General features: G+C 72.1%; 45 protein-coding genes (1 of these 45 running past the window's edge). 25 read left to right on the top strand and 20 right to left on the bottom strand.

Annotated features, from left to right (window positions below):
- Window positions 1-98: 98 nt before the first annotated feature.
- The gene (locus tag ABD256_RS15315) at window positions 99-824 is read right to left on the bottom strand and encodes a TetR/AcrR family transcriptional regulator (RefSeq protein WP_344418156.1); all 726 of its coding nucleotides are present in this window, start codon (window positions 822-824) and stop codon (window positions 99-101) included.
- Between the two features lie 89 nt (window positions 825-913).
- Between ABD256_RS15315 and ABD256_RS15310 the strand changes: the two genes are divergently transcribed.
- The 3 genes from ABD256_RS15310 (at window position 914) to helR (ending at window position 5,607) form a co-directional block, all read left to right on the top strand.
- Complete coding sequence (locus ABD256_RS15310; protein WP_344418154.1) at window positions 914-1,315, top strand: DUF1707 domain-containing protein; 402 nt, start codon at window positions 914-916, stop codon at window positions 1,313-1,315.
- A 108-nt stretch (window positions 1,316-1,423) separates the two neighbouring features.
- A complete protein-coding gene (locus ABD256_RS15305; protein ID WP_344418152.1) occupies window positions 1,424-3,193 on the top strand; it encodes an AMP-dependent synthetase/ligase in 1,770 nt (589 codons plus the stop codon).
- A gap of 212 nt (window positions 3,194-3,405) precedes the next feature.
- Window positions 3,406-5,607 carry an RNA polymerase recycling motor ATPase HelR gene (gene helR / locus ABD256_RS15300; protein WP_344418150.1) on the top strand — a complete coding sequence of 734 codons (2,202 nt, stop codon included), beginning with the start codon at window positions 3,406-3,408 and terminating at the stop codon, window positions 5,605-5,607.
- Window positions 5,608-5,651: 44 nt separating this feature from the next.
- Here helR and ABD256_RS15295 read toward each other — a convergent pair whose 3' ends face one another.
- Both ABD256_RS15295 and ABD256_RS15290 read right to left on the bottom strand, forming a co-directional pair.
- Window positions 5,652-7,109 carry an MFS transporter gene (locus tag ABD256_RS15295; RefSeq protein WP_344418149.1) on the bottom strand — a complete coding sequence of 486 codons (1,458 nt, stop codon included), beginning with the start codon at window positions 7,107-7,109 and terminating at the stop codon, window positions 5,652-5,654.
- On the bottom strand, window positions 7,106-7,516 hold the full coding sequence (locus ABD256_RS15290) for a MarR family winged helix-turn-helix transcriptional regulator (protein ID WP_344418147.1): 411 nt from the start codon (window positions 7,514-7,516) through the stop codon (window positions 7,106-7,108). The genes ABD256_RS15295 and ABD256_RS15290 overlap by 4 nt, the downstream gene beginning before the upstream one ends.
- Window positions 7,517-7,648: 132 nt before the next feature.
- On the opposite strand from ABD256_RS15290, the gene ABD256_RS15285 reads away from it, so the two are divergent.
- On the top strand, window positions 7,649-8,140 hold the full coding sequence (locus ABD256_RS15285) for a beta-class carbonic anhydrase (RefSeq protein WP_344418145.1): 492 nt from the start codon (window positions 7,649-7,651) through the stop codon (window positions 8,138-8,140).
- Window positions 8,141-8,163: 23 nt separating this feature from the next.
- Here ABD256_RS15285 and ABD256_RS15280 read toward each other — a convergent pair whose 3' ends face one another.
- On the bottom strand, window positions 8,164-9,051 hold the full coding sequence (locus tag ABD256_RS15280) for a hypothetical protein (RefSeq protein WP_344418143.1): 888 nt from the start codon (window positions 9,049-9,051) through the stop codon (window positions 8,164-8,166).
- 126 nt (window positions 9,052-9,177) lie between these two features.
- Between ABD256_RS15280 and ABD256_RS15275 the strand changes: the two genes are divergently transcribed.
- From ABD256_RS15275 to ABD256_RS15265, 3 genes are all read left to right on the top strand, one after another.
- Window positions 9,178-10,326: an alpha-hydroxy acid oxidase gene (locus ABD256_RS15275; RefSeq protein ID WP_344418141.1), complete on the top strand. Its 1,149-nt coding sequence runs from the start codon at window positions 9,178-9,180 to the stop codon at window positions 10,324-10,326.
- A gap of 79 nt (window positions 10,327-10,405) precedes the next feature.
- On the top strand, window positions 10,406-11,551 hold the full coding sequence (locus tag ABD256_RS15270) for a sensor histidine kinase (RefSeq protein WP_344418139.1): 1,146 nt from the start codon (window positions 10,406-10,408) through the stop codon (window positions 11,549-11,551).
- Window positions 11,548-12,198, top strand: coding sequence for a response regulator (locus tag ABD256_RS15265; RefSeq protein ID WP_344418137.1), 651 nt, complete (start codon window positions 11,548-11,550; stop codon window positions 12,196-12,198). The genes ABD256_RS15270 and ABD256_RS15265 overlap by 4 nt, the downstream gene beginning before the upstream one ends.
- 184 nt (window positions 12,199-12,382) lie before the next feature.
- On the opposite strand, the gene ABD256_RS15260 is transcribed toward ABD256_RS15265, so the two are convergent.
- The 3 genes from ABD256_RS15260 to ABD256_RS15250 all read right to left on the bottom strand — a co-directional run bounded on the left by ABD256_RS15260 (window position 12,383) and on the right by ABD256_RS15250 (window position 14,736).
- Window positions 12,383-12,610 (bottom strand): glutaredoxin family protein, encoded by a 228-nt coding sequence (locus tag ABD256_RS15260; RefSeq protein WP_344418174.1) that lies wholly within the window; start codon window positions 12,608-12,610, stop codon window positions 12,383-12,385.
- A gap of 157 nt (window positions 12,611-12,767) precedes the next feature.
- Window positions 12,768-13,661, bottom strand: coding sequence for a galactan export ABC transporter permease subunit Wzm/RfbD (wzm, locus tag ABD256_RS15255; protein ID WP_344418135.1), 894 nt, complete (start codon window positions 13,659-13,661; stop codon window positions 12,768-12,770).
- Between the two features lie 106 nt (window positions 13,662-13,767).
- Complete coding sequence (locus tag ABD256_RS15250) at window positions 13,768-14,736, bottom strand: Lrp/AsnC family transcriptional regulator (protein ID WP_344418133.1); 969 nt, start codon at window positions 14,734-14,736, stop codon at window positions 13,768-13,770.
- A 109-nt stretch (window positions 14,737-14,845) separates the two neighbouring features.
- Here ABD256_RS15250 and ABD256_RS15245 point away from each other — a divergent pair, with 109 nt between their 5' ends.
- A complete protein-coding gene (locus tag ABD256_RS15245) occupies window positions 14,846-16,213 on the top strand; it encodes an MFS transporter (RefSeq protein WP_344418131.1) in 1,368 nt (455 codons plus the stop codon).
- Here the strand turns inward: ABD256_RS15245 and ABD256_RS15240 are convergent.
- Window positions 16,143-16,715, bottom strand: coding sequence for an Lrp/AsnC family transcriptional regulator (locus ABD256_RS15240; RefSeq protein ID WP_344418129.1), 573 nt, complete (start codon window positions 16,713-16,715; stop codon window positions 16,143-16,145). The two genes, ABD256_RS15245 and ABD256_RS15240, sit on opposite strands and share 71 nt — an antisense overlap.
- Window positions 16,716-16,770: 55 nt before the next feature.
- Here ABD256_RS15240 and ABD256_RS15235 point away from each other — a divergent pair, with 55 nt between their 5' ends.
- On the top strand, window positions 16,771-19,071 hold the full coding sequence (locus ABD256_RS15235) for a transketolase-like TK C-terminal-containing protein (RefSeq protein WP_344418127.1): 2,301 nt from the start codon (window positions 16,771-16,773) through the stop codon (window positions 19,069-19,071).
- On the opposite strand, the gene ABD256_RS15230 is transcribed toward ABD256_RS15235, so the two are convergent.
- The 3 genes from ABD256_RS15230 to ABD256_RS15220 form a co-directional block, all read right to left on the bottom strand.
- Complete coding sequence (locus ABD256_RS15230; RefSeq protein ID WP_344418125.1) at window positions 19,046-19,642, bottom strand: hypothetical protein; 597 nt, start codon at window positions 19,640-19,642, stop codon at window positions 19,046-19,048. The two genes, ABD256_RS15235 and ABD256_RS15230, sit on opposite strands and share 26 nt — an antisense overlap.
- A gap of 298 nt (window positions 19,643-19,940) precedes the next feature.
- Window positions 19,941-20,231 carry a TetR/AcrR family transcriptional regulator gene (locus ABD256_RS15225; protein WP_425546454.1) on the bottom strand — a complete coding sequence of 97 codons (291 nt, stop codon included), beginning with the start codon at window positions 20,229-20,231 and terminating at the stop codon, window positions 19,941-19,943.
- Window positions 20,232-20,303: 72 nt separating this feature from the next.
- Window positions 20,304-21,464 (bottom strand): pyridoxal phosphate-dependent aminotransferase, encoded by a 1,161-nt coding sequence (locus tag ABD256_RS15220; RefSeq protein WP_344418123.1) that lies wholly within the window; start codon window positions 21,462-21,464, stop codon window positions 20,304-20,306.
- Window positions 21,465-21,517: 53 nt separating this feature from the next.
- Here ABD256_RS15220 and ABD256_RS15215 point away from each other — a divergent pair, with 53 nt between their 5' ends.
- Entirely contained in the window at window positions 21,518-22,063 is a 546-nt protein-coding gene (locus ABD256_RS15215) for a helix-turn-helix domain-containing protein (protein ID WP_344418121.1), read from the top strand.
- A 97-nt stretch (window positions 22,064-22,160) separates the two neighbouring features.
- Here the strand turns inward: ABD256_RS15215 and ABD256_RS15210 are convergent, their stop codons facing one another.
- On the bottom strand, window positions 22,161-22,523 hold the full coding sequence (locus ABD256_RS15210; RefSeq protein WP_344418119.1) for a nitroreductase/quinone reductase family protein: 363 nt from the start codon (window positions 22,521-22,523) through the stop codon (window positions 22,161-22,163).
- Between the two features lie 205 nt (window positions 22,524-22,728).
- On the opposite strand from ABD256_RS15210, the gene ABD256_RS15205 reads away from it, so the two are divergent.
- Window positions 22,729-23,382 carry an SRPBCC family protein gene (locus tag ABD256_RS15205; RefSeq protein ID WP_344418117.1) on the top strand — a complete coding sequence of 218 codons (654 nt, stop codon included), beginning with the start codon at window positions 22,729-22,731 and terminating at the stop codon, window positions 23,380-23,382.
- A gap of 16 nt (window positions 23,383-23,398) precedes the next feature.
- Here ABD256_RS15205 and ABD256_RS15200 read toward each other — a convergent pair whose 3' ends face one another.
- Window positions 23,399-24,295, bottom strand: coding sequence for an ADP-ribosylglycohydrolase family protein (locus tag ABD256_RS15200; RefSeq protein ID WP_344418115.1), 897 nt, complete (start codon window positions 24,293-24,295; stop codon window positions 23,399-23,401).
- A gap of 105 nt (window positions 24,296-24,400) precedes the next feature.
- On the opposite strand from ABD256_RS15200, the gene ABD256_RS15195 reads away from it, so the two are divergent.
- The gene (locus ABD256_RS15195; protein WP_344418113.1) at window positions 24,401-24,640 is read left to right on the top strand and encodes a hypothetical protein; all 240 of its coding nucleotides are present in this window, start codon (window positions 24,401-24,403) and stop codon (window positions 24,638-24,640) included.
- Between the two features lie 93 nt (window positions 24,641-24,733).
- Here the strand turns inward: ABD256_RS15195 and ABD256_RS15190 are convergent, their stop codons facing one another.
- Window positions 24,734-25,141, bottom strand: coding sequence for a hypothetical protein (locus ABD256_RS15190; protein WP_344418111.1), 408 nt, complete (start codon window positions 25,139-25,141; stop codon window positions 24,734-24,736).
- A gap of 150 nt (window positions 25,142-25,291) precedes the next feature.
- Here ABD256_RS15190 and ABD256_RS15185 point away from each other — a divergent pair, with 150 nt between their 5' ends.
- Window positions 25,292-25,492: a hypothetical protein gene (locus ABD256_RS15185; protein WP_344418109.1), complete on the top strand. Its 201-nt coding sequence runs from the start codon at window positions 25,292-25,294 to the stop codon at window positions 25,490-25,492.
- A 4-nt stretch (window positions 25,493-25,496) separates the two neighbouring features.
- Here ABD256_RS15185 and ABD256_RS15180 read toward each other — a convergent pair whose 3' ends face one another.
- From ABD256_RS15180 to ABD256_RS15170, 3 genes are all read right to left on the bottom strand, one after another.
- Window positions 25,497-26,486, bottom strand: a complete 990-nt coding sequence (locus ABD256_RS15180; RefSeq protein ID WP_344418107.1) for a DUF695 domain-containing protein — start codon at window positions 26,484-26,486, stop codon at window positions 25,497-25,499.
- 222 nt (window positions 26,487-26,708) lie between these two features.
- Entirely contained in the window at window positions 26,709-28,460 is a 1,752-nt protein-coding gene (locus tag ABD256_RS15175) for an alpha-L-fucosidase (protein ID WP_344418105.1), read from the bottom strand.
- Between the two features lie 258 nt (window positions 28,461-28,718).
- A complete protein-coding gene (locus ABD256_RS15170; RefSeq protein ID WP_344418103.1) occupies window positions 28,719-29,768 on the bottom strand; it encodes an iron-siderophore ABC transporter substrate-binding protein in 1,050 nt (349 codons plus the stop codon).
- 292 nt (window positions 29,769-30,060) lie between these two features.
- Between ABD256_RS15170 and ABD256_RS15165 the strand changes: the two genes are divergently transcribed.
- The 7 genes from ABD256_RS15165 to ABD256_RS15135 all read left to right on the top strand — a co-directional run bounded on the left by ABD256_RS15165 (window position 30,061) and on the right by ABD256_RS15135 (window position 39,639).
- A complete protein-coding gene (locus tag ABD256_RS15165) occupies window positions 30,061-32,073 on the top strand; it encodes a molybdopterin oxidoreductase family protein (RefSeq protein ID WP_344418170.1) in 2,013 nt (670 codons plus the stop codon).
- A complete protein-coding gene (locus ABD256_RS15160) occupies window positions 32,070-33,515 on the top strand; it encodes an FAD-dependent oxidoreductase (RefSeq protein WP_344418101.1) in 1,446 nt (481 codons plus the stop codon). Before ABD256_RS15165 ends, ABD256_RS15160 begins: the two co-directional genes overlap by 4 nt.
- A gap of 27 nt (window positions 33,516-33,542) precedes the next feature.
- A complete protein-coding gene (locus tag ABD256_RS15155) occupies window positions 33,543-34,883 on the top strand; it encodes an MFS transporter (RefSeq protein ID WP_344418168.1) in 1,341 nt (446 codons plus the stop codon).
- A 124-nt stretch (window positions 34,884-35,007) separates the two neighbouring features.
- Entirely contained in the window at window positions 35,008-37,518 is a 2,511-nt protein-coding gene (gene nirB, locus ABD256_RS15150; RefSeq protein WP_344418099.1) for a nitrite reductase large subunit NirB, read from the top strand.
- Window positions 37,519-37,523: 5 nt separating this feature from the next.
- Window positions 37,524-37,868 (top strand): nitrite reductase small subunit NirD, encoded by a 345-nt coding sequence (nirD, locus tag ABD256_RS15145; RefSeq protein WP_425546456.1) that lies wholly within the window; start codon window positions 37,524-37,526, stop codon window positions 37,866-37,868.
- Window positions 37,868-38,980: a uroporphyrinogen-III synthase gene (locus ABD256_RS15140; protein ID WP_344418095.1), complete on the top strand. Its 1,113-nt coding sequence runs from the start codon at window positions 37,868-37,870 to the stop codon at window positions 38,978-38,980. Before nirD ends, ABD256_RS15140 begins: the two co-directional genes overlap by 1 nt.
- The gene (locus tag ABD256_RS15135) at window positions 38,977-39,639 is read left to right on the top strand and encodes a sirohydrochlorin chelatase (RefSeq protein WP_344418093.1); all 663 of its coding nucleotides are present in this window, start codon (window positions 38,977-38,979) and stop codon (window positions 39,637-39,639) included. The genes ABD256_RS15140 and ABD256_RS15135 overlap by 4 nt, the downstream gene beginning before the upstream one ends.
- Before the next feature lie 27 nt (window positions 39,640-39,666).
- Here the strand turns inward: ABD256_RS15135 and ABD256_RS15130 are convergent, their stop codons facing one another.
- A complete protein-coding gene (locus tag ABD256_RS15130; RefSeq protein WP_344418091.1) occupies window positions 39,667-40,536 on the bottom strand; it encodes an alpha/beta fold hydrolase in 870 nt (289 codons plus the stop codon).
- Window positions 40,537-40,659: 123 nt separating this feature from the next.
- Between ABD256_RS15130 and ABD256_RS15125 the strand changes: the two genes are divergently transcribed.
- Entirely contained in the window at window positions 40,660-41,769 is a 1,110-nt protein-coding gene (locus tag ABD256_RS15125; RefSeq protein WP_344418090.1) for an alpha/beta hydrolase family protein, read from the top strand.
- 4 nt (window positions 41,770-41,773) lie between these two features.
- Here ABD256_RS15125 and ABD256_RS15120 read toward each other — a convergent pair whose 3' ends face one another.
- A complete protein-coding gene (locus ABD256_RS15120; protein ID WP_344418088.1) occupies window positions 41,774-42,517 on the bottom strand; it encodes a zf-HC2 domain-containing protein in 744 nt (247 codons plus the stop codon).
- Between the two features lie 64 nt (window positions 42,518-42,581).
- Between ABD256_RS15120 and ABD256_RS15115 the strand changes: the two genes are divergently transcribed.
- Entirely contained in the window at window positions 42,582-43,151 is a 570-nt protein-coding gene (locus tag ABD256_RS15115; protein WP_344418086.1) for a sigma-70 family RNA polymerase sigma factor, read from the top strand.
- A 3-nt stretch (window positions 43,152-43,154) separates the two neighbouring features.
- Here the strand turns inward: ABD256_RS15115 and pdxR are convergent, their stop codons facing one another.
- Window positions 43,155-44,636: a MocR-like pyridoxine biosynthesis transcription factor PdxR gene (gene pdxR / locus ABD256_RS15110; RefSeq protein ID WP_344418084.1), complete on the bottom strand. Its 1,482-nt coding sequence runs from the start codon at window positions 44,634-44,636 to the stop codon at window positions 43,155-43,157.
- A gap of 28 nt (window positions 44,637-44,664) precedes the next feature.
- Here pdxR and ABD256_RS15105 point away from each other — a divergent pair, with 28 nt between their 5' ends.
- From ABD256_RS15105 to ABD256_RS15095, 3 genes are all read left to right on the top strand, one after another.
- Window positions 44,665-45,384, top strand: a complete 720-nt coding sequence (locus ABD256_RS15105; protein WP_344418082.1) for a B3/B4 domain-containing protein — start codon at window positions 44,665-44,667, stop codon at window positions 45,382-45,384.
- Entirely contained in the window at window positions 45,381-45,995 is a 615-nt protein-coding gene (locus ABD256_RS15100) for a LysE family translocator (protein ID WP_344418080.1), read from the top strand. The genes ABD256_RS15105 and ABD256_RS15100 overlap by 4 nt, the downstream gene beginning before the upstream one ends.
- Window positions 45,996-46,277: 282 nt before the next feature.
- Window positions 46,278-46,329, top strand: partial view of an AfsR/SARP family transcriptional regulator gene (locus ABD256_RS15095; protein ID WP_344418078.1) — the 5' portion only. The gene runs 2,906 nt beyond the window's last position; only the first 52 of its 2,958 coding nucleotides appear in the window; it begins with the start codon at window positions 46,278-46,280; its stop codon lies beyond the right edge, outside the window.

Genomic DNA, 46,329 nt, shown 5'->3' with positions numbered 1-46,329 from the left:
TGCAGATGTCGCAATCCACACCGAACCCGGAGGCCCTCCTCACACCAAGATCATCCGATCACGTGTCGCCCCGTACCCAACCTCCATGGTCAATACATCTAGGTGCGGTCGACGAGGGCCTGGATGCCGTCCAGGATCCGGTTGAGGCCGAACTCGACGTCGGCGTCGGGGAGTTCGGCGTCGTCGTAACCGCCACCGCCGTAGACCGAGGCCATGACCGGGAGCCCGCGTTCGGCCATCCGCGGCAGGAGGAACTCGAGCACCTCCGGCTGGGCGAGCGGCGGGGCCTGCTGGCGCAGGTCCCGATCGAGCGCCGCGGTGCCGCGCGCGTAGTTGTCCAGCAGCATGGCCGCCCCGAGCGCGTCGGCGGCGCTGAGCCCCGAATCGGCCACCCCGTCGAGGAACACCTCCGCCCAGCCGAGCAGGTTCGGCGTGCTCGGGGCGCCGCGCACGGGCACGTCCAGCAGCCACGGGTGGACGCCGAGGCGGTCGAGGAAGGCGTGCGTCCACACGGTCATGGCTTCACGCCAGTTCCCGGTCTTGGCGACCGAATCCGGGGGCGGGCCCCACGCGGTGTCCGCGAGCAGGACGAGCAGCTCGTCGCGCGACCGGACGTACCGGTAGAGCGCGTTGGGGGTGAGCCCGAGGTGACGGGCGATCCTCGGCATCGACACCGCGCCGAACCCGTCGGCGTCGGCTACTTCGATCCCGGCCCGCACCACGTCGTCTACGGTGTGCGCGGGCTTCGGGCCGCGCCGGGGCCCTGGCGTGACACCCCAGGCGAGCGCGAGCCCCGGCGGGAGCTTCGGGTCGTTCTCCGTCATCACCGCCATCCTTCCGCATCGCGCCACCGCCGATGAACTGTGTGTGCAATACACTATTAATCTCGGCTGCCGACGGAAAGGGGACCGGCGTGCGTTCACCGGACTGGCTCACCGAACTGCCGCTGTCGGCCGCGGACCGGGCCGTGGTGAGCGGGCGGATCGGGGAGGCGCGCACCGCGGGTCACCTCACCGACGGCGAGGCGGCGGACCGGTACGCGCGCCTGGCCACCGCGAGGACGCGGGGCGATCTGCGCGGCACGGTTCCGGCGGCACCCGGCGCGATCGTGCCCGTCGACCTGCTCGCGGCGGCGAGGCTGGTGGCCGTGGCGACCTTCGCGCTGACCGCCGTCCAGGTCGTGGTGTGGGCGCTGGTCATGGTGTTCAGCGGGAGCGCGGAGGAGCCGTGGTGGCTGTGGACCGCCCTGCCCGGCGCCGCCGCCGCGGCCGGGCTCTGGCAGGCGCGGTGGTGGCTCAGCCGCGACACGCGCTGAGCGACGGGTATGCCGTCGAGCTGATCATGACGCGGGGTGGTACCGGGCAGTAGATTGTGCGTTCTCCCGCACTGCGGGCACCTTCACCGACCGGCCCAGGAGACGCGCGTGCCGAACCCCGCCCCGAAGACGCTGTGTGAGTCGTTCCAGTCCCTCGTCGCGGCCCACCCGGACCGGGTCGCGATCAGGACACCGGGCGACACGACCGTGCTCACCTGGCGCGACTACGGCGAACGGGTGGAGCGGATCGCGGCGGGGCTCGCCGGGCTCGGGGTCGGCCGCGGGCACACGGTCGGCATCATGCTCACCAACTGCCCGGAGTTCCACCTGGTGGACACCGCGGCGCTGCACGCGGGCGCGACGCCGTTTTCCATCTACAACACCAACCCGCCCGAGAAGATCCAGTACCTGTTCGGCAACGCGGGGAACCGGGTGGTGGTGTGCGAGACGCAGTTCCTGGACGCGGTCAAAACGGCCGCCCGCGCCGGGGACATCGAGCACATCGTCTGCGTCGACGGCGAGCACGAGAGCGTGCTTTCGCTGGCGGAGCTGGAGAACTCGCCCGCGCCGGGGTACGACTTCGCCGCTTCGTGGCGCGCGGTGGACGCGGGCGACGTGCTCACGATCGTCTACACCTCGGGCACCACCGGGCCGCCGAAGGGCGTCGAAATCACCCACGCCAACCTGATCGCGAACGTGGACGCGGCGCAGGAGGTGATGGATGTCGACATCGAGGACCGGGTGGTGTCCTACCTGCCCGACGCGCACGCCGCGAACCGGTGGGTGTGCCACTGGGGGAACCTGCTCGCCGGCGTCCAGATCACCACGGTGGCGAACCCCAAGGAGGTGCTCGCCGCGCTGACCGACGTGCGGCCGACGCTGTTCATGGGCGTGCCGGTGATCTGGTACAAGGTCAAAGCCGGTGTCGAGGCGAAGCTCGCCGCCGAGAAGAGCCCGCTGAAGAAGCGGCTCGGCGCGTGGGCGATCGGTGTCGGGCAGCGCGTGGCCCGGCTCGGCGGAAAACCGGTCCCGCTCCCGTTGCGGATCCGGCACCGGATCGCCGAGCGGCTGGTGCTTTCCCGGATCCGCGCCGCGCTCGGGCTGGACGCGGTGAACGTGGCGGCGTCCAGCGCCGCGCCGATCGAGCCGGAGGCGCACGAGTTCATGCTGGCGCTCGGGATCGGCGTGTGCGAGGCGTGGGGCATGACCGAGCTGACCGCGGTCGCCACCGTGAACCGGCCGGGCAAGATCCGCGTGGGCACCGTCGGGACCCCGCTCGACGGCGTCGAAGTGCGCGTGGCCGAGGACGGGGAACTGCTCGTGCGCGGCCCGATCGTGATGAAGGGCTACCGCGGCGACCCGGAGAAGACCGCGGAGACCGTCGACGCCGAGGGCTGGGTGCACACCGGGGACATCGGTGCGATCGACGAGGACGGCTACGTCCGCATCCTCGACCGCAAGAAGGAACTGATCATCAACGCCGCGGGCAAGAACATGTCCCCGAGCAACATCGAGAACGCCGTGAAGGTCGGCTGCCCGCTGATCGGATCGGTGCTGGCGGTCGGCGACCGGCGGCCCTACGTCGTCGCGCTGGTGACGCTCGACCCCGACGCGTGCGCCGCGCACGCGGCCGAACACGGCCTGCCCGACGCCTCGCCCGCCGCGCTCGCCGCCGATCCCGAAGTGGTCGCGATGGTCGAGGACGCGGTCGGGCGGGCGAACGGGAAGCTCGCGCGCGTCGAGCAGGTCAAGAAGACCGCGATCCTGCCGGACGTGTGGGAGCCCGGCGGCGACGAGGTGACGCCGACCATGAAGCTGCGGCGCAAGCCGATCGCGACCCGCTACGCGGACCGGATCGAGGACCTCTATTCGGCTTGACCCCGGCCGTGGGGAGCGGCCATGGCGCGGGCGGAACGGATGCTGTTCCGCCCGCGCGAAACGTCGCGCGGAACAGCCCCGGACATCGACGGCAACGGCGTTTCGCCGAGCGGGACTTGACAAAAGGGGGACAATAAAAAATCGACGTGCTTTCCAGGCAACAATGGAAAGTCCGCCGAACCTAATATCAGTTTAGCTGCTGCGAGGGGCATGTGTCAACTCAGGGGTACGAAGCGGAATTGCGGTCCGAGCGGGACTACGTGGCCGGGCTCTACACGCGGCTCGACGCCGAACGCGCACGGGCCAGGGGTGAATACACGGCGGCACTGCGGGGTGACGGCGGCACCCCCATGGAACGGGACGTCCGGGTCCGCGCGTCGGCCAAGGAAATGAAACGGCTGGACGTGGCCGACAACGGGCTGTGCTTCGGGCGGCTCGACACCGTTTCCGGCGAGCATTCCCACATCGGCCGGATCGGCCTTTTCGACCAGGAGAACGACTACGAACCGGTGCTGCTCGACTGGCGGGCACCGGCGGCGCGCCCGTTCTACGTGGCCACCGCCGCGACCCCGGAGAACATGCGCCGCCGCCGCCAGCTGCACATGCGCGGGCGGGTGGTCACCGGGTTCACCGACGAGGTGTTCGGCCGCCCCGCCGAGGGCGAGCAGGGGGACGCGGCGCTGCTCGCGGCGGTCAACGCGCCCCGCGGCGAGGGGATGCGCGACATCGTCGCGACGATCCAGGCCGAGCAGGACGAGATCATCCGGCTCGACCACCCCGGCGTGCTGGTGATCGAGGGCGGCCCGGGCACCGGGAAGACCGTGGTGGCGCTGCACCGCGTCGCGTACCTGCTCTACACCCAGCGGGAGCGGATGGAACGCCACGGCGTGCTCGTGATCGGGCCCAACCCGTCGTTCCTGAACCACATCGGCCGCGTCCTGCCGTCGCTCGGCGAGTCCGACGTGGTGTTCATGACCCCGGGGGACCTCGTGCCGGAGCTGAGCGTCACCGCCGAGGACGCACCGGAAGCCGCGCGGCTCAAGGGTTCGCTGAAGATGCTGGACGTGCTCGCGGCGGCCGTCGCCGACCGGCAGCGGCTGCCCGCGGAGCCGCTGCCGATCCAGCTGAAGGACGTCACGGTGCGGATCGACGCCGGGACCGCGGAATGGGCGAGGCAGGAGGCGCGCGACAGCGGCCTGCCGCACAACGAGGCTCGCGCGGTGTTCACCGAGATCGTCACCTACGTGCTCACCGAGCGGGCGATCGGCCGGATCGGCAAGGGCTGGCTGACCAGGGACGACCGCGAAGAATGGGAGGACATGCGGGCGGGCCTGCTCAGGGAGCTCGCGCAGGACGAGAAGTTCCTCGCCGCGCTCGGCGAACTCTGGCCGCTGCTGACCCCGGAAGAGCTGCTGGCATCGCTGTACTCCTCCAGCGAGCGGCTGCGGGCGGCGGGCGCCGGCCAGGCGCTCTGGCGTGCCGACGGCGATGCCTGGACGGTGTCGGACATCCCGCTGCTGGACGAACTCGTCGACCTGCTCGGCTTCGACAAGACCGCGGAAGAAGCGGCGGACCGGGCCGCCGAACGGGAACGCAGGGCCAAGGCCGAATACGCCGAAGGCGTCATGGAAATCATGAAGCTGGACCGCGAGGAAATGGACGAGGACGTCATGCTGGCCGCGGAAAACCTGCTCTTCGCCGAGGAACTGGCCGACCGCTTCGTCAGGGACGACACCCGCACCCTCGTCGAACGCGCGGCCGCGGACCGGGACTGGACCTACCGGCACGTGGTCGTCGACGAGGCGCAGGAACTGTCCGAAATGGACTGGCGGGTGCTGATGCGGCGCTGCCCCGGCCGGTCCTTCACGGTGGTCGGCGACCTCGCTCAGCGGCGGTCGGAAGCGGGGGCGAGGTCGTGGGGCGCGATGCTGGAGCGGTACGTGCCAGGCCGCTGGCTCTACCGGTCGCTGTCGGTGAACTACCGCACCCCGGCGGAGATCATGACCGTCGCCGCCGCGCTGCTCGCCGAGTTCGCACCCGGTGTCGAGCCGCCGGAGTCGGTCCGCGCGTGCGGTGTCCGGCCGTGGTCGAGGCGGGTGACCGAGGACGAGCTGCCCGCGGCCATCGAGGAGTTCGAGCGGGCCGAGGCGGGTCTCGAGGGCACCAGCGTCGTGATCGGGCCGCCGGGGGTGCCGGGCACGGTGGCGGCCTCGGACACGAAGGGGCTGGAGTTCGACGCCGTGCTGGTCGTGGATCCGGAGCGGATCCTCGCCGACGGGCCCCGAGGCGCGGCCGAACTCTACGTCGCCCTCACCCGCGCCACCCAGCGCCTCGGCGTCCTGCACCACGATCCCTTGCCGCAGGCGCTGACCGGACTCGCCGAAATCCCGGTGCCCGCCAACGCGGGGGAGTAGCGGTTCGCGCGGCCGCCCCCGTGGCCCGGGGGCGGCCGCGCGGCTCACCGCAGCGCCTTTTCCCGTGGTGCCTCTTCGCTCGCCGCGACGGCGGACGCGGTGCGCAGCGCCCACCCGCTGGTGCTGGCGAGCCCGAGCACGAGCACCGCGACGCCGCAGCCCGCCATGATGTACCAGCCGAGGTGGCTCGCTTCGGCGAAACCCCGCGACGGCGTGATCCGCGCGGTGACGACGGCGCCGAGCACGGCGACCCCGAGCGACGCGCCGATCTGACGGCTCGTCGACGCGACCGCCGCGGCGACCCCGGCCTGCGCCCTCGGCATCCCGGACACCGCCGCGTTGGTGATCGGCGCGTTCAGCATGCCGAACCCGATGCCGAACGCCAGGTAGGCGAGCAGTAGCTGCCAGACCGGGGTATCGGTGTCCAATGTGGACAGCAATACCGCGCACAGCGTGATCCCGGCGCCCGCGACCAGCAGCGGCAGGCGCGGTCCCCTCGACCCGACGACCCGGCCGGACAGCGGCGCGAAGATCCCGGTCATCACCGCCATCGGCAGCGTGTACAGGCCCGCGTGCAGTGGTGACAGGCCGCGCACGTCCTGCAGGTACAGCGCGTTGAGGAAGAGGAACCCGCCGAGCGCGGCGAACCCGGTGATCGCGATGAGGGTGGCGCCGCTGAACGGCGCGCTGCGGAAGAAGCGGGTGTCGAGCAACGGCTCGTGGCGGCGTCGCTCGTAGAAGGCCAGTGCCACGGCCGAAAGCACGGCGGCGGCGAAGCAGGCGACGATTTCCGGGGAGCCCCAGCCCATTCCCGGCCCTTCGATCACGCCGTAGGTGAGGGATGCGAGCAGGACCATCACCAGCACCTGGCCGACCGGGTCGAAGCGGCGCGGGTGCGGCGCCTTCGACTCCGGCACGTACACCGCGGTGAGCACGATCGCGAGCACGCACACCGGCACGTTGAGCCAGAAGATCGAGCGCCAGCCGACCGCGTCGACGAGCGCGCCGCCGACGACGGGGCCCAGCGCCATGCTGAGCCCGACCACGCCGCCCCACACGCCGATCGCCCGCGCCCGTTCGCGCGGGTCGGTGAAGGTGTTCGTGATGATCGACATGGCGACCGGGTTGAGCATCGAGCCGCCGATCGCCTGGACCATCCGGAAGGCGATGAGCGTGCCGGTGCTCGGCGCGATGCTGCACAGCAGCGAGCCGAGCCCGAACAGGACGAGGCCGAGCTGGAAGACGCGGCGGCGCCCGAACCGGTCGGCCGTCGAGCCGGACAGCATCAGCAGGCTGGCGATCACCACGGTGTAGGCGTCGATCGTCCACTGCAGACCGGTCGGCGGCGAGTGCAGGTCGCGCTGGATCGACGGCAGCGCGAGGTTCACGATGGTGTTGTCGAGCCCGACGATGAACAGGCTCATGCAGCAGATGGCTAGTACGAGCAGCCGGTGGCGGCGACTGAGCAAGGGTCCCCCAAGGTGTGCGGGTTTCGGTGTCATTGCGCGGTGATCCGGTCCAGCAGGGCGGCGAGCGCGGCGAGGTCGTCCTCGCCCAGCGCTGCCAGTCCCGCGGGGGGCCGGTCCGCGACGGCGTGCACGGTGGCGAGGACGCGCCTGCCCGCCGGGGTCAGTTCGACGAGCTTGGCGCGCCGGTTGTCCGGGTGCGGGCGGCGCAGCACGAGCCCGCGTTCCTCCAGGTCGTTGACGGCGACCGTGGCGGCGGGGGCGTCGACGCCCATCCTCTCGGCGAGGTCCGCCATCGTGCGGGGTGCGCCGAGCCGTTTCAGCGCGCGCACCCTGGTGAAGGGCAGTCCGGTGGCTTCGGAGACGGACCGGCGCCAGTCGCCCCTGCTGTCCATCACCACTGAGACCAGCTTGCCCCAGACTTCCGTCGCGTTCGCGCTCATGGCGTCGATTGTGCACGCACAACAGTTGTGTGTCCACAAATATTTGACCTTGATCACGTTCACCAGGTGGGCGCCGTTGCCCGCATGCGCATACCGCGATGCACTGGAGGCCCCCAACGCCGAGGAGCGCGAATGACCGCCACGGACGAACTGCTCGCGAACAACGCCAGCTACGCCGAAGGGTTCTCGGGCCCGCTGCCCCTGCCGCCGTCGAAGCACGTCGCCGTCGTCGCGTGCATGGACGCCCGGCTCAACGTCTACGGCGCGCTCGGCCTGAACGAGGGCGAGGCGCACGTCATCCGCAACGCGGGCGGGGTGATCACCGAGGACGAGATCCGCTCGCTCGCGATCAGCCAGCGGCTGCTCGGCACCGAGGAGATCATTCTGGTGCACCACACCGATTGCGGCATGCTCACCTTCACCGACGACGAGTTCAAGCGGTCGATCGAGGAGGACACCGGGATCAGGCCGCCGTGGGCCGCCGAGGCGTTCGGCGATCTGGAAGCCGATGTGCGCCAGTCTATCGGCCGCATCCGGAACAGCCCGTTCGTGCCGAAGAAGGATTCGGTGCGCGGGTTCGTGTTCGACGTCGCGACCGGGAAGCTGAACGAGGTCACCGGTTGAGCGAGGTCACGGGTTGAGCGAGGTCACTGCCTGAGCGAGGCCAGTTCCTCTTCCACCGCGCGGGTGCGCGGGTGGTCGTCGCCGCCGATCGCCCGCCATCCCTCGGCAACGCGTTCGAGCGCGCCGGCGGCCACCGCGCGGTCGCCCCGGCGCGCCGACAGCCTGGCCAGCCCGCGGTGGCATTCGAGCACGCCGGGCACCGGGATGCCCGGCGCCGCCAGCAGCGCGCGGAACTCGGCCTCGGCGGCGTCCTGCCGGCCGCTTTGATGGCTCAGCGCGACCGCCACGCCCAGCCGTGCCGCCATGCGCAGCCGGTGCGTGGCCGCGACCCCGCGGCGGCCGGGGACCTCGCCGAGCCGGACCGCTTCGCGGGCGATCTCGGCGAAGGCTTCGCCGGACTGCACCTCGTCGAGTTCGGCGGCGGCCTTCGTCAGCAGTGCGACGGCCTCCTCGAACTCGTGGGCCTCGACCAGCGCCAGGCCGAGCTTGACGTCGCAGTGCGGCGTGGGGCCCCATTCCCGCTTCGCGTCGTCGGCCAGCGCACGCAGCTCTTCGACGGCTTTCGCCGCGTCTCCGCTCCACGCCCGCACGCTCACCAGCGTCGTCCTGGCGTGCCACTGCCAGAACCGTTCCACCGGCACGGCCGGGTCGAAACCCGCGATCGCCTCGCCGATCGTGTCCTCGGCCTCCCGCCACCGCGGCCCGAGGTGGCGCACCGCGCCGAGCACGCACCGCGTGTTCAGCGTGACCGGGTGGCGATCGCCGAGGTGCCGCACGGCGGCGTCGAGGATCACCGACAGCCGCGCTTCCGTTTCGACGGGGTCGACCGTGCGGCAGATCGCGTCGTTGCGACGCGCCGCGACGATCTGGGCACGTCTGCGCGCGCCGGCCAGGCGCAGTGCCAAGGACATCGGAGTTCCCCCTCTGCTGCTCCGAGCCCAAGACCCTACCGTGCCCGATCCTCTGGAGTACCGTGCCGGAGCCACCCGCGCGAAGACCTCGGCGGGTCGTGTGTCGCGAGAGAACTGGGAGAACGAATGGAACAGGGAGAAGGCGCGCCGGGCGCTGTCGCGGGTGAGGATCGGGACGGCGAGGGCTGGCGGGTGATCCCCGCGCTGGAGCGGCTCCGCCAGCGCGCGAAGGACGTGCTCGAACCGGTTCACTACGACTACTTCGCGGGCGGAGCGGGCGAGGAGGTCGTGCTCGGGGAGAACCCCCGCGCCTACGACCGGCTCGCGCTGCGGCCGAGGATCCTCCGCGGCTGCGCCAAGCGGGACCTCTCGGTGGAGCTGCCCGGCGCGCGCGCGAGCATGCCGGTCTTCATTTCGCCGACCGCGTTCCACAAGCTCGCCCATCCCGACGGCGAACTGGCGACGGCGCGCGCGGCGGCCGCCGCGGGCACCGTGCTGACCTCCAGCATGGCCGCGTCGGTGCCGATCGCCGAGGTGACCGCCGCCGCGCGCGAGGTGGACCGCGACGCCGCCGTGTGGTTCCAGATCTACCTGCAGAACTCCCGCGAGGTGACGGCCTGCCTCGTCCGCAGGGCGGAGGAGGCGGGCTGCTCGGCGTTCGTGGTGACGGTCGACTCCCCGGTGTTCGCGCGGCGTGCGCGCGAGCGGACCCACCCGTTCAGCGACCTGCCGCCGGACATCGCCGCGGAGAACATGCGCGATCTCCCCGGCAGCGAGCCCGGCGCGCTGTCCGATGTCGAGATGTCCCCCGAGGTGTCCTGGGAGTACGTGGCGTGGCTGCGAGAGCAGACCGCCCTGCCGGTCGTGCTGAAGGGCGTGCTGCACCCGGACGACGCGGTGCTCGCGGTCGACGCCGGTGTCGACGGGCTGCTGGTGTCCAACCACGGCGGCCGCCAGTTCGACGCGGCGCCCGCGGCCGCGGAGGCCCTTCCGTCCATTGTGGACGCTGTCGACGGCAGGATCCCGGTGCTGGTGGACGGCGGCGTCCGGCGGGGCGGTGACGTCGCCAAGGCGCTGGCGCTCGGCGCGCGCGCCGTCGGCGTCGGCAGGCCGGTGCTGTGGGGACTCGCCGCGGACGGCGAGAACGGGGTGCGCGAAGTGCTGGAGGCCCTGCGCGCCGAGTTCGACCACGCGCTCACCCTGTGCGGCGGGCGCGGTCTCGCCGACCTGACCCGGGACCTCGTCGTGGTCCGGGGGAGCGGCGCCGCCTGGTGATCCCGGGCTGACCGTCCGGAGGGGGCGTCTCGTTCGCGGGGAGGAGGCGGGGTGCGCGGACGCCGCCTACCGTGCAGGCATGCCAGCCGTTCAGAAGATCGCCGGGGTGCCGTTCGTCCCGGCCCGGCTGCTGCCGCTCGTGCTCGTGGCGGTGGCCGTGCCGGTGCTGGGATCCGGCGGCGCGCTGGACTGGGTGCTCGCCTTCGCCGCCGCGGTGCTGACCGTCGGCGGCGGCACCTGGCCGTACGCGGTGACTGTCGCGCAGGCGGTGCTGCTCGCCGCCGCCGCGGACAGCACGGTCCCGGCCCGGTTCGTGGTGCAGTTCCTCGCGCTGTACGCCGTGCTCGAAGTGCTGATGCGCCGCGACGGCTGGTGGCGCGCGGCCGCCGTCGTCCCGTGCTGGGTGGCGACCGCGACGCTGTGGTGGACGCTCACCGGCGATTTCGCGCGCACCGCGCTGGCCACCGCCGTACTGGCGGGCAGCGCGACGATCCTCGGGGTGCACATGTGGTCGCTGCGCCGCTGGATGCGGCAGTACCACGCGCAGGTCGCCGAGCTGACCCGGCTCCGCTCGGTCGAAGCGGCCGCCGTGCGCGCGGCCGAACGCGGTGCGATCGCCCGCGAGCTGCACGACCTGGTCGCGCACCACGTCGCGTCGATCGTGCTGCGGGTCGGCGTCGTCCGCCACGTCGCCGGAACCGCCGACGCGCGGGTGGCCGAGGTGCTCGACGACGTGCACGCCACCGGCAACGCCGCGCTCGGTGACCTCCGCGAGCTGGTGCACGTGCTGCGCGATCCGGCGGCGCCGCTGCTGGAGCCGGCGGATCTGCTCGGCGCGCTGGACGCGGTGGCCACCCGGATCGAGCAGGCGGGTCTGCCGGTGACGAGCGAGGTCGACGCGGCGGTGGCCCGGCTGGACGCGGTGCGGCGGCTCGCGGTGCTGCGGGTGGCGCAGGAGGGCCTGACCAACGCGCTGCGGCACGCCGAGCACGCGACCGGCGCGCGGCTGCGGGTATCGGTCGGCGAGGATGACGTTGTGCGCATCGAGGTGATCGACGACGGGCGGCCGTCCGCTGCCCGCGATCGGCCCGGCTACGGGCTGGCCGGCCTGTCGGAGCGGGTGGACGCGGTCGGTGGCGCGTTCGAGGCCGGTCCCGGTGTGCGGGGCTGGCGGCTGGCCGCGGTCTTGCCGCCGGTGCGGATGCCCTCGGGGGGTGGCGCGTGATCAGGGTCCTGCTCGTGGACGACCAGCAGCTCGTGCGGGCCGGGTTGCGGATGCTGTGCGAGGCGGCACCCGATATCGAGGTCACCGGGGAAGCGGAGAACGGGCAGCGCGCCGTCGCCCTCGCCGGCCAGGACCCGCCGGATGTGGTGCTGATGGACATCCGGATGCCAGGACTCGATGGAATCGGTGCCACGGAACGGATCCTGGCCGCGCGGCCGTCGACGAAGGTGGTGGTGCTGACCACGTTCGACGATGACGACCACCTGTACCCCGCGCTCGGCGCGGGCGCGTGCGGCTTCCTCGCGAAGGACGCGGCACCCGCCGAACTGCTCGACGCGATCCGCCGCGCGGCTTCGGGCGACAGCCCGTTCAGCCCCGGGGTACTGCGACGGCTGGTGGGCAGGGCGCTGGAGAACCGTGCGGCAGCACCCGCCGGACCGGACCGGTCCGCGGCGGGCATCACCGAGCGCGAGGCCGAAGTGCTCTCGCTCGTCGGGGCCGGGCTGTCCAACGCCGAGATCGCGGAACGGCTCTACCTCGGCGTCACCACGGTCAAGACGCACGTCGCGAACCTGATGGCGAAGACGGGACACGGCAACCGGGTGCAGCTCGCCGTCTTCGCGGTCCGCGGCGGCTGGACGGACTAGAGATCAGTGGCGAAGGGGTGGCGGGGGTCTTGACGCTGGCCTTCGGGGACCCGGACGCCGCGTTCTCTGCCTTCGCCACCCCAGCCCCCGCTCCGCCCATGCCCTGAAGGGAGCCCTGGGGGAATCTGGTGCCGTGAAGGCATTCTTCGGGGCACGACGGACCCCGTCCACTGTGGAATGCGGTCTAGACCAGTCGGGCGGAGAGTTCGTCGTCGCTGGGTTCGACGAGGTGGCTGCCGTCCGGCCAGAGCAGTGTCGGGATGCGGCGGGCGCCGTTCTGCAGTGCCCGCACCGTTTCCTCGGCCGCGGAATCGGCCTCCACGTCGACGTAGTCGTAGTCCACCCCGGTGCGGTCCAGCAGCGCGCGGCTGCGGCGGACGTCCGGGCACCAGCTCGCGCCGTAGACGGTCAGCCGGTCGACGGGGGCGTCCGGCGGTGCAGGGGGGAGTGGTTCCTCCCGGAAGTCGTCGCGCACGGGATCCTCCTGGTTCTGCTCTGGCCGGGTTCCAGCATGCCCGCCCGACCTGAGCGAATCCTGAACGAATCCCGCGTGGTCTAGACCCAATGGTCTAGACCCAGTAGGCGACGCGCGAGCGGTAGTTCCGCAGCACCACCAGCGCGAGCGCCCAGCCGACGATCGTCACGCCGCCGACGACCACCCAGTGCGTCCAGCTCTGCTGCTGGCCGACGAGCGGGGAGCGGATGATCTCCACGAAGTGGTAGACGGGGTTGAGCTTGAGGATGTCCACGGCGAAGGCGCCGACGCCCGAGCTCGCCTTGCCCGCGGCGAGCACCTGGTCCATCGACCACATGATCGGCGTCGCGTAGAAGAGCATCGTGATGAAGCTCGAGATCACCGGCGGGATGTCGCGGAACCGGGTCGCGGTCACGCCGAAGAGCAGCACCACCCAGGTGCCGTTGAGCACGATCAGCGCGAACGCCGGGATGGCGAGGAAGATCGACCAGCCGAGCCCGGGGTGCGTGATCGCGTTCTCCGCGTTGACCAGGTGGTAGGGATGGTCGACGCTGCCGAGGAACACCAGGATCACCACGACGTAGACGACCATGTTGTGCGCGAAGTACAGCGTCTGCCGCCACACCGTGCGGAACGCGTACACCGTCACCGGCGCGGGCAGCTGCTTGATCAGGCCCTCGTTGTCGATGAACGTCTCGGAGCCCTCGACGATGCAGCCGTTGATGAAGTTCCACAGGATCAGCCCGGTGGTGATGCTCGGCAGCAGCGTGGAGATGTTGGAGCCGAACAGCGCGGCGTTGACCACGCCGAGCGCGAGCGCGGTGACGCCCATGCCGATGCTGATCCACAGCGGCCCGATCGTCGAGCGGCGGTAGCGCTGCTTGATGTCCTGCCAGGCGAGCTGGCCCCACAGCTCCCGTGCGCGCAGCGCGCTCGCGAGGTCCTGCGTCGCACGCCGGAAGGTTTTCGGGGGAACGTAGGCCGACATGGGGTTACTCGACTCGATTCTCGCGCTGGCGATGGGCTGTTCTTCGCAACCTAGCAGCGGCGCGGGTGCGCGCCCCGCCGGGGACGTTCGTCCACAGTGGCCGGGGTCAGCGGGGCAGCGGGCTGCCGGTGCGTTTCACGGTGCGGATCACCGGCGCGGTTTCCAGCGTCCTGATCGCGGTGAGCGGGGCCACCCGGCGCGTGAGGTAGCGGTACAGGTCGCCGCCGCTGCGGCAGTTGATCATCGCGGTGAGGTTGGTGGCGCCGGTGGTCGCCACGACGAACGAGGTTTCGGGGTGGCTCGCGAGCGCGTGGCCGACCTCTTCGAGCCCGGAGGGCGAGACGGCCATCCAGAGCCGGGTCTGCGAGGCGAAGCCGAGCTGCTCCAGCCGCACGTCGAGGTGGTAGGTCAGCACGCCGTGGTGGCGCAGCGCGGCCATCCGCCGTTTCACGGTGGCGTCCGACCAGCCGGTGCGGGCGGCCAGTTCGGTGTAGGTGGCCCTGCCGTCCACCGCGAGCAGGTCGAACAGCGCCTGGTCGCCCGGTTCGAGTTCGAGCGGGGCGTCGTCGTCGGCAGGGGGTGGCGGTCGCAGGCGCGCGGCCTTTTCCTCGGGCAGCGCGTGCAGGCCCGCCCAGCCGCCGGGGAGCGCGAAGGTGTGCACCAGTTCGTGCGCGGAGACCGAGGTGACGCGCGCGGTGCGGGGCAGCTTGCGCAGGAGCAGGTCGTCGCGGTCGGCCGCGGTGCGGACCTGGGTGTTGCAGCAGATTTCGGTGCCGCCGGAGAGCAGGTAGATCCACGACGTGTCGTCGCGCGCGGCGAGCGCGTTCGCGATCGAGGACGCGGCGTCCGGGGTCGCCACGAGGCGCATGGTCCACGCGACGTAGCCGAGGCGCGCGCCGTTGACCGCGCCGGTGACCCGGAGCGTCCCGGTGGAGCGCAGCCGCCGGTACCGCCGAGCCACGGTGTTCTCCGAGACTTCGAGCACCTCGGCGATGGTGCGCAGCGGCGCCCTGCCGTCGATCTGGAGCGCGTGGACGAGCCCACGGTCGATCTCGTCCAGCGTGACGGTATTCATCGCGGAACGATAGCGCATGACGGTATTCACAACACATTGGTCGGTGACTGGTGGTGACCGGCGCGCACTCGCGAACGTTCGGGAGTAATCGAACGAAGGGAGTTCTCTCATGCGCACCTGGTGGCCGCTCGTCGCGGTGTGCCTCGGCTCGGCACTGTTCCTCGTGGACACCACGGTGGTGACGGTCGCGCTGCCGGACATCGGCCGCGATTTCGGCGCGAGCCTCGGCGCGCTGCAGTGGGTGCCGAACGGGTACACGCTGGTGCTCGCGGTGCTGATGCTGACGGTCGGCTCGCTCGCCGACCGCTGGGGGCCGCGTGTCACCTATCTCGCGGGCCTGACCGTGTTCGGGATCGCCTCGCTCGGCTGCGGGCTCGCCGCGAACAGCGGTGAACTGATCGCGGCGCGCGGGGTGCAGGGGATCGGTGGCGCCGGTATCGCGGTCACCGGCTTCGCGCTCGTGATGGGCACCTACCGCGACCGCACCCGCGGCACCGCGATCGGCGTCTACTTCGCGGTCAACGGCCTCGGCGCGGCCATCGGCCCGATGCTCGGCGGGGCGCTCACGGAGTTCTGGGGCTGGCGCGCGATCTTCTTCGTCAACCTGCCGGTGGTGGCGCTCACCGTCGTGGTCACCGTGCTGGCCGTCCGCCGGGACGGTGCGACCGAGAAGAAGCCGCTCGACCCCGCCGGCATGGTCACCTTCGGCGCGGCGGCCGCGGCACTGACCTACGGCCTGTCCCGCGGCGACTGGTCGTTCGCCACCGTCGCGAGCCTCGTCGTCGCCGTGGCCGCTTTCGCGGCGTTCGTGGTCGTCGAACGGCGCGTGCCGAATCCACTGCTCGATCCCGCGCTGTTCCGCGATTTCGCGTTCAGCAGCCTGCTCGCCTGCTCGGCCGCGTCGACACTGGTCTTCGCCGCCTTGCTCTACTTGTCGATCTGGCTCCAGTCGGGGCTCGGCCTCGGCCCGGTCGCCGCGGGGTTCGCGCTCATGCCGCTCGCCGCCGCTTCGTTCGTCACCTCGACCGTCGCCGGGAAGCTCCTGCACGGGGTGGCGCCGAGGCTGATGCTCGCGATCGGCGTGCTGCTCGGCGGCGCGGGATGCGCGCTGCAGCTCGGTCTCACCGCCGAGTCCACCGCGACCAGCGTCACCGCCGGGCTCGTCGTGGCCGGCGTGGGGATCGGGCTGGCCGGGCCCGCGATGGGCGCCGCCGTCGGCGGGGCGCTGCCGCCCGGACGCGGCGGGATGGCCGCCGGGATCCTGACCACGGTGCGCCAGCTCGGGCAGACGCTCGGGGTGGCCGTGCTCGGCATCGCCTTCCGGGCGGGCGCCGGTTCCGGTGCCGCCGGATCGGCCGCGCGGGGACTGGACGACGTCTACCTGGTGGCCACGGCCGCCGCCGCGGTCACCGGGGTCCTGGTGCTCGTCGCCGTTCGAGCAGCGGGGCGATCCGGTACCCGACCAGCTCGCGCATGACCAGTGCCGTGTCGGTCCGCTCGACGCCGGGGATGGCGAGCACCATGCCCGCGATCCGGTACAGGTCGTCGGCGTCGGCGGCCACCACGTGCACCAGCAGGTCCGCCGCCCCGCTCAAACCATGCACCTGTAGCACTTCCGGGATCTCGGCGAGGTGCGCGGCCACCTCGTCGAGCAGCCGCTGCACGACCCGGGTGGTGATGAAGGCGGTGAGCGGGCAGCCGGTGGCGGCGGGGTCGACGCGCCGTTCGAACGAGCCGAGCACCCCGCGTTCTTCGAGGCTCGCGATCCTGGCGTGCGCGGTGTTGCGGGAAATCCCGACGGCCTCGGCGATCGCGATGGTGGTGGCGCGCGGGTGCGCGGTGAGCGCGAGCAGGATTTCGGCGTCGACGCCGTCTACCGGCGCGGCCCGGTCGTGGTGGGGCAGAGTGCTCAGCTCCCCGAGGGTCGGCGGCGCGCTGGCTGTGCAGTGTGCACGGTCTGATCGCCGTTGGTTGTTCATCTGTCCCGGCCATGGTGGGGTACCGGTCGACGACTGCACAAGAGGAGGGCATTCCATGGCTAGTCCCGCGCCCGTCGCGACCGAGTTCGACCTGCTTCGCGCGGTGGAGCGCCGGGTGCTGTGGCTGTCCACCGCGATCGTGCACCACGCGAACCGGGTGCGGCCGAACCCGTCGGGGCTGAAGGTGGGCGGGCACCAGGCTTCGTGCGCGTCGATGGTGTCGATCATGACCGCGCTGTGGTTCCGCCACCTGCGGCCCGGTGACCGGGTGTCGGTGAAGCCGCACGCGTCGCCGGTGCTGCACGCGATCAACTACCTCCTCGGTTCGCTCGACGAGCGCTACCTGACGACGCTGCGGGAGTTCGGCGGCCTGCAGAGCTACCCGAGCCGGTCGAAGGACCCGGACCCGGTCGACTACTCGACGGGCTCGGTCGGGATCGGGGCCACCGCGCCGATCTGGGGCGCGGTGGCGCGCCGCTACGTCGAGACCGCCACCGGTGGCGCGGGCACCGGGCGCCAGTTCTCGCTCGTCGGTGACGCCGAACTGGACGAGGGCGCGATCTGGGAGGCCATCCTCGACCCGAGCGTCGCCGATCTGGGCGAGCTGGTCTGGATCGTGGACCTCAACCGCCAGTCGCTCGACCGCGTGGTGCCGAACATCGCGGCCGGTCGCCTGCGGGGCATGTTCGCGGCGGCGGGCTGGCAGGTCTTGACGCTCAAGTACGGGCACCTGCTCGAAGAGCTGTTCGCCCGGCAGGGCGGCGACGCGCTCCGGGCCAGGATCGACGAAATGGGAAACCCGGAGTACCAGCGGCTGCTGCGCTGCACCGCGGCGGAGCTGCGGGACCGGCTGCCCGGCGGGGACGAGCGGATCGCCGCGCTGATCGCGGACCTCGACGACGAGACGCTCGTGGAAGCGGTGCGCAACCTCGGCGGCCACGACCTGGAGGCACTGGACGAGGTCTACGGCGCCGTCGACGACGGCCGCCCGACGGTAATCTTCGCCTACACGGTGAAGGGCTGGGGCCTGCCGACGCAGGGCCACCCGCAGAACCACTCTTCGCTGCTCACCGAGGAGCAGTTCGGCGAACTGGCCGAGCGGCTCGGCACCCGCGCCGACGCCCCGTGGGGCCGGTTCGACGACGGCGGACCCGCGGCGCGACTGTGCGCGGAGGTAGCGGAACGCCTTGCCCGGCCCGACTTTCCGCCGCGCGCGGTGCCGGAGCTGCCGTCGGACATCGGCCGGACACCCGGCGGGACGGCCACCACGCAGGCCGCGCTCGGACGCGTCCTGCTCGACCTCACCCGCGAGGCGCCGGAAGCCGCGCGCCGCGTGGTCACCGTCAGCCCCGACGTCAGCTCGACGACGAACCTCGGCGGCTGGGTCAACAAGGTCGGCGTGTGGTCGGCAGCCGAGCGCCGGGACTGGTTCGCCGACGACGCCGAGACGATCCTGCACTGGCGGGAGAACCCGAACGGCCAGCACATCGAGCTGGGGATCGCGGAGACGAACCTGGTCGGGCTGCTCGGCGAGCTGGGCACCACCTGGAGCAGGTGGGGGCAGCCGCTGCTGCCGATCGGCGTGCTGTACGACCCGTTCGTCGAGCGCGCGCTCGAGCCGTGGTCGTTCGGGATCTACGCGGGCGGCCAGTCCATTCTGGTCGGCACCCCGTCCGGGGTGACGCTCGCGCCGGAAGGCGGGGCGCACCAGTCGATCACGACCCCGTCGATCGGGCTGGAGCAGCCCGGCTGCGTCACCTACGAACCGGCGTTCGCCATCGACGTCGAGTGGACCCTGCTGGCGAGCCTCGCGAAGCTCGGCAAGCCCGGCGGGAGTTCGGCCTACCTGCGGCTGTCCACCCGCCCGGTGGACCAGAAGCTCGCCGACGTGCCTGCCGATCCCGCCGCGCGCGAGCGGAGGCGGCGGCAGGCCGTGGCGGGGGCGTACCCGCTGCGCCGCGTCCCCGGCGCGGAGGTCACGATCGCGGCGATGGGCGCCCTCGTCCCGGAGGCACTGGCGGCCGCCGACCGGCTGGCGCGCACCGGGATCGCGGCCGACGTGGTGTGCGTGACCAGCCCTGGCCTGCTCTTCCGCGCCTGGCAGGCACGACAGGGCCGTGATGACGCGCCGAGCTGGATCCTCGACCAGGTCTTCCCGGCGGACCGGGCGACCCCGCTCGTCACCGTCCTCGACGGACACCCGCACACACTGTCCTTTGTGGGCGGGGTGAACCGGGTGCCGGTCGTCTCGCTCGGGGTGACCCGCTTCGGCCAGTCCGGCGGGCTGGAGGAGGTCTACCGGTACCACGGCATCGACGCGGACAGCATCGTCAGCGCCGCCCTCGACGTGCGCTGAAGCGCGGGGGACTGTCCTTTTCGGACGACGCCCGTTCGGTGGCTTGACCCGACGCCTGGTCGCACCGCCGCGGCCTTTTCGGCGACGGTCGAGAGAGTTTGTGAACCTGGTGATCGTGGGGTTGTTCGGCGATGCGGTCGAGAATGGCGGTGATCCGGTCCGCGTCGAGGACGAACCCGGTGTGGCTGGTGTCGAGGTCGTGGACGTCGAAGCGGTTGCCGGGGGTCGCGACATCCGCGTCCGCGATCATCCTGTCCTGGTTCGGCAGCGTGTTGAACCGGTCCGAGGTCAGGCGGATGTAGCTGCGCGGGATCGGGCCCCAGGTGGCGGGATCGCCGCGCGCGTCTTCGAGGTTGACGGACGCGCTTTCGACGGGTTGGCAGCCGAAGATCATGGTCGCCTTCGGGGTGCTCAGCTCCGCCGACGACAGCGCCGCGGCCAGGCCGCGGCTGTCCTTGTTCTCCGGCCCGAGCACGTAGTCGAGCGGGCTCTTGCGCGCGGTGCAACAGAAAGCCGAGACGTAGACGATCCGGTCGACGAGGTGGTGCGCGGCGTTGGCGGCGAGCGCCACCTCCGCCAGGTCGACGACTGCCGGTGCCGCGCCTCGATCTCCTGAGGTGCTTGGTGGGCAAGCGAAAACTCGGCGTCGAGACCGTGCCACGGCAGCTCGACGGGATGGGAACGGTGCCCCCGCAGCGAAAGCGCTCGCACCACCGGCATCCAGAAGAACGAAGGTGGGCCGTGCACGGGGTTCCATCGGCAAGCTCGCGGCTTGGGCGGCGGTGCTCGTGGCGCCCGCGGTGGCCATCGCGACGCCCGAAGTGGCCATCGCGAGCGCGCCGGGCACGGTACGGCGGGTGTGGGTCCGGTCATCGGCCTTCCTTCCGTACGGTCCGGTCGAAGAGGCGCACGAGGTGCTCGGCCAGTTCCGGGCCTCGCACGGTGGGGTCGGATTCGAAAAGTCCCGGGAGTGCGTCGATGGTCGGGCGCAGCACTACGGCCAGCGTCCTGGTGTCGACCTCGGCGAACTCGCCGAGCGCGGTGACCAGTGCCGGGCCCGCGCTGGTGCAGACCTCGGTGACGACCGCCTCCATCAGCGCCGACTTCGACTCGAAGTGGTACAGCACAACGCTTTTCGAGACCCCGGCCCGGTTCGCCACCTCGGCGAGGGAGGCACCGGCGAACCCCGTTTCCGCCAGTGTGATCGGTCTGAAATCGACCAGATCGCCTGGTCAGCCGAGGGCTTCGCGGAAGCGGGCGCCGAGTTCGGCAAGCCGGTCGACGGGCTCGTTCGCGTAGACGAGCCGCAGGTAGTCGTCCCCGCTCGGTCCCCACCCGGCCATCGGCGTGGCCACGACCCTGCCGCGGTCGAACAGGAGCCGGGAAAGCTCGGCGGGGGTGAGCCCGAGCGGACGGGCGTCGAGCAGCAGCGACCAGCCGCCGTCCGGCCGGACGACCGGGTAGTCCGCGAGCTGGTGGAGCACGGTTTCGGCACGGCGGCGCCATTCCGCGGTGGCGTTCGCGACATCGGCCTCGGCGTCGTCCGCGGCCAGCGCCGCCGCCACCGCTTCCTGCGCCAGTCCCACCTGGCACACCACGTTCGTCAGCCCGACCAGGCGGATGTCGGCGAGGATCGGTGCCGGGCCGACCACCCAGCCGACCCGCCAGCCGATCAGCCGGAGCTCCTTGGACGCGGAGCCGACGGTGATGGTGCGTCCGGAGAGCCCGTCGTGCGATGCCGGATGGCTCGGCGGGAGCCCGTCGAAGCGGATGCGTTCCATGGCCGCGTCGTAGACGAGCCACGCGTCGTGGCGCGCGCAAGCCGTCGCGAGGGCGGACCAGTGCGCCTCGCCGAGCACCAGCCCGGTGGGCATGGCGGGTCCCATCATCAGCACGGCGGCGGTGCGCGGGCCCACCGCGTTCGCGAGGCGTTCGGGATCGACGCGCCAGCCCCGCGCGTACGGCTCCGCCGGAACGAAGCGGGGGACGCCGCCCGCGAGCCGCACCCGGTTCACCAGCCCGGCGTAGATCGGGTCGCACAGCACCACCTCGTCACCCGGTTCGACGAGGGCGAGCAGGGTGTTGAGGATGCCGTTGAGCCCGCCCGCGACACTGACGCATTCGGTGTCCGGGTCGTAGCGGCGCCCGGCGATCCGGCCGACGTGTGCGGCCGCGGCGTCCCGCAGCGATCGCCTGCCCTGGAACGGGAGGTAGCTGTTGGCCGTGTCATCGCCGATCGCCCTCGTGGTGGCGGCGATCGCGACCGGAGGCGGCCGGAGATCGGTGTCGAGGTTCTCCAGCCGCAGCAGGCCGGGATCTCCGGCCGCGTCCGCCGCGTCGCCGAGGACGTCCACGCCGATACCGGGGATACCGCGCAGCCGGGACACCGTCATGATCCACCGTCCGTTCGTTTCACTGATACGTGCATGCCACTATGCTGATACGCATGGATGTGGCGCAAGTGGTCGGTGACACGGTCCGGCGGCTCCGCTCGTCGGCGGGGATCTCACTCGCGGACCTGGCCGCGGCCTGCGGTGTCGGCAAGACGACCTTGCACGGAATCGAGCAGGGGCAAGGAAATCCGACGCTGAGCACGTTGTGGGCGCTGGCCACCGCGCTGCGCGTGCCACTGGGTGAGCTGCTCGAACCGCGCGCGGCACCGGTGGAGGTGGTGCGCGCCACCGACGAGCGGCCGGTGGTCACCGGGGACGCGGTGACGGCGCGCCTGCTGCACCGCATCAGCACGCGGGGCGCGGTCGAGGTCTACGACATCGACATCGCCGAGGCGGACCAGGACTCGGACGCTCATCTCGACGGTGTCGAGGAATGCCTCGTGCTCGTGAACGGGCGCGTCACGACCGGTCCCGCCGACGCCCCGGTGGAACTGGGGCCCGGCGATTCCGTCCGGTTCGGGGGCGCCCGCCCGCACGTCTACCGGGGCCACCGCGGGGAGAACCGCGCCGTACTCCTGATGTTCTACCCGGAGAGCTGACCGGTCAGGGCTAGGGTGCCCGCTCGCGGACTACGGGTTGCTGGCGATCAGGGTGTACCGGGAACGGACCGGGGCCGGGACGCGGTCGAGCCCCTGGCTAGCAGTCGATCACGCGCTCGCGGTCCGCACCCGTCGCCGTGACGGCGGTGCCTTCGATGCGGCGCACCGCGCCGTCCTCGCCCGGCCGTTCGACGACGACCCGGGGGTTCGCCGCCAGGTTCCGGTACCACGCCGGGTGTTTCGGCGCGCCCATCGCCGACGCCCACAGCACGACCCGGCCCGCGTCGTCGCTGACGTCGCCGAGCGGGACCGTGTGCGCGCGGCCGGATTTCGCGCCGGTCGTGGTGAGCAGCACCAGGCGTGCGCCCCGCAGCATTTCGTTGTCCACCTTGCCGTTGTTCGCCCGGAACTCCTCGACGACGGCTTGGTTGAAGGCACGCATGTCGCTCGGCACGGACACGAAGGCTCCTCGGTTCGGTGTGCGGCCATCCTAGTGCTCCGACGGCGTTCAGCCGCGACGCGTGCCGTCGGTGGAAGCGTCTCCGTTAGACCCTCTCACTTTGGTTGTTGACGTTCACCACAAGTTGGTTATAGGGTATAACTATTGAAAATGATGCTAACTGACCGACTGGCTGGGCCGGTCGGTGAACGGAGGAACAAGGACCATGCCCGGTACTCGCTCGACCGCTTCTCGAACCCCTCGCCGCCGGACCGGTGCACGTGCGGCCCTGCTCGCGGTCCCAGTGGCCATCACCGGTGTCCTCGGCGCCGCCGCACCCGCCGCGGCGGCGCCCGGTGTCACCGGCCCGGCTTCGCTGACCTGCCAAGGGAAAGGCGTGGACCCGGCCGCCGAGGCCCGTTACCGGACCCAGGCCTTCATCAAGGCGCCGCTGCGCACCGTCTGGAACCTGCAGACCGACGTCGAAGCCTGGCCCGACTGGCAGAAACCCGCCGCGCCCATGACCGTGCGGCGCCTGGACACCGGCCCGCTGCGCGAGCACTCACGGTTCCAGGCGACCGTTCACGTGCCCCCGGGCCCGTCGACGCCACCCGGCACGGTGGTCATCGCCTCCACCGTCCAGCAGCTCCGCCACGGCAAGTGCATCCGGTGGGCCGGACCCGCCGACGGCACCGGGTACCACATCGACGGCGTCCACGTCTGGACCTTCGTCGAGGTCCCCGGCGGTGTCCTCGTCCGCACGGAGGAAAGCCATCGTGGCCGCCAAGCCGATCCCCGCAGCGACATGGGCCTCGAAGCCTGGCTCAGCGACCTCAGGACCGCGGCCGAGGCAGGCCAGTGCGGTCACCGTCCTCAGTAGACCGTCCGAAGTGGAGTCACCGGTTGATGCCGTGTGCGACCGGATCGGTCAGCCAGCGGGGGAGTGGCTCGCAGGCGCTCGCCCAGTTTCCCGGGATCGCGGCGCCTTCGTTCCTCGCGGCCAGGACGCCGCCGATGATCGCGCACACGGTGTCGAGGTCCTCCGCGATGCGCGCGGCGGTCCACATCGCGTCGGCGAACCGGTCGACGTGCTGCGCGGCGAGCCACAGCGCGAGCGGCACGGTGTCCACCGCGCTGACCGCGCGCCCGGTGCCGAGTTCGGCCGCGGCCGAGGCCGGGTCGGTCGAGCCCCTGATCGCGCTCGCCACCGCGATCCCGCGCTGCACCTCGCCCGCGGGCACCCGTGAGGCGACGATCCCGAGCAGCTCGGCGGGATGCGGCGCGGGATTCCTGGTCAGCACCGCGGCCGCGACGGCCACCGCGACCGCACCGGCGACGCCCTCGGGATGCGCGTGCGTGACGACGGCGGAGCGGGCCGCCTGGTCCGCGGCGAGGTCGAGGTCGTGCCCGAACCACGCACCGAGCGGCGCCACCCGCATCGCGCCGCCGTTGCCCCACGAGCCGGTGCCGAAGGCCTCCGGAGACACGTCCCGCCAGCGCTCCCCGGCGCGGTAGCGCAGCAGCATGCGCTCCGCGCCGGACCCGTAGCCGCGCGAAGCGTCGTACCGCCGGGCGAAGGAGGTGGCGAGCACGTCCTGCTCGACCTCGCCGTACCGGGAGAGCACCGACACGACCGAGCAGGCCATTTCGGTGTCGTCGCTCCAGTGCCACGGCGATGGCGGCAGCCGGCGTCCGAGCACCTCCGGATGATCACCGGGCAGGGTGATCCGCGAGCCGAACGCGTCGCCGACAGCGAGGCCGCGCAGGCTGGCGGCCGCATCGAGCTGGGTCATGTGCTCCTCGTCACGATCCTGGAGTGTGACAGTGAAACACAAAACGCATCACGCGTGGGGCCGAACGGTGGATTCCTGGCTACCGGCTGCTCGCGCTGAACCGAGGTGACCCGGTCGCCGACGTCGGCTGCGGTGCCGGGCAGGGCGGTCGCCGAACTGGGCCGTCTCGGCATGCGGGCGGTCGTGCACGCCCGCGCGGACGCGATCGCCCACCCGCGCGCCGTGTGGCGCTACCGGAACCTGTTGCTGGACAACGGGTTCAGTGCGGTCCGGAGCGAGGTTCGGCCCGCCGTCGAGCGGGGTCCGCATCACGGCGTGGACGTGGTTGCCGACGATCTACGCTAGAGAACGAAGACATCCGATGTAAATGTGGCATCTGTGCGCATAGGAGCGTTGAGGGGGAGATTCGATGCGAATTCATCTGATGACCAAGTGTTGTCAGAAGGGTTCCCATGTCGGGAAGCGCGGGGGCCCCCACGCTCCGGCGTGCAGGACGAACACGACCGCGCCGACGAGCCCGACCGTGAACGAGAGAAGGCCGAGGAACGCGCCGACCCGGCCGAGGTTGTCGCCGCCGGGAAGGCGCGCGCCGGATGTCAGCCCGAGGACGGCCGCCACCACGCCGGCGGGCAGCGTCGCGAACCAGATCGCGCCGACCACGAGTCCGAACGCGACACTGAGCCAGGAATGGTGCAGTGCGATCGAAAGCCGGGGCAGCACCAGCAGCCACGCGAACCACGCCGACACGGCGAGCACGATCGTGGCGGCCCCGACCGTCAGCGAGGCGATGGCAAGGCCGCGGCGCGGTGGTGCGACGGCCGCCGTGCCGGGTTCTTCGACCGTCATCGCCGATGGCCTCCTCGATAGCCCGTGTTCGCACGGTTGATCGCGAACCGTTCGCTTCCGTTACTTCGCGCCATTGGGCCGGATGCGGTGTAACCGCGAGCGCCCTCGCGGCGATTCCCCCGGTGAATCAGGAAGTGCGAGGTACCCCCGTTGCGCAGACAACGAGCACTGCCGAGGCCGGTCGCCCGGCAGCGGCTGATCTGGTCCGGTCTCGGCGTCATCTTCGCCGGCGCCGGGCTGACCTGGGTCTACCTCGCGGTGACCATGGCCGAGGGGTGGGCGGTGGCGGTCGCGGGGTTCTTGCTGCTCGCGGCCGTCCTCTGTGGAGTGGGCTCCTTCCGCGGCTCGTGAGCCGTCACCGGAAGGCCCTGGTGGCGGCCCAGCCGGGATCCGCGGCCACCCTGATCGACGCGCCGCGCGTCCGCCCGACCCACGTGGCCGCGGTCGCGGCGGCGACGCGGTCGCGCGGATCGCAGTAGAGGTGCAGGATGCGCTGACCTGAAAAGGTTTCGTGTGCGACGAGCAGTGCGCGGTCGCCGAGTTCCGCGGTGAGCTGGTCCTCGTCCGCGCGCAGCCGTGCGAGGTCGTCGCCGAGCGGCAGGCCGTCCGGGTGCTGGCCGGAGAACCGCAGTGTGATCGCGAGGTGCTGGTCGAGCCGCGGGTGGTCGAGCCAGTGGATCGGCCGCAGCGCGGAGGCGATCCAGCGCGCGCCGTCCGGCTTCACGCTCTCCATCAGCACCCAGCCGGGGTGCGGGTACCGCTTCGCGAGCGCGCGGACGGTCTCCGGCAGCGCGTCCGGCGGCAGCCCGTCCGCGGGGTCCTTGCCCGAGGTGTCGATGGCGCCGACCCAGCGCTCCACGTCGTCCTCGCCGAGCAGCCAGTCGAGCACCAGGTAGGCGACCGAGCGCTGTTCGTCGACATTGAGTTCGGCGAAGACCGGGTGGTGCACGGTGACGTGCGTGCGCACCGCGCTTTCGTCGACGGACAGGGAAAGCCGGGTCAGCGCCAGGTCGATCTCGTACCCGCCGTAGGCGAGGCGGGAAGCGAGCCAGCCCGGATCGGGGGCCCGCGCGGCCACGTACTCCCAGGTGGCGTCCTCCGGCGGCGCGGCACGGCGCCAGCGCTCGGTGAGCGGCCGCAGGTCGGGATCGCCCGCGGCGGTCAGGCACAGCGCGTGCCGCGCGGTGCGGCCCTTGCCGAGTTCCCACTGCAGGGCCGAGTCGATGCCGCTGACCAGATCGTTCAGCTCGTCGGTGAGCGAGCCGTACTCCCCGGTTTCGATGGCTCGTTCGACCCGGGCAGCGCCCTCGGCCGTCCACCATCTCCAGAACTGCTCGATCCCCACCCGGCCTCCCCTCGTCACGGTCGGAGGTCACTCTAGGGGCGCGTCACTCGGTGAGGGGAGCACATTTCGGTCACATCGCCGTCACGCGCTGTCGGAATGTCACCGATTTCCCAGATGCTGCACCCGATGGTGATCAAGGCGTGGAATCGTTCTCGTGCAGGGTGTTCACTCGTCGAGCTCCGGGCGATCACCGCGCCGCCGACCGCGCCCGCCGTGCTCCCGTCATTTCGGCGCGACGGTCCGGTGCAGCGCGACCGTGCTCAGGTGCGGCTTCGCCCGGGCCTGCGTGATCAGCACGCGCACGTGGTCCGTCGTCACCGGCTCGGGAAGCGTCACGGTGCGCCCGTAGCCGACCGTCGTCACGCTCGCGATCGTGGTCCAGGCGCCGTCCCGCCACGCTTGCACGGTCGCGCCTTCCACGTGCTGCCCCTGGCCGATGTCCTCGCCGAGCCGGATCTGGTCGAAGGTCCTGGTGCCCGGCAGGGGGAGGTCGAGGGTTCCTTCGAGCCCTCGGGGCGACCACGACGTGCCGAGCGCGCCGTCGGTGACCGCGTGCACGGCGGGATCCCTCGGCTGGCCCGGCAGCGGTGCCGCGAGGTTCACGGCCTCGGTCTTCCTGATCGCGGTGCCGAACGCGGCCAGCGACGCGACATCGGCGGGCGCGATCCTGCCGTCCGGTCCCGGTGGCACGTTGAGCAGGAGCGAGGCGTTGCGGCCGGTCGAACGCCGGTACAGCTCGACGAGTTCGGCCGGTGACTTCGGATGCTCGCCGGGGTGGAAGAACCAGCCGGGCCGGATCGACACGTCGGCCTCGGCAGGCGCCCACTGGAGGTAGCGCACCGACGGATCGGCGAGCACCGCCCGCGAACCGAGGTCGGCGGCTGACGCGCCGCCGGGGAACAGCTCCTCGTTGTGCCCGGTCGCCGGATCCCCGGTGGTGGGCAGCGCGCTCCACTCCGCGGTGCGGGCTTCGCCGCGCTCGTTGCCGACCCAGCGGACCCCCTGCGGCCCGGCGAAGGTGACCGTGTCCGGGGAGAGCCGGTGGATCAGGTCGAACCAGGTGGTGAAGTCGTACCGCTCGGTGACACCCGCGTCGCGCCACGGGTTGGCGCCGTCGAGCCACAGTTCGTCGATCGGCCCGTACTGCGTGAACAGCTCGTAGATCTGGTTGAGGTAGTAGGTGTTGTAGTCGTCCTCGGTCACCGGGAACGTCGGGAGCCTGCCCGCGCGGACCGCGTCGGCGCGATCGTCGCCGGGGACGAGCGTCGGGATGGTCCGCTTGGTCACCGCGCTGCCGGAGCCGTAGCGGGCCTGCCCCGACGGTTTGCTCGCACGGTCTTCGTAGACCGCCCGCTCTTCGATCGAAAGCGGTTGTCCCGCGGCGACCTTGGCTTCGACGGCCTTGACCTCTTCGGCGAAGAACGGCGGGGTCAGCTCGGCGCCGTCGGCGGGGGAGAGGTAGACGCCGATCTTGAGCCCGGCCTTGCGGGCGGAGGCGATGTAGTCGCCGAGGATGTCACCGCGCGCGTTGGCGCATCCCGTCGCGCGCGTCCGCCAGTAGGCCGACGGGTCGGCGGCCCGGTCCCGCTCGGCCCGCTGCCGCGCCGCGGTGACCGCGGGCAGGTCCGCGCAGTCCTTTGTGGACAGCCACCACGGGCTGGCGACCACGGAGTGGTTGGTGTACCTGCTGGGGTAGAGCACGAACCCGTCGTGGTGCTTCGCGGTGAGCATCACCTGCGTCACGCCCGCCGCCTTCATCGAGGCCATCCACTGGTCGGTTTCCACCGCGGGCGGATCGAACCTCCCCTCGTGCTCGGCGCCGGAACCCCATTCGCGGTCGGTGAAGGTGTTCATCCCGAAATGCGTGAACGCGGTGACGGGCCGCTGCTGCCAGGCGAGCTGACCGGCACGCGGAACGGTGGCCGCGGCCTTCGCAATGATCCGATCAATACCGTCGCAGGGTAGTACCGGCATGACGGCCGCGGGAGTGATCGGGCCCCGGCATCCCGCCGGGGCCTGCGTGGCTCCCGCGGTGACCGGTGCCGCGAGGGTAAGTCCGAATAGGGATATCGCGACAAGAACGCGGGCACGCTGGCGGCGGACTTCGACCATGGGGAGCAGCTCCGTTCTCGTGACGACCGCGGTGCGCGGTGTTCGATCGGGATGAGGCTCGGCTCAGGGTAGAAGGGTTAACATCCGACGTCTAGACCTATTCGTCGCCGGATCTTGTGGTCACTTGCCCGCGAGCGCGTTCTTCAGCTTCGGCACCAGCTTGTCCACCACGTACTTGATCCCGAGCGGGCCGCCGATCGAGACCGCGCTCGAGAAGGCGCCCTCCGCGCTGTTCGTGTTGATCACGCCGGGGCCGCCGAAGTACGCCACGTGCCTGCCCTGCGCCACGGGCAGGGAGTTGAACAGGGGATCGCCGGCCACCGCGGGGTTGACCTTGCCCTCCTGATCGCCCGCGGCGAGGAAGACCAGGTCCGAGTTCATCTTCGCGAGCTGTTCGCGGGGGAGCGTGACGTAGAAGCTGCCGTTGTCGAGCGCGTCGATCGCGGGATTGGTCTTGAACCCCAGCGCGGTGAGCAACTGCATGCGGGGGTCCGACGGCATCCAGATCGAGTAGTTGCCGCTGGAGAACACCCCGGCGGTGGCGACCTTGCCCGCGAACTCCGGGTTCGCCTTCGCCGCGTCGGAGAGCACCTTTTGCGTGCCGGTGACCACTTCTTCACCCTTGGCGGTGGTTCCGGTGGCCTTCGCGATCGTGCGCACCTGGTCCACCCACGGCACGCCGTAGAGGTGGTCGACGCCCTTGGGGGCGGCGACCGTGGGCGCGATGCGCGACAGCGTGCCGTAGGTGTTCTGCTCGTTCTTGGAATTCACGTACAGGATCAGGTCCGGTCGCAGCGCGGCGATCTGCTCGAAGTTCACCTGGTCTGCCTTGATCAGCTGCGGTGCCGGGCGACCGGCGAGCGCGTCGCGCACCCACGTGCGCGGCTCGGTGTAACCGAACCAGTCGGCGCCCGCGGTGGGCACCGCGTCGAGCGCGATCGCGGCCTCCATGTCGCCGCCGCCGAGCGTGACGATCCTGGTGGGCTTGCGTTCGATGGTCGTCGAGCCGAACAGGTGCTCGATCGTCACCGGGAAGCCCGCGGTGGAGCCGGCGGCGCCGGTGCCGCCGCTGGAGCCCTGGTCCGGCCCGCAGGCCGCGACGAGCCCGGTGGCGAGCAGGAGCGCGGAGAACAAGGCCGTCCAGCGTGCCCCACTGCGTTTCGATGCCATCACCAGCTCCTCGGAGATCCACGCGACCACGTCGATGGTTAGGTTAGGCTAGCCATTGCCGCCTTGTCAGGGAGGGCCGTGATGACTTCCGCCACGGCGCACGCCCTTCTCACCCCGTGGCCCGTCGCGGGCGAGCGCAACGTCAACTCCCGGAAACATTCGGTCGTTTTCAGGTAACACGGCCTGCCTACCGTTCGGCGCATTCGAAGAACGGGAGGGCCGAACGGTGACGGTGACCGCCGAACGCGCCGCGGTGCGCACGCACTGCCCGTACTGCGCGCTGCAGTGCGGGATGACCGTGCGGGGCACCGAGATCGCGCCGAGGTCGTTCCCGGCGAACGGTGGCGGGCTGTGCCAGAAGGGCTGGACGGCCGGCTCGCTGCTCACCTCGCCCGCCAGGCTGACGACGCCGATGATCAGGACCGGCGGGGAACTGCGGCCCGCGAGCTGGGACGAGGCGCTCGCCTTCATCGTGGCGCGGGTCACCGGTATCCGGGCCGAGCACGGCGCCGACGCGGTGGCGGTGTTCGGCGGTGGCGGCCTCACCAACGAAAAGGCCTACCTGTTGGGGAAATTCGCCCGCGTGGCGCTGCGGACGTCGCAAGTGGACTACAACGGGCGGTTCTGCATGTCCTCCGCGGCGGCCGCCGGGACCAGGGCGTTCGGGGTGGACCGCGGCCTCCCGTTCCCGCTGACCGATCTCGCGGGCGCCGACGCGGTCCTGCTGGCCGGCTCGAACCCGGCCGAGACGATGCCGCCGTTCGTGCAGCACCTGCGCCGGGCGCGCGACGCGGCGGGGCTGATCGTGGTCGACCCGAGACGCACGCCGACGGCGGAGCTGGCGAGTGTCCACCTGGCACCCGCACCGGGCACGGATCTGGCCCTGGCATTGGGAATACTGCACGCACTTGTCGCCGACGGCCTGGTCAAGAAGTCCTATGTGGACACGCGAACCACCGGGTTCGACGCGATGTGGCGGATCGCCGCGCGGTGGTGGCCGGAGCGGGTCGAGCGGGTCACCGGGGTCGCCGCGGCCGACCAGCGCCGGGTCGCGGCGAAGCTGGCGTCGGCCCGCAACGCCTACGTGCTGACCGCGCGGGGCACCGAACAGCACGCGAGCGGCACGGACACGGTCGGCGCGTGGATCAACCTGGCGCTCGCGCTGGGCCTGCCCGGCGGGGAAGGCTCCGGGTTCGGCTGCCTGACCGGGCAGGGCAACGGGCAGGGCGGCCGCGAGCACGGGCAGAAGGCCGATCAGCTGCCCGGGTACCGCGGGATCGACGACCCCGCCGCCCGCGAGCACGTCGCCGGGGTGTGGGGCGTCGACCCCGCCGACCTGCCGGGGCCGGGGCGGTCCGCCTACGAACTGCTCGACGCGCTCGGGACCGGCGGCGGTCCGCGCGCCTTGTTCGTGTTCGGCAGCAACGTGGTCGTGTCGGCGCCCCGTGCGGCCCACGTCGCGGACCGGTTGGCCGCTTTGGACCTCCTGGTGGTCGCCGACGTGGTGGCTTCGGAAACCGCGCTGTGCGCCGACGTGGTGCTTCCGGTGACCCAGTGGGCCGAAGAGGAGGGCACGATGACCAGTCTCGAAGGCAGGGTGCTGTTGCGGCGGCGCGCGATCGAACCGCCGCCGGGCGTGCGCACCGATCTCGAAGTCCTTTCCGGACTCGCGGAGCGGCTCGGCCAGCCGGCGGGACGGTTCCCTGCCGACGCGGAGACCGTCTTCACCGAACTGCGCGCGGCGTCGAAGGGCGGTGTCGCCGACTACTCCGGCATCACCTACGACCGTCTCCGCAAGGAAGAACCGCTGTACTGGCCGGTGCCCTCGCCGGACCACCCCGGTACGCCGAGGCTGTTCCTCGACCGGTTCGGGCATCCGGACGGCCGCGCCAGGTTCGTCCCGGTCGACCACATCGGCCCCGCCGAGCCGCCGGACGCCGAGTTCCCCTTGCAGGCCATCACCGGCAGGGTGCTGCAGCACTACCAGTCCGGCGCGCAGACGCGGCTGGTCCCGGAGCTGACCGAGGTGGTGCCGGAGGCATACGTCGAGGTGCACCCGGACACCGCGGCGCGTGCCGGGCTCGCCGAGGGGGACCAGGCCACGGTCACCTCGCGGCGCGGGGCGGTCACGGCGGTGGTGCGCTGCGTCCCGTCGATGCGGGTCGACGTCGTGTTCCTGCCGTTCCACTTCCCCGGCGAGGGGCGCGCGAACCTGATCACGAACCCGGCACTCGACCCGACGAGCCGGATGCCGGAGTTCAAGGTGTGCGCGGTCTCGCTGTCGGGCTCCGGAGGCGCGGCATGACCGCGCGCAACGTCGTCGTGCTCGGCTACGGGATGGCGGGCGCCAGGCTCGCCGACGAGATCCGCAACCGCGATCCCGAAGGCACCAGGGTGGCGCTCACCATCGTCGGCGAGGAGACGCATCCCGCCTACAACCGGGTCCTGCTGTCCTCCGTGGTCGCCGGGACCATGCGCCCGGAAACCGTGCTGCTGCAGGACGGGAACTGGGCCGAGCAACGCGGGGTGACTCTCCGCAAAGGACTGAGCGCGACCGGGATCGACCGCGGACGACGGCGCGTGACGCTGTCCGACGGGTCCACAGTGGACTACGACGCGCTGGTGCTGGCCACCGGGAGCAAGCCGTGGCTGCCGCCGGTCGAAGGGCTGGCCGGTGACGACGGCACCCCGTCGGACGGCGTCGTCGCGTTCCGCACGCTCGACGACTGCGCGCGCATCCTCGACGCGGCCGAGATCGGCGCTCCGGTCGCGGTGCTCGGTGGCGGGCTGCTCGGCCTCGAAGCCGCGCGCGGGCTCGCCGGCCGCGGGAACCTGGTCACCGTCGTGCATCCCGTCGGGCACCTGATGGAACGCCAGCTCGACGCGGGCGCGGGCCGCGTGCTCGCGCGGACGCTGCGCGGGCACGGGATCGACTTCCGGTTTGGCACCTCGGCGGCCGGGTACGTGCCGGGCGACGGGCTGAAGCTCGACGACGGCAGCCACCTGCCCGCGGATCTCGTCGTGGTGTCCGCCGGGGTCAGGGCGCAGACGGCGCTGGCAGCGGACGCGGGTATCGCGGTCGACCGCGGTGTCCTCGTCGACGACGCGCTGCGCACCAGCGACGCCAGGGTCCACGCGATCGGCGACTGCGCGCAGCACCCCGGCACGGTCTCGGGGCTGGTGCGGCCCGCGTGGGACCAGGCGGGTGTCCTCGCCGATCTGCTGACCGGGACGAACGCCGCCGCGCGCTACTGTGGCACCTCCGTGGTGACCCGGCTGAAGGCCCGCGACGTGGACCTCGCCGCGTTCGGGGAGACCCAGGTCGACGTCGCCGACGAGACCGCCGAAGTGGTGTGCGTCGACGACTCGAAACGCGGCCGGTACGCGAAGCTCGTGGTGCGCGACGACCGCGTCGCCGGTGCGATCCTGCTCGGCTGCCCCGACGCCGCCGCGACCGTGACCGGTCTCTACGACCGCGGTGTGCCGCTCCCCGAAGACCGGCTCGCGCTGCTGCTCGGCAGGGCGCTGCCACCGGGGGCGGCGCCCGCGGCGAGCCCGGCCGACCTGCCCGGCTCGGCGAAGGTCTGCCAGTGCAACTCCGTCACGAAGGCCCGCCTCGTCGAAGCCTTCCGCGCCGGTGCGACGAGCGTGCCCGCGCTCGCCACCGCGACCAGGGCCACCACCGGCTGCGGCGGGTGCACGGACACCGTCCGCGGCATCGCCGACTGGCTCGCCAGCACGGCCTGAGGAACTCCCGTGGAGAAGAGGAGCGAGATGACCAAGCACTGGATCGAACAGTGGCGGCCAGAGGACGAGGCGTTCTGGGAACGCACCGGGAAGAAGGTGGCGAACCGGAACCTGTGGTTCTCCGTGTTCGCCGAGCACGTCGGGTTCTCCATCTGGACGCTGTGGTCGGTGATGGTGCTGTTCATGGGCCCGCAGTACGGGTTGTCGGCGGGGGACAAGTTCCTGCTGGTGTCCACGCCCACCCTCGTCGGATCGGTGCTGCGGCTGCCGTACACGCTCGCGGTGGCGAAGTTCGGCGGGCGCAACTGGACGATCATCAGCGCGGGCCTGCTGCTCGTGCCGACCGCGCTCGCCGCGCTCGTGATGCGGCCAGGCACGTCGTTCGGGGTGTTCCTGCTGGTGGCCGCGATCGGCGGTGTCGGCGGCGGGAACTTCGCCTCGTCCATGACGAACATCAACACCTTCTTCCCCGACCGCCGCAAGGGCTGGGCGCTCGGGTTGAACGCGGGCGGCGGCAACCTCGGCGTCGCGGTCGTCCAGCTCGTCGCGCTGCTCATCCTCGGCACCGCGGGTGCCGCCTCACCGCGTCTGGTGCTGTGGGTCTACCTCCCGCTGATCGTGCTCGCGACCGCGGGCGCGGCGCTGTTCATGGACAACATCTCCAGTGTCCGCGACGACCGCCGCTCGATGCGCGAGGTGATCAGGGAACCGCAGGCGTGGGTGATGTCGTTCCTCTACATCGGCACCTTCGGCTCGTTCATCGGCTACAGCTTCGCGTTCGGGCTCGTGCTGCAGAACCAGTTCCACCGCTCGCCGGTGCAGGCGGCCGCGGTGACCTTCCTCGGCCCGCTGCTCGGCTCGCTGTCCCGCCCCGTCGGGGGCAAGCTGGCCGACCGCATCGGCGGCGCGAAGGTCACGCTCGCCACCTTCGTGCTGATGGCCGTCGGCGGGGCACTGACCGTGCTCGCCTCCGCGGCGCAGTCGCTTTCCCTGTACAGCACCGGTTTCATCGTGCTGTTCGTGCTGTCCGGGGTCGGCAACGGCTCGACGTACAAGATGATCCCGGCGATCTTCCGCACCAAGGCGGCGCTGGCGATCGCCGACGGCGCGCCGGAGGAAGCGGAGCTGCTCAAGGCGCGCAGGCTTTCCGGCGCGCTCATCGGCGTCGCGGGCGCGATCGGCGCGCTGGGCGGGCTGTTCATCAACCTCGCGTTCCGCGCGTCGTTCTCCAGCTCCGGATCCGGTGACGTCGCGTTCTACGCCTTCATCGGCTTCTACGCGGTGTGCGCCGTGCTCACCTGGTCGGTGTACCTGCGCGGCGAGTTCGCCAGGTCCTCACGGCTCGTGATAGCCGGAGCCGGGGTGTGACACCGGCCCCATCACGGGTGCTGACCTGCGAAGGGAGCTTTTGGTAACACCGGCGAAATCTCGCCGAACCGCACCGGTCACAGGTGCTTGTCACGATCGTGGTCACCCGAGGAGGAGGTAAGGCATGACCGGCACGCTCGTTGTCGTCGGACACGGCATGGTCGCCCACCGGCTGGTGGCGGCGGTCCGCGCCGAGGACGCCGGGGGGCGGTGGCGGATCGTCGTGCTCGCCGAGGAGCACCGGCCAGCCTACGATCGTGTCGCCTTGACGTCCTATGTGGACGGATGGGACGCCGGGGCGCTCGCACTGCCCGGTTCGGACTACACCGGGGACACCGCGGTCGAGCTGCGCCTCGGCGACCCGGTGACGGCGGTGGACAGGGAAGCCCGCACGGTGACCACCGAGTCCGGTTTCGCGCAGCACTACGACCACCTCGTGCTGGCCACCGGATCACGCCCGTTCGTGCCACCGGTGCCCGGCCGCGACCTGCCGGGCTGCTTCGTCTACCGCACGATCGAAGACCTCGACGCGATCAGGGCCGCGGCCGGGCGCTCGGGACGGGGCCGCCGCTCGGCGATGGTGGTCGGCGGCGGGCTGCTCGGCCTGGAAGCGGCGAAAGCGCTGCGGGACATGGGCCTTTCGCCGCACGTGGTGGAGATGGGCCCGCGCCTGATGCCACTGCAGGTCGACGAGGGCGGCGGCGCGCTGCTGCGCAGGCTCATCACCGCGCTCGACGTCACCGTCCACACCGGAACGTCGACCTCGTCGATCGAGGCCGACGGCGGCCGGCTGCTCGCCACCCTCGCCAACGGCACCGAGCTGGACCTCGACCTCGTGGTGTTCTCCGCGGGAATCCGCCCCCGTGACGATCTCGCCCGCGACTGCGGGCTGGAGACGGGGGAGCGGGGCGGCGTGCTCGTCGACACCACCTGCCGCACCGCGGATCCCGCGGTCTCCGCGATCGGCGAGTGTGCGGCCGTCGAGGGCCGCGTCTACGGGATCGTCGCGCCGGGTTACGCGATGGCGGAGATCGTGGCGGCGGGGCTCACCGGCGGCGAAGCCGATTTTCCCGAGCCGGACACCGCCACGAAGCTCAAGCTCCTCGGCGTCGATGTCGCCAGTTTCGGCGATGCCCACGGCGCGACCGAGGGCGCGCTGGAAGTCGTCGTCAACGACGCGGTGGCGGGGTCCTACCGCAAGCTCGTCGTCTCCGACGACTCCCGGACGCTGCTCGGTGGCGTGCTGGTCGGCGACGCGAGCGACTACACCACGTTGCGGGCACTGGTGGGCAGGGAGCTGCCAGCCGATCCCGGTGCCATCCTCGCGCCGAGCGGCGGTGCGGCGTCGGTCGGCGTGGACGCGTTGCCGGAATCGGCGCAGATCTGCTCGTGCAACGGCGTCAGCAAAGGCGACATCACCGGCGCGATCACGGCGGGATCGGCCGACTCGGTGCCGAAGATCAAGGCCTGCACCAAAGCGGGCACCTCGTGCGGCTCGTGCGTCCCGATGCTGGGCAAGCTGCTGGCCTCGTGCGGGGTCGAGCAGTCGAAGGCGCTGTGCGAGCACTTCGCGCAGTCGCGCGCGGAACTGTTCGAGATCGTCCGCGCGACCAGGATCGGCACGTTCAGCGAGGTGATCGACCGGCACGGCAGCGGGACCGGGTGCGCGGTGTGCAAGCCAGCGGTCGCTTCGATTCTGGCGACGCTCGGCAACGGGCACATCCTCGGTGGCGAGCAGGCGACCCTGCAGGACACCAACGACCGGTTCCTGGCGAACCTGCAGCGGAACGGGACCTACTCGGTGGTGCCGAGGATCCCCGGCGGTGAGATCACCCCGGACCGGCTCATCGTGCTCGGCGAGGTGGCGAAGGAGTTCGGGCTGTACACGAAGATCACCGGCGGGCAGCGCATCGACCTGTTCGGCGCCACCGTCGACCAGCTCCCGTTCGTCTGGCGGCGCCTGGTGGACGCCGGGTTCGAGTCGGGGCACGCCTACGGCAAGGCGTTGCGCACGGTGAAGTCGTGCGTCGGCTCGACGTGGTGCCGCTACGGCGTGCAGGACAGCGTCGGGCTGGCCGTCGAACTGGAGCTGCGGTACCGCGGCCTGCGCTCGCCGCACAAGATCAAGGCGGGGGTCTCCGGCTGCGCGCGGGAATGCGCGGAGGCCCGTGGCAAGGACTTCGGCGTGATCGCCACCGAACACGGCTGGAACCTCTACGTCGGCGGGAACGGCGGCGCCACGCCGAGACACGCCGAACTGCTGGTGTCCGATGTGGACCACGACGAGCTGATCCGGATCATCGACAGGTACCTGATGTTCTACGTGCGCACCGCCGACCGGTTGCAGCGCACCGCCCCGTGGATCGAGGAGCTCGATGGCGGCCTCGAGCACCTGCGCGCGGTGATCGTGGGCGACAACCTCGGGATCTGCGCGGAACTGGAGGCGGCCATGGCCGAGCACATCGGCAACTACGCGGACGAATGGCGCGGTGTGCTGGAGGACCCGGACAAGCTCGCGCGGTTCACCTCGTTCGTCAACGCGCCTGGCACACCGGATCCCAGCATCTCGTTCCGGGTGGAGCGCGAACAGCGCGTGCCGGTGTCGCTCGGCGTCCCGGAGGTGGCGGCGCGATGACGGTGCTGACCGAAGCGCTCGGCCTGGCCTGGATCGAAGTGTGCCCGCTCGAGGCGGTGCCGACCGGCGGCGGGGTCGCCGCGCTGCTACCGGACGGGAGCCAGGTAGCGGTGTTCCGCATCGCCGACGGCGTCCTGTTCGGACTGTCCCATTGGGACCCGTGCAGCGGGGCGGCGGTGCTCGCGCGCGGGATCGTCGGCGACGCGGGCGGCGTACCGGTGGTGGCCTCACCGGTCTACAAGGAACGGTTCGACCTGCGCACCGGAGAGTGCCTCGACGCCGAAGGAGTGCGCGTGCGCACCTACCCGGTACGGGTGGCGGGCGGCTTGGTGCACGTGGGATCGGCATGATGGACGGCCCGTTGCCACTGGCGGGGTTCGTGGCGGGGATCACCGCCGCCCGCCGGGCCGACGAGCTCGGCGCGCTGCTGGTGCGCAAGGGCGCGAGCGTCCGGTACGGGCCCGCCATCCGCATCGTGCCGCTGTCCGACGACACCGAGCTCTACGCGGCCACCCGGCGCCTGCTCGACGAGCCGGCCGACGTCGTGGTGGCGACCACCGGGATCGGGTTCCGCGGCTGGATGGAGGCCGCCGAGGGCTGGGGGCTCGGCGAGGCGCTGCTGTCCAGGCTGGGAACCACCGCGGTGCTCGCGCGCGGGCCGAAGGCGAAGGGCGCGGTGCGCTCGGCCGGGCTTTCGGAGGCGTACTCGCCCCGCTCGGAAAGCAACGCCGAGGTGTTGCAGCACCTCCTGGAGTCCGGTGTGGACGGTCAGCGGATCGCGGTGCAGCTCCACGGCGAGCCGCTGCCGTACTTCGTGGACACGTTGCGGGACGCGGGCGCCGAGGTGATCGAAGTGCCGGTGTACCGCTGGGTCGGGCCTGCCGATCCCGGCCCGCTCGACCGGCTGCTGGACGCGGTGCTCGACGGCACGGTCGACGCGATGCCGTTCACCAGCGCGCCCGCCGCGGCGAGCACGCTCACGGTCGCCCGCCGCAGCGGGCGGTTGCCCGCGCTCGTCGACGCGCTGACGCACCGGGTGCTCGTCGCGTGCGTCGGCCCGATCACCGCCGGCCCCCTTGCCGCACTGGGCATCCCGACCGTGCAGCCGGACCGGGCGCGGATCGGCGCGCTCGCCAGGACGGTCGCGCAGGCGCTGGCGGACCGGTCGCCGCGGCTGTGCGCGGCCGGCCGGACGCTGGAACTGCGCGGCCAGGCCGCGCTCGTCGACGGCGAGCTGCGGGAGGTCGCGCCCGCCCCGATGGCCGTGCTGCGCGCGCTCGCGGTGAAACCGGGGCACGTGGTGTCGCGCCGCGAGCTGACGATGGCGCTTCCCGGCGGCGGCGAGGAGCACGCGGTCGAGACCGCGATCGGCAGGCTGCGCACCTCGCTCGGCGAAGGGCGGCTCGTGCAGACCGTGGTGAAGCGCGGCTACCGGCTGGCCGTGCCGGAGGGCGGATCATGATCGTGCTGGCCGCGCACGGCACCAGGGACCCGGCGGGGGCGGCCGTCGTGGAGGAACTGGCCGGACTGGTGCGCTCGCGCCGGGTTCCGGTGCGGGTGGCCTACGCCGACGTCCGCGAGCCGGACGTGACCACCGTGCTGGACTCGCTCGGCGGCCGTCCCGCGGTGGTGGTGCCCGCCTTCCTCGCCGCGGGGTACCACGTGCGCGCCGACATCCCGGCGCAGATCGCGGCGAGCGGGCATCCCGCGGTGACCGTCGCGGCGCCCTTCGGCCCCGCCGCTGAACTGCTCGATGTGGCCTGCCACCGGATGGAACTGGCCGGTTACCGGCAGGGGGACACCGTGGTGCTGGCCGCGGCGGGATCGAGCGACGAGCGCGCGCTGGCCGACGTCCGCCGCGCCGCGCGCGCGATGGCGGCCAGGCTGGCGACACCGGTGCGGGCCGGATACGCGGCCACGGCGAGCCCTTCGGTGGCCGAAGTGGTGCGGTCGGCACACGGCCGGGTCGCGGTGGCCTCCTGGCTGCTGGCACCGGGACTGTTCCAGCGCAGGGTGCTGGACTCGGGCGCCGACGTCGTCGCGGAGCCGCTCGGAGCGGACCCGCGCGTGGCCGACCTCGTGCTGCGCCGCTATTTCACCGCACTTGCCAAAGCCGCGTAGAGGATGCTCCGCGGTGTGAAGGCGGGGTCATGGGGCCCGCAGGAAGTCGAGGACCTGGCGCTGTACGTCACGGGCGTCGGGGTGGGCGTAGAGGCACAGGTGGGTGCCGGCTTCGACGGTGAGCAGGCGCGCGCCGGGGATCATGGCCGCCGCGTGGGCACCGTGCTCCGGCGGGACGTCGGTGTCCGCGTCGCCGTGGACGAGGAGCGTGGGTGCGGCGATCGAACCCAGGTCGAGGGATCCGATCGCCGCGAACTGCTCGAAGTCGTTGTCGCAGCCCGCTTTCCGGGCGCCGGTCCGAGCGGTCGTCGGGATGAGGGCGAGCATGAAGGCGCGCTGGACGGGGTCGGCGAGGACCGCGTCCGCCTGCGCGCGCAACTGCTCGCGGGACAGCGCCCCCTCGTTCTCGAGCGCGCCGGTGACGTAGACCTTGGGCAGCACGGCGCTGACCGCGCGGAGCAGCTTTTGGCCCGCGCCGGTGCCGAACAGCAGCCGGTCGAAGAGGTTCGGGGGAGGCTCGACGAAGCCCTTGCTGAGCGCGGCGAAGGCCACGAGCGCGGTCACGCGGCCGGGGTGGCGCGCCGCGATCCGGTAGCCGACCGGCCCGCCTCCCGACCAGGAAAGGAGTGCGGTGCGGTCGATGCCGAGCTCGTCGAGCAGCGCGACGAGCAGATCGGCCTGCTGGTCGACCGTGCGCCGCTCGCCCAGTCCGGTGCCGAGATAGCCCGGCCTGGACACCAGGATCGGCGAGAACTCCGGGCGGGGCAGGAACCCGGCCATCAGCCCGGCGGCGTCCACACCGCCGGGCGTGCCGTGCAACACGAGCACGGGCACCCCGTCGCCCTCACGGGTGTACTCGATCGGTCCGAGGCGGGTACGGGCGACATCAGCGCTCATCGCGGAATCCTAACACTCCACAGTGGACAGACGGGTCGTGGTACCGGGGGCTGACTGGCGTTCAGGGGCGGCTCGGGGTCGTCCCGGATGCGATGGGTGCCCGCGCCGGGCGAGGCTGACGGCATGAGAACACTTTTCGCGGTGCCCGCCCTCGTGCTCGCCGTGACGGCGGCGGCACCGGTGCTCCCCGCCGGAGCGGCGCAAGCGCGGGCAGCCGAGGTCGGGGTGCGCCTCGAACTGCCGCGCCCGACCGGTGCGCTGCCCGTGGGCACCACCTCCTTCGCGCTGCGCGACGACGCCCGCGCCGATCCGTGGGTGCCCGCCGAACGGCGGCACCTGATGGTGACGATGTGGTACCCGGCGCACGTTCGTACCGGGATGCCGACGCCGTACCTGAGCCAGGCGGAGTCGGCCGCGCTGACCGCCGAGTTCGGCGTCGCTCCCTCGGACGCGCTCACCAGGGTCCGCACGAATTCCCTTGCGGACGCGCGGCCGCTCGGCCGGCGCGCGCCGCTCGTGGTGCTCTCGCCGGGGTTCAGGATGCCGCGCGCGACCCTGTCCTCGCTCGCGGAGGAACTCGCGAGCAGGGGCTACGCGGTGGCCGGGATCGGGCACGACCACGAGGCCGTCGCCACCACGTTCCCGGACGGGCGCACCACCGGATGCGCCGCCTGCGCGCACCCCGACCCGGACCGGATCGCGGCGGGCCGCGCCGCCGACGTGTCGTTCGTCCTCGACCGGCTCACCGGCCCGCGCCCGGTGTGGGGCGGCGGCAGGCTCATCGACGCCGGGCGGATCGCGCTGGCGGGGCATTCGGCCGGTGGCAACACCGTGGTCCCCGCGATGCATGCGGACCCGAGGATCGGCGCCGGCGTGACCATGGACGGGATCTCCGGCGTTTCCGCGGTGGGCGCGGATCGCCCGTACCTGATGCTGGGCGCTCCGGAGAACGCACCGGGCTCACCGTTCTGGGACCGGGCCTGGGCGGCGTCCACGGACTGGAAGCGGTGGCTCACCTTCGACGCCGGGCAGCACTATTCGTTCAGCGACGTGGTCCTGCTCGCGGACCAGTTCGACCACGATCCGGGGGAGCCGCTGACCGGCGCGCGGGGCGTCGAGATCACGCGTGCCTACGTCGCCGCCTTCGTCGACCACCATCTGCGCGGGTGCACCGAACCGCTCTTCGACGGCCCGTCGGCCCGCTACCCCGAGGCGAGGTACTGGCGCCCGTGACCCCTCAGGCGGCGCGGTGCTGTCCCGTCGGGCGGCGCCGCGACCGCCGGTCGGGCCCGGTGGCTTCGGCGGTGTCCAGCAGGGCCAGCGCGCCGTCGGTGGTGACGACGGATTCCCGCGTGCGCTCGGCGTCGGCGAGGACCGGCCCCGGCGAGTGGTCCGCGCGGTGCGCGCGGTGCACCGCGACGAGCAGCACCAGCCCGAGCACCACGAACCCGTGCGAGGCCAGCCGCTCCGGGGTGACCCGGTCGCCGACCACGTCGGCCACCGAGATGACCGTGAGCACCAGCACGAACCCGCCGATGAGCGGGAGCTGCCCGCCCGCCGCCTTGGTGCGCAGCGCCGCCCACAGCAGGCCGATGCCGACCGCGAGGTTCCAGGCCGCGCCCTCGTTGACCAGATGCCCGTCCAGCACCCCGGCGTGCCCGCCGTGCGTGCCGGTGTCCATGCCGAGGAGCTGGGCGAAGGCGAGCGCGCACTGGACGAGCGCGACCACGCCGAGCGCCATCCGCAGCCCCCACTTCTCCCGTGCCGGCGGCGGGGAGTTTTCGAGGATCACCGCGGTCAGATCGGGCACCGCGGGCGCGGCGCGCAGCAGCATCGAGCGCCGGAGCGCGACGCCGTCTTCGTACCAGCGGCGGCACGCGGCGCAGGCGTCGAGGTGCTGGTCCACCTTCTCCGCAGGCAGCGGCCCTGATTCGCCGTCGATCCTGGCCGACAGCGCTTCGCGGAAGAGTTCACAGCTCACGAACAGATAGTCGGACGGGCGGGCCCGGCGGTTCCCGGCACCCCGATGTACTACCGTCGGGTCCGTGCCCCACGACCGGCAGACCGACGAGCGGACCACCGATCTCGCGCTGGCCGCCGCCCGCGGCGATCGCCAGGCGCTCGAGGCGTGGGTGCGCGCGACCCAGGCGGACGTGTGGCGCTTCCTCGCCCACCGCGCGAGCCCGGCACTGGCCGACGACCTGACCCAGGAGACCTACCTCCGCGCGTTCGGGTCGCTGTCCCGGTTCGCGGGCCGGTCCTCGTCGCGGACGTGGCTGCTGTCCATCGCGCGCCGGGTGGTGGTCGACCAGATCCGGGCCGCCTCGGCGAGGCCGAGGGTCGCCGACGCGGACTGGGAGAGCGCCGCCGAGGGCAAGGCCGCGCGCGACCGGGGCACCGCGGGGTTCGAGGACATGATCGAACTGGGCGCCCTGCTCGGCACCCTCGACGACGACCGGCGCGAGGCGCTCGTGCTGACCCAGTTCCTCGGGTTGTCCTACGCCGAAGCCGCCGAGGTCACGGGGTGCCCAATCGGCACCGTGCGGTCACGGGTCTCCCGCGCCCGCGAGGACCTGTTGCGGGCGCGGGACGAACGCGACGACACCGCGATCTGACCGTCAGGTCTCCGCGACGATCCGCCCCAGCGTGGCGATCCCGTCGCCGATCTCGGTCGGTGTCCTGGCCGCGTACCCGAGCACCAGCCCCGGTTTCGAGCGCAGCTGGGCGTGCCAGGACAGCGGCTGCGCCTTGACCCCCAGGGCCAGCGCCCGCGTCGCCAGGTCGGCGTCGGAGATCGCGGTTTCGAAGGTGACCATCAGGTGCAGCCCCGCCGCGGCGCCGTGCACCGTCGCGCCGGGGAGGAAGGCGTCGATCGCTTCGATCATCGCGTCGCGGCGGCGGCGGTTGCGCCTGCGCGCGAACCTCAGCTGCCGCTCCATCTCGCCGGAGTCCATCAGCCTCGCCAGCACGAGCTGGGCCAGCACCGGGTTGCCGAGATCGGCGTAGCGCTTCGCGGCGACGATCGCGTCGTGGTACCGCTTCGGCGCGAGCACCCAGCCGACGCGCAGCGCCGGTGCGAGCCATTTCGACACGCTGCCCGCGTAGCAGACCTGTTCGGGGAACATTTCCCGCAGCGCGGGCACCGGCGGCCGGTCGTAGCGGTGCTCGGCGTCGTAGTCGTCCTCGATCACCATGCCGCCTTCGGCCGCCCAGCGCATGAGCTCACGCCGCCGCTCGCCGTCGAGCACCGCGCCGGTGGGGAACTGGTGCGCCGGGGTGAGCAGCACGGCGGACGCACCGCTCGCCCGCAGGGCATCGACCACGAGGCCGCCGTCGTCGACCGGTACGGGCGGGGTCGCGAGCCCCCAGTTCGCCAGGTGCTGGCGGGCGCCGAGCGAGCTGGGGTCCTCCACGGCCATCTCGGTGAGCCCGTCGGCCCGCAGCACCTGCGCGAACAACCCGAGCGCCTGCGCGACGCCCGCGGTCACGATCACCTCCGCGGGATCGGCCCTGATACCGCGGTTGCGCGCCAGCCAGGTGGCGACCGCCAGCCGGAGCGCGGGTGCGCCACGGGGGTCGCCGTAACCGAAGTGTGCTGCCGAGAGTTCGTTCAGCACGGCTCGTTCCGCCCGCAGCCACGCCGTGCGCGGAAACGCGCTCAGATCGGGGATGCCGGGGGAGAGGTCGATCCTCGCCGGTGCCGCGCGCAGCGTGTCGAACACCTCGATGCCCGGATCGGCGGGGAAGACCGCGGACGGGCTGTCCCGCCGTGCCGTGGCCCCGCCGGGCGCCGTGGCCGCGACCGGCGCGGCCACCACCACGGTGCCGCCCCGCCCGCGCCCCGCCGCGTGCCCGTCTTCGATCAGGCGCCGGTACGCCTCGGTGACGACCCCGCGTGACACGTTCAGCTCGGCCGCCAGGGTGCGGGTGGCGGGGAGCCTGCTCCCCACCGGGAGCCTGCCGTCGGAGACCGCGAGCCGCAGCCGCCCGGCCAGCCAGTCGGAGAGCCCGCCGGCGGGCGCCTGCCCCACATCGAGCTGGAGGAAGTCCGAGCCCGGAGTTATGGACCTTTGAACCGTGTCGCCGTTGGACCTGTTCATCAGACCAGTGTGGCAGCAGGGTGGGCGCATGGCTCCCTTTTTCCTGCGGCACGACGACGCGGTCTGGGCCGCGCACCCCCGGCTGCGCGCGGTGGCCGTGGTCGTCGAGGACGTGCTCGGCCTCGACGGCACCACCGCGCGCCAGGAGGCGTTGCGCGCGGGTGTCGACGCGCGGGTCGCCGAGCGTACCGAATCCGCGATGCCCGAGATCGCCGCGTGGCGCGACGCCTTCGCGGCGATGGGCCTCAAGCCGACCCAGTACCGGTGCGCGTCCGAGGCGCTGCTCCGCCGCTACCGCAAGCACGGTGACATGCCGGTGCGCCACCCGCTCGTCGACTACCTGAACTTCGTCTCGATGCGGTTCGCGATCCCGGTCGCGGCGCTCGACGTCGGCCGGGTCGCGGGCGGGCTCACGATCCGGCCCGCGCACGGCACCGAGAAGTACGAAACGTTCCAGGGCGCCGCGGAACACCCGGCACCGGGCGAGATCGTCTACGTGGACGAGGAGGGCCACGCCCACTCGCGGCGCTGGGCGTTCCGGCAGAGCGCGCGTTCGGTCGTCACGGACCGGACCGGCCGGGTGCTCGTCGTCGCCGAAGCTCTGCACGAGAACGCGTCCGAAGATCTCGACGCGCTGGAAAGCGAGCTGCTCGACGGCCTCGGTGTCCACTGTGGACCCTCGATGCGCATCACGCCGGACGCGCGGCTGTTCGAGTTCGAAGCGGCAGAAGACGGAGCACTCCGGTGAGCGTCGAATTCCTGGTGACCGCGCTGATCGTCACGGTGTCACCGGGTACCGGGGTCCTGTACACCCTGGCGGCGGGGCTGTCCCGCGGCTGGCGCGCGAGCGTCGTCGCCGCGTTCGGCTGCACGATCGGGATCGTGCCGCACCTGGCCGCGACCGTGCTCGGCCTCGCCGCCCTGCTGCACGCCAGCCCCGTGGTGTTCGACGTCCTGAAGTACGCCGGGGTGGCGTACCTGCTCTACATCGCGTGGGGCACGCTGACCGAACGCGGCACGCTGCAGGTCGAGGAGGCCCAGAACACCCCGCCGTCGGCAGCCAGGGTCGCGATCACCGCCGTGCTGGTGAACATCCTCAACCCCAAGCTGTCGATCTTCTTCGTCGCGTTCCTGCCGCAGTTCGTGGCCGCCGCCGACCCGGCACCGGTCACGCGCATGCTCGAACTCGGCGCGGTGTTCATGGCGCTGACGTTCGTGGTGTTCGCGGCCTACGGCCTGGTCGCCGCCGCGGTGCGGGACAAGGTGCTCTCGCGGCCGTCGGTGCTCAGGTGGATGCGCCGCACCTTCGCGGGCGCGTTCGTGGCGCTGGGGGTGAAGCTGGCGTTCACCAGCCTGTGAGGACCGGGCGGGTTCCGGAGCCTGCTGAGCGAGCGCTCACTCAATGTCACGGCCCGGTCCCGATCAGGCCTGCGCGGGCACCGGCGGGGTCCTCTCCAGTCAACTGTTCACCTACGGCGCGTCATCCGGTTACGCTGACCGGGTATCCGCTCGCGGACCGCGGGCGGCGGTCCCCGGCGCAACGGACCGGGCGCTGGGGTGAACGGTCACGGCAGGAGTGCGGGAATGACGCGAAAGTCACCGACGGTGGCGAGCGAGGGCTGAGCGCTGGTGGACCAGGAGATGGACTTCCGGGTTCTCGGGCCGTGGGAGGTCACCGCGCCCGATGGACCCG

The organism is Amycolatopsis minnesotensis, from assembly GCF_039529815.1.
Taxonomy (GTDB): domain Bacteria; phylum Actinomycetota; class Actinomycetes; order Mycobacteriales; family Pseudonocardiaceae; genus Amycolatopsis; species Amycolatopsis minnesotensis.
This window is presented reverse-complemented; position numbering and strand designations above follow the sequence as displayed.

Bases quoted from the DNA above. Each gene is read 5' to 3' on its own strand.
- ABD256_RS15315 (WP_344418156.1), bottom strand. From the start codon at position 824: ATGACGGAGAACGACCCGAAGCTCCCGCCGGGGCTCGCGCTCGCCTGG.
- ABD256_RS15295 (WP_344418149.1), bottom strand. From the start codon at position 7,109: ATGACACCGAAACCCGCACACCTTGGGGGACCCTTGCTCAGTCGCCGC.
- ABD256_RS15290 (WP_344418147.1), bottom strand. From the start codon at position 7,516: ATGAGCGCGAACGCGACGGAAGTCTGGGGCAAGCTGGTCTCAGTGGTG.
- ABD256_RS15285 (WP_344418145.1), top strand. From the start codon at position 7,649: ATGACCGCCACGGACGAACTGCTCGCGAACAACGCCAGCTACGCCGAA.
- ABD256_RS15280 (WP_344418143.1), bottom strand. From the start codon at position 9,051: ATGTCCTTGGCACTGCGCCTGGCCGGCGCGCGCAGACGTGCCCAGATC.
- ABD256_RS15275 (WP_344418141.1), top strand. From the start codon at position 9,178: ATGGAACAGGGAGAAGGCGCGCCGGGCGCTGTCGCGGGTGAGGATCGG.
- ABD256_RS15270 (WP_344418139.1), top strand. From the start codon at position 10,406: ATGCCAGCCGTTCAGAAGATCGCCGGGGTGCCGTTCGTCCCGGCCCGG.
- wzm (WP_344418135.1), bottom strand. From the start codon at position 13,661: ATGTCGGCCTACGTTCCCCCGAAAACCTTCCGGCGTGCGACGCAGGAC.
- ABD256_RS15250 (WP_344418133.1), bottom strand. From the start codon at position 14,736: ATGAATACCGTCACGCTGGACGAGATCGACCGTGGGCTCGTCCACGCG.
- ABD256_RS15245 (WP_344418131.1), top strand. From the start codon at position 14,846: ATGCGCACCTGGTGGCCGCTCGTCGCGGTGTGCCTCGGCTCGGCACTG.
- ABD256_RS15240 (WP_344418129.1), bottom strand. From the start codon at position 16,715: ATGAACAACCAACGGCGATCAGACCGTGCACACTGCACAGCCAGCGCG.
- ABD256_RS15235 (WP_344418127.1), top strand. From the start codon at position 16,771: ATGGCTAGTCCCGCGCCCGTCGCGACCGAGTTCGACCTGCTTCGCGCG.
- ABD256_RS15220 (WP_344418123.1), bottom strand. From the start codon at position 21,464: ATGACGGTGTCCCGGCTGCGCGGTATCCCCGGTATCGGCGTGGACGTC.
- ABD256_RS15215 (WP_344418121.1), top strand. From the start codon at position 21,518: ATGGATGTGGCGCAAGTGGTCGGTGACACGGTCCGGCGGCTCCGCTCG.
- ABD256_RS15205 (WP_344418117.1), top strand. From the start codon at position 22,729: ATGCCCGGTACTCGCTCGACCGCTTCTCGAACCCCTCGCCGCCGGACC.
- ABD256_RS15200 (WP_344418115.1), bottom strand. From the start codon at position 24,295: ATGACCCAGCTCGATGCGGCCGCCAGCCTGCGCGGCCTCGCTGTCGGC.
- ABD256_RS15190 (WP_344418111.1), bottom strand. From the start codon at position 25,141: ATGACGGTCGAAGAACCCGGCACGGCGGCCGTCGCACCACCGCGCCGC.
- ABD256_RS15175 (WP_344418105.1), bottom strand. From the start codon at position 28,460: ATGCCGGTACTACCCTGCGACGGTATTGATCGGATCATTGCGAAGGCC.
- ABD256_RS15170 (WP_344418103.1), bottom strand. From the start codon at position 29,768: ATGGCATCGAAACGCAGTGGGGCACGCTGGACGGCCTTGTTCTCCGCG.
- ABD256_RS15165 (WP_344418170.1), top strand. From the start codon at position 30,061: ATGACCGTGCGGGGCACCGAGATCGCGCCGAGGTCGTTCCCGGCGAAC.
- ABD256_RS15160 (WP_344418101.1), top strand. From the start codon at position 32,070: ATGACCGCGCGCAACGTCGTCGTGCTCGGCTACGGGATGGCGGGCGCC.
- ABD256_RS15155 (WP_344418168.1), top strand. From the start codon at position 33,543: ATGACCAAGCACTGGATCGAACAGTGGCGGCCAGAGGACGAGGCGTTC.
- nirB (WP_344418099.1), top strand. From the start codon at position 35,008: ATGACCGGCACGCTCGTTGTCGTCGGACACGGCATGGTCGCCCACCGG.
- ABD256_RS15140 (WP_344418095.1), top strand. From the start codon at position 37,868: ATGGACGGCCCGTTGCCACTGGCGGGGTTCGTGGCGGGGATCACCGCC.
- ABD256_RS15135 (WP_344418093.1), top strand. From the start codon at position 38,977: ATGATCGTGCTGGCCGCGCACGGCACCAGGGACCCGGCGGGGGCGGCC.
- ABD256_RS15130 (WP_344418091.1), bottom strand. From the start codon at position 40,536: ATGAGCGCTGATGTCGCCCGTACCCGCCTCGGACCGATCGAGTACACC.
- ABD256_RS15125 (WP_344418090.1), top strand. From the start codon at position 40,660: ATGAGAACACTTTTCGCGGTGCCCGCCCTCGTGCTCGCCGTGACGGCG.
- pdxR (WP_344418084.1), bottom strand. From the start codon at position 44,636: ATGAACAGGTCCAACGGCGACACGGTTCAAAGGTCCATAACTCCGGGC.
- ABD256_RS15105 (WP_344418082.1), top strand. From the start codon at position 44,665: ATGGCTCCCTTTTTCCTGCGGCACGACGACGCGGTCTGGGCCGCGCAC.